Raw genomic sequence first — 55,106 nt, forward strand, 5'->3', positions numbered from 1 at the left:
AGGTTGGGTGATCACGGCTCCCTCCCCAGCAGACCGTTCACGATGGTGCGGATGTTGTGCTCCATCATGCCCACATAGGTGCCCTCGGGGGTGCCGGGGCTGCCGGCAGCGTCGGAAAAAAGCTCGCCTCCGATGGTTACACGCCAGCCTCGAGCCCGCACCGCTGCCACCACCGCATCAATGGCGCGCCGGGGCACGCTGGACTCCACGAAGATGGCGCGAATTTTACGCTCCACGATGAAGTCGGCCAGGGCCTGCACGTCGCGGGTGCCGGCCTCGGATACGGTGGAGATGCCCTGCAAGCCCCGCACCTCGAGGCCGTACCGCCTGCCCAGATAGTTAAAGGCGTCGTGGGCGGTAATCAACACCCGTTGCTGCGGTGGAACCTGGGCAATTTGCTGGCGGATGAAGGCATCCAGTTGCTCGAGGCGCTTGCGGTAGGCCTCGGCATTGGCCCGGTAGCGGCTGGCCCCAGCGGGGTCTACCTGGCTGAGCGCATCCCGCACCCGGCCGATGGTGAACTGCCAGAGGGTCACATCGAACCAGACGTGGGGGTCGTAGGTGAACTGCCCCTGGAAGCCACCAGCGGGCCGAATCAGGCGCTCGCGGGGGATGGCGTCGGTCACCGCGATGGCCTTGGGCAGGCGTTCCAGCAGCTCCACCATCTTGCCCTCGAGGTGCAGCCCGCCGTAGAAGACCAGGTCGGCCTGCTGGAGCCGGCGCACATCGCCCGCCGAGGCCTTGTAGAGGTGGGGGTCTACCCCGGCCCCCATCAGGCCCTCCACCCGGACGCGGTCGCCCCCCACCTGCTGTACCAGGTCGGTGATAAAGTTGACCGTGGTCACCACCCGCACCGGGGTTTGCCGCACCGGCTGAAGCCGGCTGATTTTGTCTGGCTGGGCGCTGACCTGGGTCGCAAGGCCCAGCACCAGCAGGGCCAGTAGTATAGAGGGTTTTAGGTGGTTACGGATTCGCATCCTGATCCTCCTCGATCTGTATCCACAGCACCTGGGCCAGGCTGGTGGGCAGCAAATAGCGCTGGCCTCCTACCTGTATGCGGCTGCCCTCGGCCCCCTGCTCGAGCAGCCGCAGCGAAGCGCCGGGCTTGAGACCCAGACGGGCCAGCAGGTTGAGCGCGTCCTGATCCTGGGTGGCTACCCGTGCCACCGTGCCGTACTGGCCGCTTTGCAAGGCTGCCAGGCGGCGGTTGGGGGTGGTGGGGGGTAGCTCGAGGGCCGCGCTGGGGATGAGATCGCCGTGGGGGTCGTGGGAAGGGTGGCCCAGCCACTCGGCGATGCGCTGTTCGAAGGCTTCCGAGATGTGGTGCTCGAGCTTTTCTGCCTCGGCGTGCACTTCCTCCCAGCCGTAGCCCAGCGCCTGGTGCAGATAGGCCTCAATCAGCCGGTGATGGCGGAGCACCTCGAGGGCCACCTTGTAGCCGGCCTCGGTGAGCCGCACGCCCCGGTAGGCCTCGTACTCCACCAAGCCCAGCTCGGCCAGCTTCTTGAGCATCCCGGTGACCGAGGCCGGCTTGACCTGCATCCGGTCGGCCAGCGATTGGGTGGATACCGGCAGGGTGTCCTCCAGCCGGCCCATGCCCTCCCCGCTGCCTAGCAGCAAGACCTGCTTTAGATAGTCTTCCTGGGCCTCGGAGAGGGGGGTGCGGTGGGTGGTTCTGTTCATAGTCTGAGATTTAGGCAAACCATGCCAAGTAGGCTTTTATTTTTAGGTAAAACTAAAAATCTGTCAAGCCTGCCCATCCTCACGGTTGCTCCAGAGCATCTGTGACAGACTGAAGCCGATGACCTACGAGGCCTTTGCCGAAACAGCCGAGCGCTTGTGGGACGAAATTCCAGCCGAGTATAAGCGAGGTCTGCACGGCCTTCACGTGCTGGAGCACCTCAAGCCCGACCCCGACGAGCCCGAGCTGCTGCGGCTCGGTGAGTACTACGACCCTGGCTATCCTTCGGTGCTGGGTGGGTTTGAAGGTATCGGGCGGCACATTGCCCTGTTTTACGGCTCTTTTGCGGCGCTGGCCGCCGAAGATCCCAGCTTCGACTGGGAGGGCGAGATCTGGGAAACCCTGCTGCACGAACTGCGCCACCACCTGGAGTCGCTGGCCTGGCGGGACGACCTGGTGCAGGAGGACATGGAGAACCTGCGGCGATACCGCGAAGGCCGGTAGCCTACAACAGCAAAAGCCCCCGTATGGGGGCGGCTGTTTTGATCGAGGAATTTATTGTGCTTCAGCTCGCAGAGCGAAGGGCTCTGGTTTTCATTCTGGACACGAGTGGACAGCAGCTTGTGGAACCATACCCCAGGACGAAAACCCAGCCGATGGTTGGTGAGGCTAGGCCAGCTCGAGGCTGCTCAGGTCGCCCAGCACCAGTTTGTGGGCTTTGGGCAGGCTTTGGCGCCTGGTTACTCTGGCTCCAACCCCCAGAATGCACTCATGGAGTCGCAGCGGCACATCCTCGACCACGGCGCTATCTTCCAGGATGGAATACTCCACCTCGGCCTGGCGCACCACAGCGTTGGGGCCTACCGAGGTAAAAGGGCCGATGTAAGCACCTTCGACAATGGCGTTCTGGGCGATGTGCACCGGGCCCAGAATGGTGCTGTTCTTGACCACCGCGCCCTTTTCGATGACCACCCGCCCGGTGACCTGGCTTTCGTGTACCTGCCCTTCGATGACCGGGGTGGGGCTTTTTTGCTCCACCAGCAAGAGCCGGTTGGCATCCAGCAGATCGGCGGGGCGTCCGGTGTCCTTCCACCAGCCGGCAATTTCCTGCCCCAGCACGGTATGGCCCCGATCCACCAGGGCCTGGATGGCGTCGGTAATCTCATACTCGCCCCGGGCGCTGGGTTTGAGGTTGGCGATGATGTCCATGATGACCGGGCCAAACACGTACACCCCGGCCACCGCCAGATCCGAAGGTGGGTTTTTGGGTTTCTCCAGCAGCTTGACGATGCGCCCTTCCTCCAGCACTGCCACCCCAAACTGCCGGGGGTCGGGTACGCGCACCAGGGCAATCACCGCGCTTATGCCGGGCTGGTAGGCTTCCACAAAGGACTTGACGCCTTTTTGAAAGAGGTTATCGCCCAGGTACAGCACAAAAGGGCTCTGCCCCAGCCAGTCTTTGGCCGTGCCAACCGCATGGGCGATGCCCAGGGCTTCTTCCTGCACAATGTAGGTGATCTGCACACCCGAACAATCTTTGAGGGCCAGCTTGATGTCTTCGATGGTGTCGGGGGAGACCACCACCCCTATCTCGGTAATGCCGGCCTCGAGCAGGTTGTCCACCGCGTAGCGAATGATGGGTTTGCCAGCCAGTCGGATGACCGGTTTAGGGCGCGTATGGGTGAGGGGACGAAGCCGGGTGCCCCGTCCAGCGGCAAGAATGAGTCCTTTCATGTCGCCTACCATCTTATCAGTAAGCCGGCTGGCTCAGTTTTTGTAATCGTTTACAGAAAACTAATCAATAAAAATAATACACCGTATTGACACGGGTTTTTGAAAGCCTTTATTATGAGTGAAAGTCTGTAAGCGATTACAAAAACAGATTATGAACCACCAACAGACCCCCACCATTCAAGATGTGGCCCGCCTGGCCGGGGTCTCTACCGGCACGGTCAGCCGGGTGCTGAACCAGCGGCCCGGGGTGCACCCCGAGACCAGGGCCCGGGTGCTCGAGGTGGTGGCGCGCTTGGGCTACGTGCCCATGCAGGCCGCCCGCGAACTGACCGGCAAGGGCGACACCGTGGGCATACTGCTGGCCCCGGGGGTGCGGCGCTACATCCCGTACTTTGTGCTGTTGTTCGAACACCTGTCCGAGGCGCTCTGGCAGGCTGGGCTGCGCCTGGAGGAGACCCCCATCGACCCCGCCGGCCTACCTCTTAAGCCGGCCAAGGGCTACATCCTGCTGGGGGCGCACGACCACGACCCCCGGCTCGAGGCCCTGGCCCAGGCCCGGACGCCCCACGTGCTGGTGGGGGTGTATCCGGGGGCTTTCTGGGTAGCGCCGGACGACGAGGGCGGGGCCTATGCGGCCACCCGGCACCTGCTCGAGCTCGGCCACCGCGAGATTGCCCACCTGACCGGTCAGCCCCAACACCAGGCCGGACGGGAGCGGTTGCGTGGGTATCGGCGGGCGCTCGAGGCCTACCAGGTACCCTACCGGCCCGAGCTGGTGCTGGACGGCGACTTTTCTACCCTTACCGCCTACCGGGTGGTGCGCAAGGCCTGGGAAGGGGGCCTGCGCTTCAGCGCCCTTTTCGCAGCTTCCGACGAGATGGCGGTGGGGGCTCTGGCGGCCTTGGAGGATGTGGGCCAGCGGGTGCCCCAGGACGTCTCGCTGGTGGGCTACGACGACCTGCCCGAGGTGGGCGAACAGCTCACCACCGTGCGGCAGGATATCGCGGAGATTGCCCGTACCACGGCCCGTCTACTCAAAGAGGCCCTGGCAGGGGCGGCCCCTCATGGAATACGGGTGCCGGTGCGCCTGGTGGTGCGCGGTACCACCTGCCTGAAGGAGGTGGAAGGATAAGCATATACCCCAACAAAAGCGGCTTAGGCTGGTCAATGGCGTCTTTTTTGTAGGAGGAACCCATGAAGAAAATACTGGCAACCCTGGCCCTGGCTGTGCTGGGCCTGGCCTCGGCGCAAACGGTGGTCAAGCTACAGGGCTTTGGCGGCAACGATACCGCCATCATCAGCAGTCTGGTGCGGGAGATTGTAAACCCAGCCCTGGAAAAAGAAGGCATCCGGGCCGAGTACCAGGGCATCGAGGGCGATTACCGCGCGGCTTTGCTCAACGCCCTCTCGGCGGGCACTGCTGCCGACCTCTTTTACGTGGATATCTTCTGGTCGGAGCCTCTGTTTGCTTCGGGCCGGGTGGAGCCCCTGAACAAATACTTCACCCCACAGGAGCTGGCTGTTTTCAACCGCAACCTGCTGAATGCCTTCACCCTGCGCGGCAACATCTACGGCCTGCCCAAGGACTTCAACACCCTGGCCGTGCAGTTTAACAAAGACCTCTTCGACGAGGCCAAGGTGCCCTACCCCAACCAGACCGACACCTGGGACACCTTCAAGGACAAACTCAAGCGGGTGCAGGCCGTTGTTAAGGATGTGGCCGGGCTTTGTGTGGTGGCCGACTACGCCCGATTCGGGGCTTTTGCCTATGCCACCGGCTGGCGGCCCTTCAACGCCCAGGGCCGTACCGTGCTGGACGCCAATTTCCGCCGGGCCTTCGAGTGGTACACCAGCCTGGTCAAGGACGGGGCCGGCAGGTACGCCCAGGATCTGGGCGAGGGTTGGACGGGCGGCTGTTTCGGAGCCGAGAAGGCCGCGGTGGCCATTGAGGGGGCCTGGATCGGTGGCTTCCTGCGCGACAAGGCCCCCAACATGCGCTATGGCACCACCCTGATTCCCCTCGACCCGGTCACCAAGCAGCGGGGCAACTTCATATTTACGGTCTCCTGGAGCATGAACGCTGCCTCCAAGAACAAGGAAGCAGCGGCCAAGGTGCTGCGGGTTCTCACCAGCCCCGAGGCCCAGAACTGGATCCTCTCCCGTGGTCTGGCCCTGCCCAGCCGCAGCGCGCTGGCCAACAGCCCCATCTTCCAGCGCCCCGGCAAGGAAAACGAGCTGAACCGGGTGGTCTTCCAGGGCTCGACCGGTGTGGGCGGGGCGGTGCTGCCCTTCAAGTTTGGTGCGCTGGACGGGGGTAACTGGATGCGCCCCATCAACGAGGCCCTGCAGGCGGTGATTACTGGCAAGAAGTCGGTGGATCAGGCCATTGCCGACGCCCAGGCCGAGCTGAACCGCATCGTTCGCTAAAGGTTGTGGGATTGTGGAGCAGGGCCCGGCCCTGCTCCAGCCCTTAGGGGGTGTGCATGCTTCGTTCGCGACGAACCGAAGCGCTGTATGCGCTGCTGTTTCTGGCCCCGTTTCTGATTCACCTGGGAATTTTCTTCGTCTTCGCCTTTGTCCGCACGGTGGGCTTTAGCTTTACCGACGCCACCCTGATTGGGCAGTCGAGCCGGTTTGTGGGCTTCGCGAATTTTGTAGAGCTCTTTCGCGAGCCGCGCTTTCTGGCCGCTTTTACCCACTCCATCAGCTTCATGCTGGTGGTCACCACCCTGCAAACCTTTCTGGCTTTGGTTCTGGCGGCGGTGCTTAACCAGCGGCTGCGCGGGATTACCTTTTTCCGCACGGTTTACTACATCCCCAGCGTGCTCTCCTCGGCTGCCGTAACGGTAATTGCCATCTGGTTTTTCCAGAAAACCGGTTTCCTGAACACCTTTATTGGGTACATTGGCTCGGTGGCCCCGGTGCTCCTGGTCTTTGGGGGCCTTTTTGTGCTGGCCCAGGCGGTGCAGGTGGGCTGGGAACGCTGGCGGGGGGTGCCGGTGCCCTGGCTCGACCCGGCCCTGGCCACCATCTCGCTGGTGGTGGCGCTGGCCCTCACCTGGGGGCTGGTGGGGCTGGGGGTGGTGCGGCCCCTCGAGGCCCGTCCCCCCGAGTTCACCTGGCTCACCAACCCCGACCGCTTTCTGGGGATTCCCATCCCGCTTTGGAGCATCGTTATCCTCAACACCTTCACCACCATTCCCACCCTGATGTTGATCTTCCTGGCAGGTTTGCAGGACATTCCCAAAAGCCTTTACGAGGCAGCCTCCATTGACGGGGCCTCGCCCGTGCAGCAGTTCTTTAGCGTGACCGTGCCCATGCTGCGCCCGGTGACTTTTTTGGTGATTACTTTGTCGCTCATTGGCACCTTGCAGATGTTCGACCAGGTGGCCCTGATGGGCGACGCGGCCCCGCTGGACTCGATTATCGTGCTGGCCTATTACGTCTACAACAACGTGTTTAGTGGGGAGGGCCAGGTGGGCCTGGCCTCGGCGGCGGCCCTGATTCTGGCCGGGCTGACCTTCGCCATTGTGCTCTTGCAACGGGCGCTGGGCATCTCGGAGAAGGCCCATTAGGGGGTGCGGGATGGCGACACAAGCGATCCGACCGGTGCGCAAACTGGACGAGCGCCACCTGGCCCGCCAGCGTTGGGCGCGGGCGGGCTGGGTGTATGGCACCATGCTGGCGCTGGCGGTTTTCTTCATTGGACCCTTTTACGTGGCGTTTCTAGGTAGCCTGAAGGACAACCCCCTCGAGTGGCCCTTCCGCTATAGCTTTGCCCAGACCCAGCCCAAGAACTGGGCGGCGGCCTGGCGGCTGGGGCAGTTGGGCGCGGGCAACCCCTGGACGGGAGGGTTTGCACCGGGCGCTGAGATTCCCTTCCAGATCAGCTATTTTGTGGAGGAGGGCCAGGAGCCCGAGCCCCCTACCGTCACGGTGCCCACCCGGCGGGCCGGGGCCGGCCTGGGGGCCATCTTCGACGAGGTGCAGGCGGCCCCGTACGCCCAGGTTTCCGAGGTACAGGAGGTGAGCCGCCGTCCGGCGGTGGTGGGCGGTCAGCCGGGTCAGGTTGTGACCTACGCCTTCACCATCCGCTATCCCAAGGGCGATGCCACGGCCAATCAACCGACCGTTCCCCGCCTGCCCCTGGATGTGGAGGCCCCCAGGGGCCAGCAGTACTACGCGGCCACCCTCGACCCCAACCGCCTCGAGCGCCGCGGACGGGTGGCGAGCTGGGATAGCGTGACCCCCGGCTTCTTTGGCTACGTTTTCCGCAACTATGTGCGGGTCTTCAACGAGGCCCGCGACCCCAACACCGGGGCCAGCTTCTTTTTGCGCTGGACGGCCAATACCTTTTTTGTGAGCCTGGTGGTGGTGCTCACCACCCTGCTCTTTGCCTCGCTGGGGGGTTATGCCCTGGCCCGCATGTACCTGCCGGGCAAAAACTACCTGTTCGCCTTCATCGTTTTTACCATGACCGTGCCCAGCCAGGCCACCTTCATCTCCAACTACCTGGTGCTGCGCGACCTGGGCCTGCTGGGGAGCCTGTGGGGCATGATTGTCTGGAGCGCGGTGGGGGCCGGGGCGGTGTTCATCATGAAGCAGTTCTTCGAGTCCATCCCCCGCGAGATCGAGGAGGCCGCCCTGATGGATGGCGCCACCCCCGTCACCACCTTTTTCCGCATCATCCTGCCCATGGCCGCGCCCGCGCTGGGGGCGCTGACCATCCTGACCTTCCAGGGCATGTGGAACGAGTTCTTCAAGGCGGCGGTGGTGCTCTCGGGCCAGCAGGCCAGCTACACCCTGCCCCTGGGCCTTTCCTTCTTCCGCAGCGCTTATGGGGTGGCGGGCGACTGGGGCCTGATGCTGGCCAGCGCCTTTCTTTCCATGATTCCCATTATCATCTTGTTCGTGGTCTTCCAGCGCTACTTCGTGGAAGGGGTTTCCACCAGCGCGCTCAAGGGATGAGGCCGATGCCTGTCGCTAGTTCACGCCCAGAATCGAAGGTGTGGAACTGTGCGTTCTAAATGAGGTTTATTAATGCTTCCGCTCAAAGAAGACGATACTTACGCAGTTTTATCAGACCAGGGCCTGGTAGAAGCAGGGGAGCAGGGCTTTTACCGGCACGATACCCGCTACCTCTCGAGCTACACCTGGGTGCTGCCGGGCTTTCGCCTGCTGCTCTCGCAAAGCCCCCGCCCCGACCGGTTGGTGCAGCACTGGAGCTGGATTAAGGGCCCCGACCAGGTGGTGGGGGTGCGGCGGGAACTCCAGATGGAGCGGGGTGGGTTCTGGGAGCGGTTGGAGTTCGAGAACACCTCGCTAGAGGCCCAGGCCGTGGAGATTACCTTGCGGGCCCAGGCCGACTTTGCCGACCTTTTCGAGGCCAAGGGCTGGCACAGGGTGGAGCGGCGGCTGGAGGGCCTCGAGTACACCGCCCCCGACGGCCTGCGGCTGGCCACCCGCCTCACCTGCGACCCCCCGCCCGTTCAAGAAACAGCGCTCGAGGGCGGCGCGCTGTACACCTGGCGCTTCGACCTGGCCCCCAAACAAAAAGCCCTTCTGCACCTGAAGGGCCGCTTCGAAAGCCCCTTCGAGCCCCACACCCCACCCCTGCCCAGCTATGAGGCGTGGCGGCAGCGCTTCCCCCTGCACCTGGAAAGCGGGCACAGCCAGCGGGTTTTGGAGCAGGCTATCGCCGATCTGCGGGCCTTGCTCTTCTCCCTACCCGAAGGGTTGTTTCCCGCGGCAGGGATTCCCTGGTATGTCTGCCCTTTTGGCCGCGACTCCCTGCTGACGGCCTACATGATGCAGCCCTGGGCCAGCGAGGTAACCCAGGGGGTGCTGACCTACCTCGCCAGGCACCAGGGCCGGGAGGTGAACCCGTTTCTGGACGAGACCCCTGGCAAAATCATCCACGAGGTGCGCTTAGGCGAGCTTTCGCGCACCGGCCAGGTGCCTTTTGCCCGCTACTACGGCACTGTGGACGCCACCCCGCTGTTTGTCATCCTGCTGCACCGCTACTGGAAAGACAGCGGCGATATGGCCTTTGTGCGCCGCTTACAGCCCCACTGGGAGGCGGCCCTGGCCTGGATGACCGACTACGCCGACCCCGACCAGGACGGCTTTCTGGAGTACGCCCCCAACACCCAGAAGGGCCACCTGGTGCAGTCCTGGAAAGACTCCTTCGACTCCCAGAGCCACCGCGACGGCTCGCTGGCCCAGGGGGCTATTGCGGTTTGCGAAGTACAGGGCTATGCCTATATGGCCTATCAGTCGGCGGCGGCGTTTTACCGGGCGCTGGGCCAGACCGGTCAGGCCGAAGCATGGGAGTCTCGAGCCCAGGCCCTCCGAGACCTTTTTCATCAGAAGTTCTGGCTGCCGGAATTAAAAACCTACGCGGCAGGCTTAGACGGCCAGAAAAAACCCATGGCCATCCTTACCTCCAACCCCGGCCACCTGCTGTGGAGCGGCATCGTGCCGGAGGAGGTGGCCCCCCAACTGGTCGAGACCCTCTTCTCCGAGGCGCTTTTTAGCGGCTGGGGGGTGCGCACGCTGGGCGCGGGGGAGGTGCGCTACAACCCGCTCTCGTACCACAACGGCTCGGTCTGGCCGCACGACAACGCGCTGTTGATTGGGGGGCTGGTGCGCTACGGCTTTTACGAAGAGGCCCTGCGGGCTATGGAGGCCCTCTTCCGCCTGGCCATGAGCCAGCCCGACGGGCGCCTGCCGGAGCTGGTAGGGGGCTACCCCAAGCACGAAGAGGAACCGCCGGTGCCCTACCCGGCTTCTTGCAGGCCCCAGGCCTGGGACGCGGCGGCGGTGGTGTATATGCTGCGCTTGATCCACGAAATAGATCAAAAGCGTGAAGTGAAGGGGCTCTTGGAGCTGCGCAAGGTCAAGGTGCAGTGAGAGCAGTGAAAACCGAGGGTGGGCAGTAAGAGCCTGCCTTTCTTCTTTTTGTTCATGGAGGGTAAACTTGGGAGCGATGCGTTTATTGGCTGTTTTTGCCCACCCCGACGACGAGTCGTTTTTCTGCGCCGGAACCTTAGCCAAGTATGCGGCTTTGGGGCACGAAGTGTACCTGATCTGCGCCACGCGCGGAGAGCAGGGCCGAATCCGCCATCCGGCCATTGACGCTTCACTGTATCCCAAGGGTGAGGCTTTGGGTAAGCTGCGTGAAAAGGAGCTCGAGGCCGCCTGCGCTGTGCTGGGTTTGCGCCCGCCCATCTTTCTGGGCTACCAGGACTCGGGGTATCCGCTCGAGGTCGCCCAGGCCAACCCCAGGGGCTTCATGCACCAGGATCTGCAGCAGATCGAGGATGTCCTGCTGGGGTACATGGCCCAGCTAAAGCCCCAGGTGGTCATTGGGTTCGACCCGCAGGGCTACTACGGCCATGCCGACCACATCCACCTTCACCGGGCCACCCTGGGGGCCTTCTGGCGGGCCGGCAATGTGATGCCCGAACCGCCCAAGCGCCTCTTTTTTCCGGTACGCACCAAAGAGCGGGTGGCCCAGACCAGGTTCGACCCCGAGCGCTATGGGGTTTCGCCCTGCTCGCTGGCGGTGCGGGTGGACGTGCGCCCCTTGGCTCCGACCATCCGGGCGGCGGTGCTGGCCCATGCTTCGCAGGCCGGGCCCGAGGAGAACTTTTCTCAGGTGCTGCTGGACTGGCCGGGCCTGCTGGAAGAAGAGACCTTCGTGCTGGGCGGGCTGCGGGGGTCTTTCCCGGCCATGCCGGTAGACGATCTGCTGGCGGAATGGTCTTAGCTGACCAGGACTACCGGCCCAACACCACCCCAACTTTGATCTTAGCAATTTCGATAAGCCGGCGAGGTGGATTCGTCCAAACCAACGCTCGCTAGGAATTTGGCGCTGCGAGTGCTAACCTCTAGACTTTGGTTGCCTGCCTGCCATGATGGACTACCGCCAAGTTCTGCAACAGCTTTCCTTCCTGCCCGATCTCTACCTGGTGGGCGGGGCGGTGCGCGACATTCTGCTAGGTGAGACGCCCGAAGACCTGGACTTTGCCACCTCCGCGCCCCCGGAGGTGGTGATGCGCCTGGCTAAAGCCCAGGGCCTGGAGGCTATTCCCACCGGCCTCGAGCACGGCACGGTTACCATCCTGATTGACCACCACCCCTACGAGGTCACCACTTTCCGCCGCGACGTGGAGACCTATGGACGCAAGGCCAGGGTGGCCTGGGGGCAAAGCATTGAGGAAGACCTAGCCCGGCGCGACTTCACCATCGGGGCCATCGCCATGGATGCCGCCGGGCGGGTGATCGACCCCTACGGTGGGCAGCAGGACCTCGAGGCCGGCGTCTTGCGGGCGGTGGGCGACCCGGCCCAGCGCTTCCGGGAAGACTACCTGCGGGTGATCCGGGCGGGCCGGTTTGCGGCGCGCTACGGCTTTGAGATTGAGCCAAGAACCCTGCAAGCCGCGCGGGCAGCAGCCCCGGAGGTGCTCTCGCACGTGGCCATCGAGCGGGTGACCGCGGAGTTCGACAAAGCCTTCCAGAACGGCACCCCCAGCCGTTTTCTGCGCTACCTCTACGACCTGGAAATCCTGCAACGCCTGATTCCCGAGTTCGAGGATACCCACCTGCTCTTGCAAAACCCCCGCTGGCACCCCGAGGGCGATGTGCTGACCCATGTGTTGCAGGTGGTGGATCGGGCGCCGCCGCCGTACCGCTGGCACGCCCTGCTGCACGACATCGGCAAAAAAGATACCGCGCGCTGGAGGCCCGAGGGCTGGTATAGCTTCTATGGGCACGAGCGGGTGGGCGCCGGGCTGATACCCCGCATCGCCCGCGACCTGCGCCTGCCCAATCATCTGCGGGACGAATTGGTGGTGACCACCGCTTTGCACATGGTGCCGGTCTTTACCAAGCCCACCCCTGCGGCCATCCGCAAGTTTCAGGCCCAGGCCGGCCCGCATCTGCCAGCCTTGAGAGCCCTGTATGAAGCCGATGGGGCCGGGCGCCGATCCAAAGAGTCCTGGAAGTTTTTTGAGCCCCAGCCGGTGCCGGTGCAGCCGGTTTTGCTGGGACGGCACCTAATTGAGCGGGGTCACAAGCCAGGGAAAGTTTTTAGCCGGATGCTCAAAGCCGCCTATGACTGGCAGCTCGATAGCGGCGAGACCGACATCGAGGCGCTTTACCGGGTGGCTCTGAGGGCTTTGGAGCGGGAAGCCTGACCCTATTTTTTTAGGCTATGCTGGGGGTATGTCGGTTCCTGTGGTCTTGCTACACGCCTTTCCCTACAGCCCGGCCATGTGGGCAGGGCAGCTCGAGGCCGTCAAAGGGCATCCGGTTCTGAGCCCCGACATCCTGGGGTTCGAGAGCCTGGAAAGCGCAGCTGCCCACGTGCTGGTCGAGATGGACAACCTGGGCTGGCAGAAAGCGGTGTTCGTGGGGCTTTCCATGGGCGGCTACGTGATCTTTAGGCTGTGGAACCTCGAGCCCGAGCGCTTCGCGGGGATGGTGCTGGCCGACACCCGCGCCACCCCGGACACCCCTGAGGCGGCCCGTTCGCGCCTGGAGCAGGCCGAGCGCATCCGCCTGGAAGGGATGCAGTTCTTCCCGGAGGCCACCCTCAAGGGGCATCTGGGGGTTACCACCCATGCCTGCCGCCCTGAGCTGGTGGCCCGGGTGCGGCAGGCCCAGCTCGAGGCCGATCCCAGCCGGGTGGCGAGGAGCCTCGAGGCCCTGGCAGCGCGCCCCGACTCGGTGCCGCTGCTCTCCAGCATCTCGGTTCCAGCCCTGGTGCTGGTGGGCGAGGAGGATACCCTCACCCCGCCCGCCGATGCCCGGCAGATGGCCGCCCAGATTCCCGATAGCCGGATGCTGATCCTGCCCGAGGCGGGGCACCTGAGCAACCTGGAGAACCCCAAGGCCTTCAACACCGCCCTGCGGGGCTTTTTGGCCGAGCTTTACTGAGCGGGGCTGGCCTGGCTCAGGTGCAGGGCCAGGCAGTCGTCCAGGGCCAGGGGTGACCGGGTTTTGAGCCGCGTGCGCAGGGCTTCGGCGGGCCAGATTTTGCCCAGCACCCGGCCCAGTTGGGCGCGGTAGGGGGCCGGGAGGCCCGCACAGGTCTGGAGCTTTTTCCAGGCAGCCTCTTCCTGCCCCAGCCCCAGCAGCGCCTGGGTCTCCAGGCCCAGCTTCCAGCTCTGCACCCCTGGGTCTTGCAGATCGCCAATCTGCACCACCTGGGCCAGCGCCTCGGCCCACTTTTCCTGCCTTGCTAGGGTTTCGGCGTAGCCCAGGCGGGCCTGGGCCTGGAAATAGGGGTCGCTTTGCTGCAAGCAGCCCTGCATCATGGCCTCGGCCTTGGGGGCCGGCATCAGCAGGGAGAGTTTCAGGGCCACATCGATGGACAAGGCAGTGTAGCGGTCGCCGGGGAGTTTTTTGCTGAGCAGCTCTTCGCGCAGTTGGCGCAGGATTTTCAGGCTTTCGGGGGCTTTTTGACCGCCCACATAAGGTGGTAGGTAAGGCAGTCCGCTGGCTCGCACCCAGTAGGCCACGGCAATGCGGTACAGGGTGCGGCGGTGGCGGTAGTGGGCTTCCTCGGGGCGCTCGCGCACCTCGCGCAGGTAGGCCTCGGCCTCGGCCAGGAGGGCCAGGGCTTCCAGGGGGCGGCCTCGAGCCAGCTCGAGCACGCTGGCCTCGCTCATGGCCCGGGCTCGGATGAACTCGTCGGAGGCCTCGCGGATGGACTGGTACAGGTAGCGCTCGGCTTCTTCGAAGTTGCCGATGCGACGCAGGGCTGTACCAAAGCGAGCCCGTACCCGGGCTATCTCCTCGGGGGGCGCCCCCGAGGCTTCCAGGGCTTGCAGACCCTGGCGCATCTGGGCCTCGGCCTCGTAGACCCGCCCGGTGCGCAGGAGCAGGTCGCCCGACTGATAGCGGGCCCGCCCGACTAAGAGGGGGTCGTGCGAGACCTGTCGCAGGGCTTCCAGGGCTTCCTCGAAACGGCCCGCGTCCTTGGCTACCAGGCCCTGCCACAGCCGCACCCGGTCGGCCAGAAAGGGCTGAATGGGCAGGGAGAGGGCCTGCTGGACGTAGGCTTCGGCCTGGGCGTAGTCGCCCTGCCAGCGTTCCACAGCGGCCCAGACCAGAAGCCCCTCGGCCCCAATCTCGCCCGAAAGGGTCTCGGGCGAGGGCAGCAGCTGTAGGGCGGCGGGAAAATCGCCGGCGTCTACCCGGGCTTCGGCGGCCTTGACCCGGGCCCAGGCCTGCACCGCGGGGTCGGTGGAGTGAAAGAGCAGCTCGAGGGCCTCCAGGGCCTCGGGGTGGGCGTACTGGCCCAGCACGGCCCGGTAGCGCACCACCGCCATGGCCAGCCTTTCCCGCTCGAGGGTGGGCCAGGACTGTGACTCAACCCAGAGGGTGGGCAGCAGCGCGAGCCGGCTGGGGTCTTGTGAGAGCAGCTCGAGCAGCTTATCCAGCCGCTGGGCGCCGCGCGCGTGGTGCAATTGACGGAACAGGTCACTCCTAAAAAAATCCAGGGCCAGGGTATGCAGCCGGCGGGCTTCTTTTTCTGGTACCTCGGGTAGCAGACTGCGCAGGGCCGGGCGTACCTTGCCCTCGCCCATGGGGGCCAGCAGTGCCCGCTCGGCCTGGGAGAGGTGCTCGAGGCCTTTACCGATGGCCTTTTCCAGCAGGGGAACCGGGATGCCAGGGTCGGCCTCGGGCGATAGAACGGCCAGTGCGTACAGGATGGGGCGCAGGGCGGTGTCCTGGGCCAGGTTGTAGGCGGAGGGGCTGTCCTGGGTCTGGGCGGCCTCCAGTAACACCAGCCGCGATAGCTCGGCAAAGTTGCGCCCGGCCTGGTTGACCAGGGCCTCTACGCGCTCGGGCGGTAGATCGGGCAGGCGGTCTTTCACGTAGCGGCGGGCCTCGGCCCGGCTGGGGGCCGAGAGCGGGTGCCAGGCCAGGTTGGGTGGGGGTTCGGAGAGCCCGGCCAGAAAAGGAATGGTGAGCCGGCGCAGCAGCGGCTCGATCCAGGCCGCCAGCCCCACCGGGTTGCCCTGGGTATCGCGCAGGCTCAGGCCGCCGATCTGCCCCTCTTTTTCGGCCCGCAAGAGCAGGGGTTTCCCGCAGGCGTTGAGGGCACCGGCCAGCTCGTTGCGAAGCTCATCCTGCAGGGCGGCCTGCAGGGCGTAGGGCTGGGTGGGGGAGAGCTGTGAGAGGATGCCCTCGAGCTCCAGCCCCAGTTTTTCGGCCAGGGGGTGGAGGTGCTGGGCCAGCTCACCCCCCAGGTTGACCATCAGGCAGCCCGGCACGGCCCGCTCCACTGCGGCCAGCAGCACGCCCTTGCCGGTGGCCGCGCCCCCCACCACCACCATCTGGGGTTTTTCGCCCTGCTCCAGGGCCCGCACAAAGCGGCGAAACAGCCGGCGCTTGTCGCGCCCCAAAGCCCGCCGGGCCGACTCGAGGGCCAGCTCCGAGGGCAGTGGAGGGGCCTCCAGCCCCGATTCGGTGTACAGATCGCAGATGACCTCGAATAGCCGCAGTTTTTCTTCGGGACTACCCAGATCTTTGTACAAAATGTTGCGTACCGTTCCAGCCCTTCCACCACGCTCGGCCACGGCGGCTTCCAGCCAGCGTAAACTGCCTTTTTTGCCGCGGTGGTCGCGCCCACTCAGATGAGGCCGAAGGGTCTCGAGGTGAACCTGCCAGAGTGTACTCACTTCACCCACAGTATCTACACCATACTGTGGTGTAGTGTAACGTGCAAGCAAATTACTGCGCCAGCTCTACTTCCAGGTTTTTGTTTCTGGGCACATTAATCAGCGTGCTCAAGGTGCGATAGCCGGGCGCTTCGACCTGCAGGGTGTAGTCGCCGGCCTCGAGCGAGAAGCTCGAGTACTCGAGCTTGCTGCTGGCAACCTCGGTGCCGTCCTGCAGAATGCGCACCGTGGGGTTGGGGGCTTTCACCCGCACGCTGAGGAGACAGGGGCAGGCCGGATCAACCTCGCGCACACTGCCTGAAGCAACCGGCGCGGTGGGGGCGGGCTCGGCAGGGGACGGCGAAGGCTCGGTTGCGGGCTGGGATGGATCGGTCTCGGGCGGGGTGGGGGTTGGTTCAGGGGTGGTCTCAGCCGGCGGCGTGGGGTTGGTTGTGGGGCCATCTGGCGCGCTGCCGGGGTCGGTTTGGAAGTTGTTGAGCGGGTTGGGAATGGTACCCGAGGTGAGCAGGTTGGGGCTGCTGCTGTTCAGCAGTACGATGCTGCCAAAGCCGGTAAGCACCAGCAGCACGGCCAGACCGGCGCTCCAACCTGCCAGGCGGCTCCGGAGGTTCAACAGGGCCCAGACCAGCAGCAGCACCCCCAGGATGCCCAGCCCCCAGAAGACGGTTGTGCCGTACTGCTGGTGCAGCCAGGCCCCGCCCAGCCCAGCCAGGCCCAGCACCAAACCAAAGCCCAGCCAGGCCAGCCCACCGCGCGGTAGGCGGGTGAGGCCCCAGAGCATAATAAGCACGCCCAGAATGCCCAGAATCCAGAGTAAGAGTGCGTTCATGCCAGCTCCTTTCGTAGATTGCTCGAGGTGGGGTTGGCACCGACGGCCACAAGATCACCTGTTTAGACTCTAACACCTGCGGCCAGGGCATGGTGTAATCCCGGTCGCGGGCCAGCAAGCCTCTTAGGGCAACGGTATACTTGAGCCACTATGAAGCTCGTACGGTTCGACGCAGGTCAATGGGGGGTACTGGAAGGCGAGACCATTCACGAAACCGACGGCCCGGCGGGCAACCCCACGGGCCGTCATTTTGACCTGGGGGGCGTGACCCTGCTGGCCCCGGCCACCCCCACCAAGATTGTCTGCGTGGGGCGCAATTACCTCGACCACATCCGCGAGATGGGCCACGACTTCGGGGGGGATCTGCCCAAGGAGCCGGGTCTGTTCCTGAAGGGCCCCAACACCCTGGCCCACCCGGCCAACCCGGCCCGTCCCGAGCGTTCGGGCGATGTGGTGCCCTACCCCAGCTTCACCAACCTGCTGCACTACGAAGGGGAGCTGGCGGTGGTGATTGAAAGCCGCATGAAAAACGTACCCGAGAGCGAGGCGCTCGAGCACGTGCTGGGCTACACCTGCGCCCTGGACGTCACCGCCCGCGACAAGCAAAAAACCGACCTGCAGTGGGTGCGGGCCAAGTCCGCCGACAAGTTCTGCCCCCTGGGGCCCTGGCTGGTGACCTCGCTCGATCCCCAGAACACCACCCTGCGCACCTACGTCAACGGCGAGCTGCGCCAGGAGGCCCACACCAGCCTGATGATCTTCTCGGTGGCTAAAATTCTCTCCTACATCAGCAGCTTCATGACCCTCGAGCCCGGCGATGTGGTGCTGACCGGCACCCCCGAGGGGGTGGGCGAGCTCAAGCCCGGCGACCACGTGGAGGTCGCCATCGAGGGCATCGGCGACCTGCACACCCGAATTGGGCACTGAGGCCCTGCGCTGGAGCCTTACCTGGCTGCATACTGAATCCAGGGTGCTTTGAGCACCGGAGCGTTGCTACTCCTGGCACCGCCGCTGGGAGCAGTGGAGGTGTACTTGCCCAAACCCGAGATACTTCTGCTAATCGTCGGCACTTTGCTGCTGCTTAGTGTGCTGGCTACCAAGCTGGGCGGGCGGCTGGGGATACCAGGGCTGCTCTTGTTTTTGCTGATCGGCATGCTGGCCGGGAGCGATGGGCCGGGGGGCATTTGGTTTGACAACTACTACATTGCCCAGCTAGTAGGTACGCTGGCCCTGATCTTCATCCTCTATTCGGGCGGCCTTTTCACCCGTTGGAACAGCGTGCGCCCCGTGCTAGGGGCTGGTCTGTCGCTGGCTACTTTGGGTGTGTTCTTCACCATGCTCCTAACGGGCGTGTTTGCCCACTGGGTGTTAGACCTGGGCTGGCTCGAGGCCTTCTTGCTGGGTGCCATAGTTTCCAGTACCGATGCCAGTGCGGTGTTTGGGGTACTGCGCGAGCGGGCGGTGCGCCTGCGCAAGCCTTTGCGGCCTTTGCTGGAGTTCGAATCCGGCACCAACGACCCCATGGCGGTTTTCCTGACGGTTGGCCTGACCGCGCTGATTACCCGCCCTGAGATGAGCGCCTGGCAGATTCTGCCGATGTTCGTCCAGCAGATGCTGTTGGGCCTGCTACTGGGTTATGGCCTGGGGTGGGCGGTGGCCTGGATTTTGCGAAACATCCGCCTGAGCTTCGATGGGCTGTATGCGGTTTTGTCGGTTACCCTGATGCTTTTGGTGTTTTCTCTTACCGCCGTGCTGGGTGGCAGCGGTTTTGTGGCTGTTTATGTGGCGGGGGTGGTGGTGGGCAACAGCGATTTTCCTCGTAAAACGGCCCTGCTGGCCTTTCATGAGGGCAACACCTGGCTCATGGAGATTGGAATGTTCCTCACCCTGGGGCTGCTGGTCTTCCCTTCGCAGCTTCCTGGGGTGGCTGTAGGAGCCATTCTGCTGGCGCTCTTTCTGATGCTGGTGGCCCGGCCCTTGGCAATTTTCCTGAGCCTGCCCCATCGTCGTTTTGCCCTCAACGAGAAAGCCTTTGTGGCCTGGGTGGGCTTGCGGGGGGCCATTCCTATTGTGCTGGCTACCTTTCCCTTGCTGGCCGGGGTCGAATCAGCGCAAAAGATCTTCAATGTGACCTTTTTCGTGGTGCTGTTTTCGGTGCTGGTACAGGGAACCACCCTACCCCTGGCCGCGCGTTGGTTGCGGGTGCGCGCCGAGGATGAAGTGGTGGCCTCACCGCTTTCTGAAGCAGCAGGCGGCCGCTAGCCTATAGGGGTGCTTCTTCAGCTCGTGGGCAGCCTGGCATCCACAAACAGGGTCTTAACCTGGGTATACAACACCTGGCCAGGGGCCGCTTTGCGGGGGCGCCAGACGTGTTTTTTGGCGGTATAGTCCACCGGGACGTTTTTTTCGCCCCTGGCTTTGGAGTGGTGGGCGGCGAGCTGTGCGGCGTAGAGCAGGTCGGGCAGGGGTGCGGGGCGGCCCTGGGTGCGCAGGATCACGTGCGAACCGGGGAGGCCCTGGGCGTGGAACCAGAGGTCTTCGGAGTGGGCCATGCGGGTCAGGAGGTCGTTTTCTTTGCTGTTGCGCCCCACCCAGACCTCAAAGCCGCTGGGGCTGGTGAGGCGCAGGCCTAGCTGGGGGCCTTTCTCGCGGGTTTTGCGCTTCAGGGCCTGCAACGCCTGACGGGAGAGATGCTCGAGCTGGGCGAGTTCCTGCTCGAGCCCGGCGATCTGGGCCTCCATGGCCGGTATCTGCTCCAGAGCCCGCTCGGCGTTGGCCTCGAGGCGCTTGGCCCGGGCATAGAAGCGGCTGGCGTTCTGAATGGGGGAGAGCCCGGCTTCTAAGGGAATTTCCACCATCTGGCCGGAAAAATCCTCCAGTTTGGCCGTGGGCCCCGGCGGAAGCTGGTGGCCGTAGGCCATCAGCAAGTCGCCCCAGTTCCGCAGGCGCTGGGCCTCTTCCAGGCGCTCCAGGGCGTTGTGGGCATCCCCCAGGCGGGCCTGCAAGGTTCGGAGCTGCCGCTGGAGGGCCTCGCGTAGGGGTTTGCGCAGAGCCTCGGCTTCTTCCTGCGCCCAGGCGGTCTGGAGATCGGGGGAGGCGGTTTGCAGGCTGGGCTGCTCGACCAGGCTGTGGATAACTTTGTGGATAAGTGGCAGGTGTGCGGGCTCGAGCGGGGTTTGCGGGCGTAGGTGTGCGCGCCGGCAGAGCTCGGCCCCCAGGGCTTTACCCACCCCGTCCAGGTTTTTGATGAGCTGCTCGAGGGGCTGGCCCACAAAGGGCTTCAGCCCGTCTTCCTGCAGGGTGCGGGGGTCGAGCTTCTGGTAGGGCGGGGGTGGGGTGTAGAAAAGCCCGCTCCGCAGTTCGCGGTAGCGGTTGATGGCGGGCGTAACCGGGCGATCTATGCCGATAATCCGGCCCTCGAGGTCCAAAACCATCAGGTTGGCGTTGCGGCCCGTGAGCTCAAAGACCAGCCGGGTGGGGGCGGTATCCACAAAGCCCTTTTCCCCTTCAAACTCCAAAAAAACCACCCGGTCGAGCTTGAGCTGTTCAATTTTTAGCAAGCGCCCCTTGCAGCGGGCCTCGAGGAGGCGCTGAAAAGGGGTTTTGGCCTCGCCCGCCACACGATCCGCCTCCAGTGCCAGGAGGGGATGGGGTGGGCGGTAGCGCAACAGTAGATTGCCCAGCCCTTCCAGGAGCAGGGCGGCGGTGCCCTCGTCGGGGAACGCCCAGCCCAGGCTGCGCCGGGGTAGCTGGGGGGCCAGGGTGCGCAGTGCTGCGTGTATCTGCAAACCTTCCATCCAACCTCTTGGCCAAGTATAGGCCTTTGGTGAAGCCTCGAGCGGCCCGGTAATTCAGGGAACACCAGGTTGCGGCCTTTTTGATGCTCTATGGGAAGGCTTTGCTCGAAGACCAGACCACCCCTTGGGAGCCAACGGTACCCATCAACTCGTACCAACCAGGCTTGAGTCCAGGGGGTACTGGAAAACTGCTCGGAAGCGCCCGAAACTTGTTTCCATCGAAATAGGCCACCACCCGAACCTGAGACTGCTCACTGGCAGCCCGAAGCGCCAGGAAAGGGTCGTTGCGGCTATTGGTAAGCCATGCGCTCACAAACTGGTACTGGCTGGCCCCTATCAGGCTGCCTGGCCCCTGGTAAAAAGCCCAGGGTACGGGGCTATGCAGCTTGACATCGGTAGCCACAAACACATCGTCTTCCCAGACGCCGGTGGCCTCGAGCCACATACCCGGCACTGCCAGGCTTAACCAGGGCGAATTGCTTTGGATGCGCACGCTCCCTGAAATAACCAGGCCGCCAGCACTGACCGTTACCTGGCCCATGTAGCTGCGGGGTTGGCGGGTGCTCGAGGGGTTGGAGCTGGGGTTCGGGTTGTTCCCAGCCGCGTTGCTGTTGCCGTTTCCGGCAGCGTTGCTGCCCCCGGTGTTGTTATTCCCGCCGCTATTGCTGTTGTTTCCACCACTGTTGCCGTTGTTGCCACCGCTATTGCCATTACCGCTGTTGCCGTTGCCATTGTTTCCAGCGCCATTCCCGTTGCCGCCGCCACGCTGAACAATAACTTGAGTATCGGGCACAAGGTCGGGCTGACTGCTGGCTTTGACCTGGGCAGCCAAGCCGGAGGGCATGGCCAAGGCAAGGGCAATCCATAGTAAGAGCGCGCTGCGGATACTAAGCATGGCTCACCTCGAGGCTGGGCAGGCTCAAGATAGCCTCGAGGCCACCCCCAGGGCGGTTGCTAAACTCGAGCTCCCCTCCCATCACAGAGGCGATGTGCCGAACCAGAGCCAGTCCCAGCCCCATCCCATCTACTTTGGGCTGTACACGTAGGAAAGGGGTGCCCAGGCGGGGTATGTCTTTTTCGGGCACCCCCGGCCCCCGGTCGCGAATGTGGATTTGGATCACCGCCCCCTGCCTCACCTCGACCTCCACCTGCCCCTGGCTGAACTTGAGGGCATTGTTTACCAGGTTGCTCAAAGCTTGCTGCAGCAATTCTTCATAACCCAGCACCTGAGCTCCCAAGTTACCCTTTAAGGTAATACGTTGCTGCTCTTTTAAAAGTAGATTTTGCACCACCGCGTGTAGCACAGCCCCTACTTCAACCGGCTCGGGATTTTTGTGAGGGATGCGGGTTAAGGCCAGCAGGGCCGCCAGCAGATGCTCCAGGCGCTCGAGGCTTCTTTTGATGGCTGGTAAGGATTCCTGGGGGGTGAGCAGTCCTTGCTCCAGGGCCTCAATTTGTGCCCGCAAGGTTGCTAAAGGGGTGCGCAACTCGTGTGAGGCGTAGCGTGAAAAATTGCGCTCCCGTTCTAAAAACCCTTCCACCGCCTGGGTCATTCGATTGAAACTCTCGGCCAGATCAGAAAGCTCATCTTGGCCGGGTGGCACGGGAATTGGTTTGGGGAAGCGTTGCTGGGCGATGGCATGGGTGGCTTCGGTTAGATGTCGCACCGGGTGCATCAGGTAGCCAAAAAGCAGGTAGGCCACGACCAGCGCTAGCAGCAGCGAGATGGGCAGTGCCAGCAGTTCGGTTTGCCAGAAAGTCCGCAGGGCTTCGCTTTGGCTGTGTGTCTCGAGCGCGGCTTGCAGGACAAACCCATATTCCAGCGGCCGCTCAGTTTTGATCCAGCCAGTGCTTTGGGTTGGGTAGCGCCCGCCGATTTCTAAAAACACCTGCTCTGTTCTTATCACCCGGAAGCGGCTGTTGCCCAGCTCGGCCAGCCGGGGAAGGCGATCCGGGTTGAGCAAAACCTGTTCGGGTGTAATTAGTAAAGCCTGCTCTACAATATTGGTTGCAGAAATGAGATCTTGCCAGGCTTCCTGGCTTAAGGTGCTTTGAAACTGCAGAAAACCCAGTACCCCCACCAGCAAGGCTGTCAGCACCACCACAGACGACAGACCCAACAGCAAGCGACTGCGAAACCCACCCAACAGCCGTCCTTTGGGCCTGGACAGTAAAATGTGCAGAGCTTGTACGGCTTTGCTTGGCGGCACTTGCTTAGACCCCCAATGTATATCCCCCTGGCTGGGTGGCGATTACGCTATCCCCTAGCTTTTCCCTCAGGCGATGCACATAGACCCGCAGGATGCGGTGGCCCGACTTGGTGTTAGGGAATACCTTGCTGATCAACTCGTCCACTCCAAAAACCCTCTCGGGGTGCAGGGCTAGGCGCTCGAGCAATACAAATTCTTTGTCTGAAAGTGAGACGGGTTGTTGGTTCCAGCACACCTTACGGCTGGCAAACTCTATGCGTAGGGGGCCCCGCTCGAGGACATTTTGGCGCAAGGTGCTGCCTCTTCGCAGCAACGCTCGGATGCGTGCCAAAAGCTCTTCTAGGGAGAAAGGCTTTACCAGGTAGTCGTCTCCACCCAAATCCAGTCCTAGCACCCGATCCTCCACGGTATCGCGTGCGGTTAGAAACAGGATAGCCCCTCCAAACCCATCTCTGCGAAGTTGCCGGGCTAAACGAAAGCCCGTATCTTCTCCTTCCGGCAGCATCACATCCAGGGCTATTAGATCGGGCTCGAGCTTGTCCACCAACGCCTGGGCCTGGGACAGGTTGTCGGCCCATTCCACCTCGTATCGTTCCCGCTGTAGCAAGGCTAGCAGCGGCCCTGCTAGATCAGCATTGTCTTCAACCAATAAAATTCGCATAGCTGATTCACATAGATTCTATCGCGGGTGGGGGGTGGGATATTTGTTTTTGCCCAGACTTGGTTGGTTACCTGACCTCGAGCAACGTGTTTTGCTGGGTGTGCTCGATCCGCCTGAGCTGCACCAAAAACGCCGTATGCCCCACCTGCTGAAACTTGGGATGGGCGATGGGGGGGCGAATGTCCCACTCCCGGTGCTGCACCTCCAGGGTGCGCTCGTGTAAAAACGGCAGTTGCAGGGTTTTGATCTGCTCGAGCAGCGTAACTACCTGGGTCAGGTTGGGCAGATAGCAGACCAGGAAGCGGTCTATTTTGAGCGCGGGTACAATGCTATGCAGCACTGACCAGGGTTCCATCAAATCCAGGGCAACGCCGTCAAAGGAGCTGGGTGGTAACTCGGCCTGGGCCAAGTCGCCCTGCACAAAGGTAACGTTGCCCCAATCCTCATATTCGCCCAGGTTGCGTCTGGCCCGCTCGAGGTGCCGGAGGCGGGATTCGTAGCTCCAGACCTGGCCGGTGGGCCCCACCGCTCGCGCCAGGTACAGGGTCAGGCCGCCCGAGCCCGCGCCTGCCTCCAGCACCCGCATGCCAGGGGCCAGGTCGAGCAGAAAGCAGATGGTGGCGGCGTCTTTGGGGTAAGTGGGGGTGGCCTCGCGGGGCATCTGGAGCACGTAGTCTTCCAGGGTGGGGCGGTGGATGCTGAAGCGTTCACCCTGGGGGGTGGCGATAAACCGACCGGCCCCGGCCTGGATGATGGCCTCATGGCGGATGGAGCCCCGATGGTAGTTGAATATACCCCCCGGTTGCAATCGAAACAAATAGACACGGCCCCGTCGATCCTGTAGCAAGGCCCAGTCGCCGTAGGTCATGGGGTTTAGCGTAGCGGGTTTGTGGGTTATTTTGTCAAACGCCCTGCAGTGCCTAAGGCCCTGAATAGACACCCCCCAAATGGGGGGGTGGTTGTTAATTTCCTGGGGGTCAATTGGCTGTAAAGGTTCGATGTTTTGGCCTTGTTTGATGTTAATGCACGCGTTACTTTTGCCGTTGTAGACGGATTTTTTTTGGGTTATGTATCACTTCTGCAAAACCGCCGGAGCAGTAAGTTGTGCACAGGCGATTAGCGGGGCCTTGATGAGCAAGGAATCTACTGTGACTCAAAAAAGGGGACTTCGTGAAAAAGGCGACCGGGCTGAGCGTAATTGAGTTGATATTAGTTGTCTCGATTCTGGGCATCCTGATGGTGCTTGGAGGAGGATGGTTTAGCTCGGACAGGATCCGGGTCAATCAGGCTGCCCAGATTTTAAGCGCCGACGTAACCCGTGCCCGCCTCGAGGCCCTTCGGCGAAACGTCCCGGTGGGAATTCGCTTCGATTTTAGCTCTGGGGCCAACTTCTATCAAATAATGGCCGATGTCGACCAAAATGGCTTGGATAGCAGCGACCCCGTGATCAACCGTATCCAGTTTGGAGCTGGCGAGTACGCCCGAATTGTAGGCAGGCTGCGTCAGTGCACGGTTGCCGATGCGGCAGCGGCGGCCAGTGCCGAGATCGTTTTCGATGCCCGTGGGGTGTACCAACTCGCTACCAGCCGAACCGTAGAGTTATCCATCGGCTCCTATAGCCGCTTTGTCAACATCAATCAACAGGGCCGTGCCCAGATTCGGACGGCCTGTCCATAGGAGCAGCCATGCAAAACAGAGGAATCACCTTGGTAGAACTCCTGATAGCCCTGGCCGTGCTGGGTGTGGCCTTTGGGGTGTTGGTGTTCTCGCAGGTTACCAACTACCGCGCTACCGCCAGGGCAGGGGTGGTGAGCCAGGTCAAAGATACTGCCACGCAAATTCTGGAAAACCAGGTAGGGGTAGTGTTGGCCAACTTCACCCGTTACTACAACGGCTGCCCCACCGGTAGTGAAACCGGCTGCTATGGCTCCGGCTTCCTCATCAACAGCGGAATTGATGAAGGTCTGGATGGTGAAGGACAAATCCTAATCCAATCGTCAGCGACCAGCCAGGGCATCACCATCAACCTGGCGACAAAAGTTTCGTGCTACGACGGCTTTGCTTCCCGTACGGCTGCTATCGGGGTGGGTAGCCTCGAGCCCTGTCCCAGGCCCAACTAGGAGTTGGCTATGCGTATCCATGGTTTTACAATCCTCGAGCTGCTGGTGGTTCTGGCTATTTTCACCGGGGTTTTGACCATCGCTACGCGCTTCCTGGTCAGCCAGTCGCAGGATACCCGCATCATTCAGGAGCGCGACGAAGTGCAAGACCGGGCCCGTCTGGTGTTACAGATGGTGAGCCAGGACTTGATTCTGGCGGGCTCGAGCCGTTACGTTCGCAACAACGAGGTGCGCTTCGATGAAGCCAACTGGGTCTCCTGTGCGCCCGGAACCCCCTGTCTTTCCGGCACCGACCACAGCGAGCGCGATACCTTCGTTACCCGCTACCACACCAGCCTTTACCCCAGTGGCCAGGAGCGCCGCTCGGTGGGTTATACCTTCGATGGAACCACGCTTCTGCGGGCCGATGTGCCTTGCAGCCAGGCCCCTACCGGTTTGATAGCTGCCAGTAGTTACCGCGAACTTGCTCCTAACATTACCCAGCTCAACATTCGCTATGTTTGCGGCGACTCCGCAGCTACCGAGGTGGGCCTGCCCAGCGGATGCACGGTGGTGACCAATCCCACCGAACGGTTTGTGCGGGCTGCGCTGGTCACCGTTACGGCTACTTCGCCCCAGGGAACCTATGCCTACACCATCGCCCAGCGGGTGCCGATTCGCAACCTGAAAACCGACGAGGTGCTGTGATGAGACAACCTCGAGGAATTGCCCTAGTCGTCACGTTGGCTATCCTGGTAGCAGTTGCCTTGCTGGCTTTTGCTACCTCGATTACCACCATGATCAGCCAGTGGAGCGCCCGCAACGATCGCGGGGCAACCGAAGCCTATTACGTGGCCGAGACCGGTCTGCAGCAATGGAAGACCCTTCTTTTCCAGGCCTACCGCTGGCAGCTCTACCAGACGATCGATCGCGCGGCAGGAAGCCGCACCCCCACCCGCAGCGAGTGCGGCAATGTGCTGGCGGGCGGGGTGGACTGGAACCGTAACGGAACCATCGAAAGCAACGAAACCCTGCCTGCTACCCGCACCGGAACTGTTCCGATGGGTGCTGGTGTCGGCACCTACACCATTACGATCGCGCAAGACCCCACCCGCCCACGCTTCATGCTGGTGCGTTCGGTGGGTCGCTATGGCGGCTCCCAGGCCATCGCCCAGGCCACCTTCGACCTTTCCAACACCGGCCCCTGGAACTATGCCATCTTTAGCGGACGTGGGGCTTCCAATAAGCACCTTAATGGGGGCGCCATCGTTAGGGGCGGGTTGTATGTGCAGGGCGACCCTGGAAATCCCGACAAAGAGGTAATTGGCTCTACCGGCAATTTTGCAATGCTCAACGAGTACAACTATAGCTCCGATGCGGTTTTGAGCAACCGTCTTAACAGCGATATGCGCAGCCTCTCTAACCTGTGTGCGACGTTACGGGTGCAGTATGGTCGGGTAGAGGTCAGCGGAAGCTCGAGCTATGGAACACCAAACAATAAGCTTCTAGGTGCCTATGTAGGGGATTCAGTAAACGACATTTACGGCAATACCTCTGATGTATGTGCTAATAACCGAGGTATCTGCACCGATGATCGTGGGGCCTTTGATCTTCCTCCGCCCCTGGCCCCTCGCTTCCCCGAGTTTAACACCACCCCCTGTACCAGCGATCCCAGCCGAACCTGGGCGGCCTGTGTGCGGGACGAGGCAGCTACCGGCGGCCTTCGCATCACCAGCAGTGCGGTTCTTTTCCCTGTAGGTGCTATTCCAACCAGCCCACTATCATGCCTGCTGGGCAATCTCCTGAATGGAGGCGAGCTACGTTTTGGCGGTAGCAGTGTGGACTGCCGTTATACCCTAAATGGCAAGACAGGTGGTTTCCGCTACGTAAGCGGTAATCCGGGTATGCTGGAGATTTATGGAACTTTGCATACCAGTGGCATCGACGTGAGGTTCAGTAATGCGATTAACTACCGCGCTTTTAACTTTGCCGACCCTACCGAGCGCAACGCCTCAATATTTGTGGAAGGGGGCAGCATCTACATCCAGGGTGACTTGCTGCCCGATGCCAGCTCGGCCACCTTTCCCGATCAGGTACTGGGGTTGCTGGCTCAGAACAACATCGAGCAGCTTACCAATAACGCCATGGGGATCTTTTATGCTGGTAATCGCTTCCGTACCCAGCAAGGCCAGCGCACACTGGGTACCGTGGTATCCAACGAGTTTTGCACTACCAGTGCAGGTGGCAATCAGTGTAACGCGGGTCAACAAGCTGAAGTGACGTATATTCCTACCATGGGCAACATCCCGGTGGCAGCCCGAATCCCTGAGGACACCGTTATTGCCTCCTTTAAGGTGATGTCCTACGAACGGCGCTAATAGTAGAAACCACCTACCACATAAATGGGCCAGTAGACTGGAATTATGCCGCTCAAGCGCCAACTGGCCTGGGTGATCGGACTACTGGCCTTTATTCCCAACCTGGTTATAGTTCTGACTTTCTGGGCTTCTTTTCAGGGAAGATCGCTGGAAACTTCGTTGTTTTTGCTGGTTTGGCTGTCGGTGTTGGCTCTGACTGCAGCCGGGGTGGGTTATTTCTTGGCTAACACCCTTATGCACCCAATCGACGAGCTGACCCGTAGCCTCCACTACCTGCGGGGAACTGGCCGCACCCTGGCCGAGCTTTCGCTGCCCTCGCCCAAGCAGCCACCCCCTGCCGAAATTGCCCAGTTGCGCGAAGGCTTTGAAGAGGTACTCGATCATCTGCGTGAGCTGTTGGAGGCGCGTGAAGCTACCTACGCGGCCCTGACCCACGATCTCAAGACCCCTTTGTTGGCTAGCCTGCGGGCGCTGGAGTATCTAGAAGAAGCCGACAAAATTGGGCCGGAAAAGCGAAAAGAGCTGCTGCGTAACTTGCGAGAGGAATTGAGCCGAAGCTACCTGCTGGTAGAAAACCTGCTCACGGCCAGCCGCCTCGAGGCCCGGCGCATCCAGCCGGAAAACCTCAACCTGCGCTCCGTGCTGGAGGACTTCCGCCTGCGCTATGCCCAGCAGGCTCAAAAACGCGGTCTGCGCCTGGAGATAGAGGGGGCTGGGCAGGCCAGGGCCGAGCGACTCTTGCTCGAACGGGCGCTGGCTAATCTGGTCGAAAACGCGTTGCGTCACGCCCAAAGCCGGGTGGTGCTGCGGGCGGGGGATGGCTGGCTCGAGGTCGAGGACGACGGGCCGGGGCTGCCTGACAATCTGGAAAACCTTACCCAGCCTTTTCGCAGCCAGCGCCTGCGCGGGGTGCGGGCGGGCAGTGCAGGGCTGGGGCTATACGTGGCCCGACGGGTGGCCGAGGTGCACGGCGGGCGGCTGGAAAACCTGGCCCTGCCGGGACAGGGAACCCGGTTGCGCATCCGGTTGGCCTAAAAGGCTCCTTGCAGCCAGCATGTGATATTTGACCATGGGCGGCGGGTACCTTGGAAAGAAGCGGGCAACCCTATCCAGAGCGAATAAAGGCTCGTTTAAGGCTGTTTTGCGCGGTGCATTAACAACTTATTAACGTAACGCACCAACCCCCATCTGGGGGTACTTGAATTCAAACGGCCCGTCCAAACTCGAGGCGGTATGGCGAGGTGTTCGCAGGCTAGCAAGCAGATCAGAACGCCGGGGGGCTTTACCCTGCTGGAGCTCATCGTGGTGATGGCCATCCTGGGGGTAGCAGCCGGCCTTGGCATCGCCCAGATACGCAACATTGGGCAGCGACAACAGGCTTTGGCAACGGTGGATCAAATCCGTCAGCTTTTCTGGCAGGGCGCGACTGCGGCAGCCAGCCGGGGCGGCACCAACTTCTTGTTGGTGCGCAGCGGCAACACCCTGCAGGTGCAGTCCCAGGTGGATGGAAGCGTGCTGCGCAGCGTGACCCTGCCGAATGGGGTGAGTTGTAGCCTAAGCAACGGCACACTGGCTACCTTTACTTCCCCTGGAAAAGTAATTTTTTCTAGCAGCTTTCCGGCCAACCGCCAGTTCACCATATCCGCTGCCGGGCAGACCTTTACCCTGACGGCCACCCTGATCGGGGAGGTGCGACGCCAATGAGAAGCCGAGGACTGACCCTTATTGAGGTGGTGGTGGCGGCGGGCGCGCTGGCGATTGTACTGGGAATCTTTACCACCTTGCTGGTGGGTAACATGCGGCAGACCAGCATTGTAGGGGGGCGGGCCCAGGCCAATCAGCTAGGGCTTTTTTTGGGTCGGCAGATCCTCGAGGCCGACGAACGGGCTGTTCCAGACGAGGGTGAAAGCCTCACCTGGGGCTATGGTCAGCTCACCAACGCCACCAGTGGCTTTCCCAGCCTTACCAGCGAGCAGCAGTTCGCCAACCTGGCCCTGTACCGCGCCAGTGTCACCAACCAGGGAGCCCCTTCCTGGGCCAGCAGCAACTGGCAGATTAGCCAGTACCGCATCGAGATCTGCTGGCGTAGTCCGGAGGGGGAGCAGTGCGTCAACCAGAGCATCGTTGGCCCTTCGCCGGCCCAGGTGGGAACCGAGATTAACAGCGGTATCAACTAAAGGAGGTTACTTTGCGTCCTCGAGGTTTCACAGTCCTGGAATTGCTGCTGGCCCTGCTGGTGCTGGTGATCGTGATGACGCTGGCTTTCAACACCAGCATCCAGGGGTTGCAGCTTAACCAGTCCAACGAGGCGGTGAGCTCGGCCCAGAACAAAGCCCGACGGGTGCTGGAGGTGCTGAGCCAGGATTTGCGCACGGCGGCCTTCGCTATCGTGACCCACACCCCCTTCAACAGCAATGCCACCAGCATCTCTTTTGCCCAGGTGGCGGGGGGGGCTGGTTACGCGGTGAGCGCTGTGGCTGGCAACAGCCTGGCGATTGTGAGCAACTCCCCCACCATCGCCACCGAAATTCCGGTGGGCAGCCGGCTGGTTGTGATCGACGGCAACGGCAACGCAGTGCTCACCCGTACCACCGGACTGCCCACGCTGAGCGGTATCAATACCTACACCATCCCCACCACCTGCAGCAACCTGCCGGTTACCGCCACCTCCCAGACCCTGGCCTCGGTGGTTAGCTTGCTGGGCTATAGCTACGATGCAACCAACCGCAAGCTGGTCTACCAGGCCCTGGGCGATGCGACAACGACCGATGTGGCCTACGATGTGAGCAATTTCCGCATCGATTACGTCTACCAGCGGCGCAATGGTTCTTCGGTTAGCGAAGAGCGCAACCCCAGCGGCTACCTGGTGAGCGGCCGGGCGCAGCCCTACTTCACCAGCAGCGGATCGGAATATACGTTGCGTCGGTTGCAGTTCACCCTGGGGGTTCAGCTACCCTTGCGCGGGCGCAACGTGGAGCGAACCTACACCGGGCAGGTGGATATGATCAACAACCTCTACTATCAGGCCAAGGTGGTGAGCATATGCAACCCATGAGAGATCGCCAGGGCATCGCGATTGTGGTAGCCCTGACCATTATTCTGCTGTTGAGCGTGGTAAGCACCTTAATGTTCACACGTTCCATCAACGACTTGCGTACCAGCCGGGATAACACGGCCATGGCGCAGGCCATCAACCTGGCCCGGGGCGGGGCGGTGGCGGCCACGGCCCTGCTGTCCAACGAGGTGCGGGCCAGCCTCGAGAGCATCGTGCAATCGGCAGACCCCAGCATCGGCGGCATCAGCACCAGCGACATCTGGTACTACGGCGGCAACGCCACCCAGCCCATCGCCTCCACGGTGGCGGCCCGCCTGGCTGTGCTGGCCAACACCCTCCAGACCAGTCTTAATGCGGCCATCTGCAACCAGAACTTTGCACCGGATGGTTCGGGCGCCACGGTGCGGGTGCGCGTGCACTTTACCACCGCCCCGGCCTGCGGCCAGCCCTTTCCTGCTTCGGCCCAGCTACCATCCGGGTATGTGGTAGACGACGACAACAACCCAGCCACGCCCTTAACCCGCCAGGTGCAGGGGTACGCCCTGCCCTACGTGATGGTGGTCACGGCCTCTCCCGGCACCCCCTACCAGCGCAACGTGATGGTGCAGGGTGAGTACCGCTTCTTGCTAAAAAACGGCAGCTTTGCTCGCTACGCGCTGTTTACCAACCGACACCGTACCCGCTCCAATAGCTCGGTCTGGTTTACCAGCAACACCCTGTTCGATGGGCCGGTGCACACCAACGAGCGCTTTAACTTCTCCTTCAATCCCTGGTTTGGCGGTTATGTGACCAGCGCGGGCTGCACCAATGCCGGGGCCAGCAGTTGTGCTGGCTCTATCAGCCCTGGTGCGTTTTTTGGTGCGGGCAACAACACCACCTTTTTATCCCCCAGTCAGATGACCAACCCCAACGCCCCCTCCTGGACCAGCGGTGGCATTACCCACGCCCCGGTGTTTGAGGGCAACCCCCGGGTGAACTGGCAGGAGCCGTTTATCCCCATGCCGGATAACAACCAGAACCAGCGCAGCGCGGCGCAGACGGGGGGTCTATACTTTAACTCCGACATTGCCCGGCTCACCCTGTACGCAGGGGATGACACTGGAACGCCGCCCACCTGCAACGCTTCGGGGGTTTGTACGCCGGCCACCTCGCCCTACCAGTACATCGAGGTCTGCCTGACAACAGCCTGCACAGGGAACAACCGGCTGCTATACCGCTACGATGCCAGCGGGGCGCTCTACCGCTACAACGGAAGCTGGCCCGGCGTGCTGGTGCGGGCGGGCTTCAACGGCATGATCTTTGCCGATGGAAGCATCAACAACCTCACCGGCCCAGCCCGTTCCGATGCCAGCAACCCCAACACCGCCCCCCCAGCGCTGGCTAGTTTTGCGCAGATTACCGTAGCCAACGCTGGTAGCGGTGAGAATATCCGAATCCAGGGTGACCTTAAGTACCAGAGCCCGGCCTGCAGCGGTACGCCAACCCGGAGCGGCAACACCGTGACGCGGGCCACCTGCAATAACCTCTCCGCCGACAATATCCTGGGGGTGTATAGCCAGGACGGGGATATTCTGCTGGGCAACGGCACCAACAGCTCCTTGCAGGATCTGACCATTCACGGGGTGCTGATGACATCGAGGGGCGAGGTGGCGGTGCAGAACTACAACAGCATCTCTCCGCGTGGTTCCATCCGCTTGCAGGGGGGGATTATCCAGTACACCTACGGGGCCTTCGGGCAGTTCAACAGCTCCACAGGCCAGATGATTCAGGGCTATGCTCGCCAGTTCACCTACGACCCCCGGATGCAAGACCGGGCCCCGCCCTTCTTCCCGACCACCGGGGTGGTGCAGGTGAGCGTAGCCACCCCCCTTAGCTTTGGCCAGCGCGAGCAGGTGTACTAGCCGGGCTTTCACGCTTCCACAGCTCCCCGAAAAGCAAAGGGGGCTGTGGAAGATTTTTTCTCGAGCCGTAACTTGCTAATCTGGAAGCTGGATGCGCCTTTTGATTGCCGATGACCACCCTTTGTTTCGCATGGGCCTGCGTGCGGCCCTCGAGCGTGAGGGTTTTGCGGTGGTGGCCGAGGCGGGCGACGGCCAAGAAGCAGTTAAGCTGGGCCTGGAGCTATTGCCCGATGGGGTGCTGCTGGATGTGCGCATGCCCCAGATGGACGGCATTACGGCTACCCGGATGCTACGGGAGCAGCGCTACAACGGACTCATTGCCCTGCTAACCACCTTCAACGAACCCGTGCTGGTTCAGCAAGCCGCCTACGCCGGTGCCGATGCCTATTGGTCGAAAGAGCTGCCCCCGGAGGCTTTGGCTGAGCGTCTGCGCAGGCTGGGCCTGGGGCTGGAGCCCCGCCTGCGGGCCCCCGAGCTGCCCAGGTTGACCGCCCGCGAGCAAGAAGTGTTGCAGTGGATGGCGCAGGGGCTATCCACCAAAGAAATTGCCCGCCAGATGCATATTTCGCCAGAAACCGTCAAAGATCATTTATTGAGGCTGTACGAAAAGCTCGAGGCCCGCAACCGTGTGGAGGCGCTCGAGCGGGCCCGCAGCCTGGGGCTGTTGAGCGTATAGAGCCGCGCCCATGTGCAGGGGTTGGGCGCTTGCCTCAGGTAGGGCTTATAATCTGAAGCAATTTTCGAACTTGCGGAATTTTTGGTGCTGCAATTGGGGGAGAGGTTTATGTCAGATACAAGGGGCCTTGCATTGGTTTCGACGCTGGTGTTTATGTTCATTGTTATTGTGCTGGTTAGCATTGCTATGCTATCCTCCCTCAACAACCGTCGCAATGCCCAGGATGCCCTGCGCACCTCCCAGGCCCAGTTTGCTGCCGAGGCAGGGCTCGAGCGGGCCGTGGCCCGGCTGTGGCACCAGGTGCTGGCCAGTGCGACCTCCCGTAGCGTAACGGCTTATGGCGTCGAGTTAGACCGGATGGGCCTGACCAACGGCACCACCATACCCAGCTTGTTCGGTGCTCCACAAAGCCTGGGGGACGGCTCGAGCTTTGTGGTGCAGGTCTCGCGCCAGGATGATACCCGTCCCGATCCCGACGCCATCGTACTGACCGTGACCTCCACCGGTACCCTGGCCGACGGCACCACCCGGCGCCTGCGGCAGGTCTTCCGGGTAGATCGGGCCTACTTTCCATTCGACTACGCCCTTTTGACCAACAACGCCGAGTGCATTTTTTGCCACCTGGAGGTAAAAAGCCTGGATGCGCTGCGGGGCAACCCCAACCCCAACGACCCCAGCACCTGGTGGCGGCGGGCCAAGGTGGGGGTGCTGGAAAGCCTGATTATGCGCGACGATGAAGAAGCGGGGGTGGTGCACGGCCCGCTGGTGGCTCGAGGCACTATCAGCCGGCAGTACAGCGGTGCTATCGGCCCTTCCAGCCGCTACTACACCACCATGCGCCCCGGTGATACCCGCATTCGCTCCGCCACTCCCATCACAACCACCCCGGCCGACTGCTCGACCCCCAGCAACTGCACCACCCCGCAAAACTTCTACTACAACTACCCCGATAGCAGCAGTCTGGCAGCGTTTGGCAACCGCTTCCCCGATGGTGAGCTGCCCGATCGTTTTCCCCTGCCCATCCCAGATGCCAACCACAACCGGCTCATCGACGACGCTGAGTGGAACGCCGAGGTGGGCTCGAGCCTGGCCGGAACCAACGAGAGCTACAGCGCCGGCACCATCACGGCCGCCATGATCCTCAACCCCGCTGGTCGCGTCGCCTGGCCGGGCGGGAGCGCGGTGCAGACCCGAACCTCGGCCGATCTGGGCCAGAACCCCACGAATGTGCTGCTGGATGGTTCTGTCATCCCGATTGAGCTGAGCGGTACGGTGTTCATCAATGGAGACGTGGTGCTGAGGGGATTTGTTCGTGGCAACGGCACCCTTCTGGCCCGCGGCAACCTCTACGTGATGGGCGATCTGACCTACGATTGCGGTACTGGGAGTGGCCTGGTTCCCTGCGATTACAGCAACCCCAGCCGCCTACCCCAGCTCAACCTAATAGCGGGCGGCAATTTGCTGGTAGGCGACTTTATGACCGTTCAAAGCGACATAGAAAGCCTGAGCGAAGAGCAGATGCTCAGCACCCGCTCCAACCAACCCACCATCAGCTTCTGCAGAGAAAACCCTACCGACGCTGCCTGCTACCCGGAAGAGCGCCCGCGGCCCAACCTGGCCCTGACCGAGATAGCCAACTTCAACCGGCGGGAGTTGCAACGCTACCTGCGCGACAATAGCTACCGGCCGCGTTTTTACACATTTGGCGAGGATCGCATCTACTTCGCCACTGGTTGCAGCCATCAACCACAAAGATATGGAGAATACAGCACCATTGCAGCGGGGGCTCGAGTCTCCTTCTGCCGTGGCGACACGATACTGAGCAGCAGCACCCTCACAGCCGAACAAGCCAGCCGCATCCTGGCCGGTGCAGTCCGCTACGAAGTGACCTCGAGCTCCTTCAACAACGCCATTCTCAAGAATCTCTGGGCCAACTCTATGAACGCCCGGGGTACCGGCCCACTCCGCACCGATGGGCTGCTTTATTCAGCCAATGCTATTTTTGGCCTTGCTCAACGCAAATATACCAAGCTGGGTGGGCGTTGGGACTTGCGGGGGGCCCTGGTGGCCGCCGATACCGGCATCTTGGTGCCCGGCCCCGGGGATGGCTCTTCGGGCCTAACCATCTACCACGACAGCCGCCTGCGCCCTCGAGTACCGGGGGGTCAGCAGGCCCAGCTTAGAAGGGGCGTGTGGGAGGTGGTTGGGCAGTGAACGCGCCTTCACAAAAGGGCATCAGCCTGCTGGAGCTTTTGATCGCGCTGGCCGTGCTGGGCATCCTGCTGGGGGTGGGTTTGGTCTCACTGAGCGCTTACCGACAAAGCCTGGTTATCCGCGAGGCGGCCACCCAGGTCGCGACCGAGCTCCAGAGCATCCGTCAACAAGCCCGCCGGCAATCGCTTAACTTTTCCTTTCAAGCGGTGGAGGGTGGCAACACCTACAAAGCAGGCCGTACCGCTGAACTGGCCTCCCTGCCCAGCAGATCGCTGCCCCCAGGGGTGGTTTTCCAGCGCGTCCCTGCTGGTGGGGGTGGCGTTACCTTCCTGGCCCCGTACGGCGTGGTTGACGCGGCCAACCGCACTTTTACCCTCCGGGGGCCGGGCAACCGGGTGCTGAATGTGCACGTGGTGGGCAGTACCGGCAAGGTGGTGGTGCGTGCGCCGTAAGGCTTTTTCCCTGGTAGAAGTGATGGTGGCCCTGGCCATCCTCTCCATCACCATTTTGATTTTGAGTTACTTTGGCTCGAGCTTCACCCTGACCCGCAACGCCCAGATAGACACCCAGGCCCAGGCCTTTGCCCGCAGCTACTTCGATACCCTGCGGGCCCGCTGGTCAACAAGAGCTGCTTTTGCTGCGGGGACACCGCCTTCTGTGGCCCTTCCCAGCGGCTTTAGCAACCTTACCATCGCCACCGAGGATGTTCAAACCATCGGAACCCAGGTGGTGTTGCGCCGGGTTACCCTCCAATTCACCGGCCCGCAAAACCGGCCGTACCGCTTCACCACCGAGGTGGTACACCCCCCCCAGTAGAGGCCTTATGCGCAAGACAGGCTTTACCCTCATAGAAATGCTGATTGCGGCCGCCATTGGGGTGGTCATTCTGACTTTAATTGCCGCGGGATTGCGCAGCAGCGGTGATAGCCTGCGCTTCATACAAAACAACCAACTCCTTACCGAAGACCTGCGCAACGCTGGCAACCTGATAAGCGACTATCTGTCTGTGGCGGCTTTTGTGTACCCTCCCGGCGTGACCCTTAGCATAGGCAGCGCGGGTGGCTATAGCGTGCGCAATCCGCGCACCGGCGACAACACCTGGCAGACGGGTCTGGATCCGGTGATAGCCCTGCTCCAGCCCCCGCGAGTAGAGAATGGGGTGGAGGTGGTGAAATTCGTGATGATCTACCCGCTCAACCGGGGCTGGGTGGTCGCGCGGGCCACCGGGGCCGAGAACCCCGGCTCAGACCCTGCCAACAACGACAAGTGGTTGCTGTACATCTACGAACGCAACCTGACGGTGGGTGGCAACCGCCTGCCCAATGGGCTACCGGCCACCATGCCCACCACCATACCGGGCAGCAGCGGCAACCTGCTGGCCGACTATGTGCAGCCGGGCGGTTTTATGGTGAGCTTTGCCGACTGCCTGAGCTTCGACGAGGAGGGTCTGGCCATCCCGGTGCCCTGCCCTTCCACCGCACCTGCACCGCTTCGGGCCGAGCACAGTGCGGCGCGGGTGCGTTTTTCGCTGCAGGGCGAGATAAGGCAGGGGGGGCGCGACGCCCGCGTGCCGGCCAGCCCCTGCGTTTCGAAGCGGCTCCCCGCAACCTGCCCCAGCGGCTTAGCGAGATTAGCCTGAACTAGTCGCGCCCGGCCGACAACACCGCCAGGAAAGCCTCCTGCGGCACATCCACCTTGCCGATGGCCTTCATGCGCTTTTTGCCTTCCTTTTGCTTTTCCAATAGCTTTTTCTTGCGGGTGACATCGCCGCCGTAGCACTTGGCCAGCACGTCTTTGCGCAGGGCCTTGACGGTGGCGCGGGCGATGATTTTGCCCCCGATGGCTGCCTGGATGGGCACCGCGAACTGCTGGCGGGGGATGACCTCGGCCAGCTTGTCCACAATCTCACGCCCGATGCCATAGGCCTTGTCTTTGTGGGCAATAAAGGCCAGGGCGTCCACCGGCTCCTCGTTGACCAGGATGCTCACCTTGACCAGATCGCCTTCCTGGTAGCCGGCCTGTTCGTAGTCCATGGAGGCGTAGCCCCGGCTGATGGACTTCAGGCGGTCGTGGAAGTCGTAGAGGATCTCGCCGAAGGGCACCTCGTACACCAGCTCCACCCGCTTGCCGACGTAGTGCATGTTGCTCATCTTGCCGCGCTTTTCCTGCAAAAGCTGCATGATGGAGCCCACGTATTCCTCGGGGGTGTAGACCGTGAGCTTGACGTAGGGCTCGTAGATGGCCTCGATTTTGTCGGGGTTGGGCAGCTCGGAGGGGTTGTGAATCTCGATCTCCTCGCCGTTGGTGAGCTTGACCCGGTAAATCACGCTGGGGGCGGTGGAGATGAGGTCGAGGTCGAACTCGCGCTCGAGCCGCTCCTGCACAATTTCGGCGTGCAGCAGCCCCAGAAAGCCGCAGCGAAAACCAAAGCCCAGCGCCTCGGAGGTCTCGGGCTCAAACGAAAGCGCCGCATCGTTGAGCTTGAGCTTCTCCAGGGCCTCGCGCAGCCGGTTGTACTCCTGGGTGTCGGTGGGGTAGAGGCCGGCGAACACCACCGGTTTGGCCGGCTGGAAGCCCGGATAGGGGGCTTCGCAGGGGTTCTGGGCCGAGGTGATGGTGTCACCCACCTGGGCATCGCCAATCTCGCGGATGGCGGCGGTAACCCAGCCCACCTCGCCGGGGCCCAGCCGGGCGACGGGCTCCAAGGCCCCAGGCCGGAAGACCCCCACCTTGTCCACCTCAAACACCTTGCCGGTAGACCAGATGCGGATGGTGTCGCCGGGCTGGATGCTACCGTCCATCACCCGCACGTAGGGGATCACCCCCTGGTAGGCGTCGAAGATGGAGTCGAAGATCAGGGCCTGCAAGGGGTGCTCCGGGCGGCCCTTGGGGGCCGGGATGCGGGCCACGATGGCCTCGAGGATATCATCCACTCCCTGGCCGGTTTTGCCCGAAGCAAAAATGCAGTCGTCGGCGGGGATCCCCAGCACCTCTTCCACCTCCAGCGCCACCTCCAGGGGCTGGGCGCCGGGCAGGTCAATTTTGTTGATCACCGGGATGATGGTGTGTTCATGCTCCATGGCCAGGTAGAAGTTGGCGATGGTTTGGGCCTCCACCCCCTGCGAGGCATCCACCACCAGCAAAACCCCCTCCACCGCGGCCAAAGCCCGGCTCACCTCGTAGCCGAAGTCCACATGGCCGGGGGTGTCAATCAGGTTGAAGATGTAGGTCTCCCCGGCTTTGCTCTGGTAAAACAGCCGCACCGCGCTGGCCTTGATGGTGATACCACGCTCGCGCTCGAGTTCCAACGAGTCCAGAAACTGCTCGCGCATCTCTCGATCCGAGACGGCTTTGGTCATCTGAAGAATGCGGTCGGCCAGCGTAGACTTGCCGTGGTCTACGTGCGCGATGATGGAAAAATTGCGAATCCGTTCCTGCACAGCCTATCCATTGTAGCCGATGCTGCAGGAAAGTCTGTAGTTGCGGCGGGCGCTTGGCGGAATGGGCAAGAAAAAGGCGGCAGGTTGATGGTCTTGGTGAACCTGCTCGCCCTGCATTGACGCCCTCATTGGGGTTCTGTAAAGTTGAGCAGAACATATAGACCGGGTAGCTAAGGAGGTTTCCATGAAAAGAATCGGGATTCTAGGACTGGCGGTTCTGGCCTCGCTGGGGATGGCCCAGACCAAAATTGGTAACTGCGAGGTCACCGGTCCCAAAGGCCAGTTCCCCATCCGCCCGGCGGTGGCCGGCCAGCTTACGGTGCAGACCAACCTGCCGGGGCCGGGCTTCTGGAATGGCGACAGCCCCGCCACCATCAAGGACGGCTTCGAGTACTGCCTGGCCGCCAACATCGCCCACCGCGCAGGGCTGGATAAAGTGGTGGTGCAGAACGTGGCCTGGGATGCCCTGATTGCCGGCCAGACCCGCAACTTCGACTTTGCTCTCTCACAGATCACCATCACCGAGGCCCGCAAGCGGGTGGTGGACTTCTCGAGGCCCTACTTCTCCTCGGATATCGGCGTGCTGGTGCGGGCGGCTGATAAGGCCAAATTTAACTCCCCGGCCAGCCTCAAGACCGCCCGCCTGGGTGTGCAGCAGGCCACCACGGCGGCCAAGTTCCTGAGCGAGACCCTCAAGCACCCCCAGAACCTGACCCGGGTCTTTCCGGATGTGGCAGCGGGCTTCACGGCCTTGCGGGCCGGTCAGATCGATGCCTTCATCATCGACACCTCTATTGTGCTCTCGGAGGCGGCCAAGTCGGGTGGGGCCCTGGTGGTGGTGGGTCAGTTTAGCACCGGCGAAAATTACGGTGCACTCTTTACCAAAGGGAACCCCAACCGAGCCCAGATTGACAAGATTTTGGAGGCCCTGGAGAAAGACGGCACGCTCAAGAAACTATCCCAGACCTACCTGGCTAAGGAATGGGGGATTGACCCCACCACGGTGCCGCTCTGGCGGCCCTAGCAGCCGACAAACGCCCGCCGGCAACGGCGGGCGTTGTGCGAGTAGACATAGCTCGCTGAGTAGTGCTATCTTGAGGCGTCTGGGAGTTTTCTGAGGTGGCCCATGTTGTTTTGTCCACGGCCTGGCGATGGGGGGATTTTCTGTGGCCAGCGGTGGTCGAATGATGTTTGGGTAGTTCAGCGCCTTGGTCCCGGGCCGGGTTACTGTCCAGTTGCCCGTGGTAAGGAGCAGTATGCAAAAAGGTAAGGTCAAGTGGTTCAATGCAGAAAAGGGCTATGGCTTTATCCAGCGCGAAGAGGGGGAACCGGACGTATTTGTGCACTACAGCGCTATTCAGTCTCGTGGTTTTCGCACCCTGAACGAAGGCGACGTGGTAACCTTCGAGATTGAGCCCGGAAAAAACGGTAAAGGGCCTCAGGCCGCCAACGTGAGCGTGGTTGAACCGGCCAAGCGTTTTTAAGAGCAACCACCACGAAGGGAGGGGTGTCGACCCCTCCCTCGTTTGTTGCAAGCCCGGCTCCTAAACCACCCTGCTTTGCGCAAAGCCAGGCCAAACCATGCTGCGCAGCCGTCGTATGTGGCTGTTCTAAGCTTGCTTGCTTTGGATGAAATCGATGGCGTCCTGTACGGTGCGGATTTTTTCTGCGTCTTCGTCGGAGATCTCCAGGCCGAACTTGTCCTCCAGGCCCATGATCAGCTCTACGGTATCGAGGCTGTCAGCGCCCAGATCTTCGATAAAGCGGGCCTCGGGCACTACTTTTTCGGCATCCACGCCGAGTTTTTCCACGATCACTTCTCTTACATCGTCTAGGATTGCCATGTTTTAACCTCCATAAGATTAGGGTTTATTCTACCGTGCGGGATTCTACCACATCAAAACCGGGCAGGGTTTTAGTGTGGGGTCATGCCGCCATCCACACACAGGGTTTGACCGGTGATATAGGCCGCATCGTCCGAGGCCAAAAAGGCCACGGCCTTGGCCACCTCCTCGGGCTTACCGAGGCGCCCGGCGGGGATTTGCTTGAGGTACTCGGCCACAACCTGCTCGGGCAGTTTGGCGGTCATGTCCGACTCGATAAACCCCGGCGCCACGGCATTGACGGTGATGCCGCGGGTGGCGTACTCCTTGGCCACTGACTTGGTGAAGCCAATCAGGCCCGCCTTGGCCGCCACGTAGTTGGCCTGGCCGGGGTTGCCCAGGATGCCCACCACGCTGCTGATATTGATGACCCGGCCCCATCTGGCCCGCATCATCAGCTTGATGGCCTCGCGGGTGGTGTGGAAGATGGCGCTCAGGTTGGTGGCGATCACCGTGTCCCAGTCCTCGTCCTTCATGCGGATCAGAAGGGTGTCGCGGGTGATGCCGGCGTTGTTGACCAGCACCTCCAATCCACCCAGGGCGGCGTTGGCATCGGCTACGAGTTTTTGCGCCGCTTGCGCACTGCTCAGGTCGGCCCCCAGCACCACCACCTGGCTGGCCCCCAGGGCCTGGGCCTCGGCGGCGGTGGCCTCGGCGGCGGCCTGGTTGCCGGCATAGTGCACGGCCAGGGCATAGCCCCGCCGGGCCAGCTCCAGTGCGATGGCTTTTCCGATTCCACGTGACGAACCTGTTACCAGGGCTTTTCGCATACTTCCTCCAGGGCTAGCCTTGCTTCAGCACGGCCAGGTACTCGGCAATTTCCTGTGGGCGGGTTAACGAGCGGGCCTCCACCCCGTCCAGGGTGCGCCCCACCAGGCCGGTCAGAACCTTGCCAGAGCCGAACTCGAGATACACCTTCACCCCTTGCGCCTTCAGGTGCTGCAGAATCTCCACCCAGCGCACCGCATGGGTGATCTGCTCCAGCAGCAGCTCCCGAATGACCGAGGGGCGGGTCTCGGGCTGGGCCCGCACGTTGGAGTACACCGGGAAACGGGGGGTGGAGAGCTCCACCTGGGCTAGGTCGGCGGCCAGACGTTCCCGAGCAGGCCGCATCAGCGAGGAGTGAAACGGAGCCGAGACCGGCAGCGGGATCACCCGCGCTTTGTGGCCCTTGAGCACCTCGGTGGCCTTCGCCACCCCCTCGGCCGTGCCGGAGATGACGGTCTGCTCGGGTGAGTTGTAGTTGGCGACCTCCACCCCGGCAAGGCCGGCGGTGAGCTCTTGGATGGTCTGGGCCGGAACCTTCAAAACGGCGGCCATGGCACCCGCCCCCACCGGCACAGCTTCCTGCATGTACTCGCCGCGTTTGCGCACCAGGCGCAGGCCATCCTCCAGGCTGAGGGTGCCAGCGGCCACGTGGGCCGTCCATTCGCCCAGGCTGTGCCCTGCCGCAAAGCTGGGCAGTGCACCGCCCATTTCCAAATAGGCCTGGAAGGCTGCATAGCCCACCGCCAGAAGGGCCGGCTGCTGGTTGGCGGTTAGTTTGAGTTCCTCCTCCGGGCCTTCCCACATCAGCTTGAGCAGACCGGGCAAAGCGGCCTCGGCCCGATCCAGGGCCTCGCGGGCCGCCCTCGAGCCCTCATAAAGCGCCTTGCCCATGCCAATTTCCTGCGACCCCTGTCCGGGGAACAAAGCTGCAATCATGTCTCACCTCATCAAGGCCATGGCCTTAGTCCGGCTGCCACCAGGTCATCACGCTGGCGGCCCAGGTGAGGCCAGCGCCAAAGGTCACGAACAGGATATGGTCACCGTTGTGGATCTTGCCTGCGTCCAGAGCCTCCTGCAAGGCGATGGGCATGGAGGCCGTGGAGGTGTTGCCGTAACGGTCTACGTTGACCCAGACCTGCTCGGGGGGCAACCCCAGGCGCTCGCGGGCTGCCTCGATGATGCGGGCATTGGCCTGGTGGGGGATCAGGTACTTGATGTCTTCGGGCTTGAGGCCGGCTTTTTCGATGGCCTCGAGCGTGGCGGTGTTCATTACCCGCACCGCAAACTTGAAAACCTCCCGCCCATTCATGTAGGCGTACTGGCGCATGGGGCTGCCGTCGGGTAGTTTGTCGGCGATGCAGCGCAGCATCAGCTCCTTGCCCCCTGAACCGTCGGCCCCCAGGACAAAAGACTTGAAACCATACCCTTCCGGCACCGGGCCAATGACCGCGGCCCCGGCCCCATCGCCAAACAGCACCGCCGTGGAGCGGTCGGTGTAGTCGAGGATTTTGGAAAGGGTCTCGGAGCCGATGGCGAGCACCTTGCGGGCCAGACCGCTTTTTACCATGGCATGGGCCTGGGCAATGGCATAACCCCAGCCTGGGCAGCCCGCCAGCAGGTCGTAGGCGCCGGCATTCAAACCAAAACGATCCTGCACCAAAGCAGCCGTGGCCGGGAACAGGGCATCGGGGGTGTTGGTGGCCACAATCACCAGATCCACCCCCTCCAGCGCGCCGCGCCCATGACGGCGGATGAGGTCTTCGACGGCCCGGAAAGCCAGGTGCGAGGTGAACTCCCCCTCGGCGGCCAGCCGCCGCTCTCGAATCCCCGTGCGGCTGACAATCCACTCGTCGGATGTATCTAGGATCTTCTCAAAATCGTGATTGGTCATCACCCGCTCGGGGGCGTAGGTGCCAAGGGCAAGGATACCAATGTTCAACGTTGCCTCCTAAAGCTACCCCAAAAGCATAGGGCACTTCAACAAAGATAACACCCCCAACCCCCCCTTGTGCTGGAACGCGGCTTGAACCAAGTCTAGACGGCAGATCCAGCGGATGGGGGCAAAAGAACAACCCCAGCCGACGGGTTGCGCCGCCCTGGGGCTGTTGAAGCAGGAATTTTAAGCTTTGACTTCCAGTATCTTTTTGCCGGCGTAGTAGCCGCAGCTATCGCAGACGGTGTGGGGCGGGATCAAAACCCCGCAGTTGGCGCACTTGATGAGGGTGGGAGCCGTGAGGGTGGAGACCGCAGCCCGGCGGATGTCCCGGCGGGACTTGGAGACTTTTTTCTTGGGTACTGGGTGCTTGGCCATCTTGGGTCACTTCCTTTGGGAATACCAACCCCTGGGTGGGGTTGCGCTCGGCAAACCGTTCTCCAATCTACAGGCTGAAGCCCAAAAGGTCAACCTAGCTCCACCCGATCCCCCTGCTTTAGGCCGAGCTGCTCCTGGGCATTGCCCAGATGGATGGCAACCTCTAAAAGCCCGGCGCTGCCCACATAGGCCAGGGCGCTTCCTACCGGAACCTCGGCGTAATGGGAGGCTACCGGAATGTGGTGGTAGCGAATGCGCACCTTTTTGCCGCGGACCTGGGCGGGGGTGGCCAGCAGGGTGGTGATGGCATTGCCGAAGCGGTCAAATGTGAGTACCTCGCCGTGGTTGCCAAAGTTCAGGTGGATGGGCAGGCGCACCAGCTCGGCAACCGGCACCTCCGGGCCGAAGCGGGCCGGCTCAACTCCCGAGGCCAGGTGGGCCGCGACTGGCCCAAATACGTCACGCCCGTGAAAGGTGGCCGATTTGCGGGGCAGGTGGTAGGCGGGGTTCTCGAGCAGGTAGGCTTTGCGCGGGGGGTCTTGCAGGTAGGCCAGGGTGAGCAGGCCGTTGTCCGGGGCCACGTAGCAAAGACGCTCGCCAATCACCAGGACGGCCCGGCGGGAGGAGCCCACCCCCGGATCAACCACCGCCAGCACCACCGACTGCCGGGGTAGATAGGGCACCGACTCATACAGGATGTAGCTGGCCCGGCGGAGGTCGCCAGGGGGCAGGTTGTGGGCCAGGTCGTGAATAACCGCCCCCGGCGCTGTTTGCCGCATGACCGCCTTGACCACCGCGGCGTAGGGGTCGGCCAGACCGAAATCGGAGAGAAAGAAAATTTCCCGCATCTCCAGGAAGTCTATACAAAAAAAGCCCCCTGCACAGCCACCCTCCCAAACCTAGAGCCGGCTGCCGCAAAGGGGTTAGTTAATCAGCAGTGTGCGCACCCAGGGCAGGTTGGCGATCAGGGTCAGAATTAATCCAGCCATAACCCAGGCCGTAGCCCCAGCCAGCGCCCCTTTGGTGCGCAGGTAAAGCCAGCCCAAAAAGAGGCTGGTCATCAGGAAGAAAATTGTAGGCCCAGGAATTGCCAGGGCATACAGCACCGGGATCATCAAGCCGCTTAGCTCTTTGTAGCGCTCTTTAAAAATCGGATACCCTACCCCGCGCACCACCACTTCCAGAAAAGCCAGACCGAAGAAAATGGGATACATGGTGCCGAGCCCGCTCAGGCCCAGGGGCTTGGCGATATAGGCGTACAGGCCCAACAGGGCCAGCAAGACCAGCCCTGCCCAGGTGCCTTCTATCCAGCTCGAGCGCGGCCCAAGAGCCTGAACCAGGCCCGGTTGCCCCACCATTCGGTAGGCGATGAGCAGCGCGAAAGCACCCATTAAGAAATAAAACACCGGGCGTACAACCTGGCCCTGGAAAGGGGTAAACAGGGCCAGTAGGTTCTGATAGAGCACCTGTCCGATACCTATACTGGCCAGCCCGGCTAAAACAATGGCCAGCAGCAGCCACAGGTGAAGCGAGCCGGGCCCAAAGCGCCGCTCGTTGCCCATCTCCACGGTGCGCATTGGTTCAATGCGGCTTTCGCCATAGAGCACCAGTGCCAGGTAGACTAAAAATACGGCCAGCCACGGCCAGACCTTGCCGAGCAGGCTGCTGGGCAGGCTGACCCTCGAGGACAGCTGCCGTAAAACCAGGGCACCTTTCTCAAACTCCCCCAGGCCGTAGTAAACCATCGCCAGTAAACCCAAGGTTTGGATGTAGTCCTTTTCCAGGGGGCCCAGGCGGGGTAAGACCTCTTCAAGAGCTTCCGCTGCTGCGCGGGAATTGCCCGAAAGCCACATCAGGCGGGCTTGCACTAGCTGCTCCTTCGGACTGCTGCCCAGCAAGCCCAGGGCTTCTTGGGGCCGGCCCAGGCGCTCTGCCAGGCGGGCAGCTCCCAGACGGGCCTCTTCCGAGGCCGTTATCCGAAGGTAAGTGGCGTAGGCTTCCTCGTAGCGGCCCAGGGCCTCGAGCACCTGCGCCCTTAGCAGCACTGCTTCGGTGCTGAGTCCCCTGGGCAGGCGCGCCAGCGCCTCGGATGGCCGCCCCTCCAGCAGCAAAAAGCGCGCCTCCAGCAGGGCCACCTCGGGGTCTTGGGGGCCCAGTTGCTTCATTTGTTGAAGGAAGGGCTGGGCCGCAGCCAGGTTGTTTTCCTCGAGGTAGATGCGTCCCAGCAGTTTGATGCTGGGCAGGTGATTGGGGTTGTCCACCAGCGCGAGCTGACAGGTCGCTTTGGCGCTGTCCCGCACCCCCTGGTCGTATAGGGCCTTGCACTGGGTGTAGTAGCCCTCAGCGCCAAGCTGGGCCAGGGCCGTGAACGCAAATAGGGCGATTCCAACGGCAAAAGGAACCGCTCGTAACGCTATCATGGGGGTAGTGTAACATGCGCACCCAGGGTTGCCGCCCACAGATGCACATCCGGTACAATCCGTGCGACTTTGTGGTAGGTTGTGTGCCGTTATACAGGGAGGAAACTGTGAGGAGTCTGGTGCTGGTTTTGATGGTGCTTTGGTCGCTGGCTTTGGCCCAGAACGTCGCAGCGGTTGAGAAACTGGTAGACGACGGCAAGTTTCAGGAAGCATACGAGGCCGGTTTACGTCTGGGCAGCGCGGAGGGTTTTGTGTTGGCGGCTAGGGCGGCCAGCTATTTTGCGGGCTACCTGGCCAAGGACAACGAGAAAGCCGACTGGTTTGGCCGGGCCGAAGCCGCCGCCCGCCGGGCCATCCAGGCCGATGCCGATAACGCCGAGGCCTATTTTGAGCTGGCTCGAGCCCAGGGCCGCCTTTCACAGTACCGGGGCATTCTGGAAAGCCTGGGCCTGGCTAGCAGCATCAAGGAGAACCTGGACAAGGCCCTGCGCCTGAACCCCCGCCATGCCGGGGCCAGGGTTGCGCTGGCCCTGTGGCACCATTCGCTCATCTCCAAGAACGTGGGCTGGCTGTACGGGGCCAACGGCAACCAGATTATGCCCCTCTTCAACGAGGCCATCCAGCTCGAGCCCCAGACCATCATCCACAAGGTGGAGCTGGCCGGGGTGCTGGCGGCCCAGGGTAAGAAAGAAGAGGCCCGCAAGCAGTACGAGGCCGCTTTGGCGATTGCCCCCAAAACCGCTGCTGATCGCTTCGACCTCGAGCGGGCCCGGCGCGAGCTGGCAGCCTTGCGTTGAGCCCGACCCTTCAAGGAAGGGCGCATACGCTTATACCAACCGGCCTGCCACGGGGGCGGTTTTGATACAATTTCGTATTGAGTCAGGATGAGTGGCCTTCATCGCAGGGGCCATTCATCCTGATCGAAGGAAGCGTGCCGGTTTGCTTTGGAGCAGGTACGAAGACAACCTTTATGTAGCCGGTATTATAGATATCGATTTTCAAAAGGAGCTTTGATGAACGACCCTTTTAGCCGTATCCCCGGTTGGAGCCCCCAGCAGCGTGTGGGCCTGTTCGTTGATACCCAAAACCTCTACCACTCGGCCCGCGACTACTACGGGCAGAACGTCAACTTCGAAAGCCTGATGCGCTATGCGGTGGCCAACCGCCAACTGGTGCGGGCCACCGCCTACGTGGTCGAGCGCGAACACGACACCTCGGCCTGGCCCTTCATCTACAAGCTCTCCACCATTGGCTTCCGGGTGCGCCGCATGAATCTGACCCTCAAGGAGACCACCGACGAGGGCAAGCCCATCTACGAAGGCAACTGGGATATGGGTATCGCCGCCGATATGGTGCGGCTGATGCACACCCTGGACGTGGTGGTGCTGGGCAGCGGCGACGGCGACTTTGTGGACATCGTGGAGGTGCTGATGGAACGCGGCATCCGGGTCGAGGTGATCGCCTTCAAGGAAACCACCTCGCAAAAACTGATTGATGCCGTAGACCGCTTCATCCACCTGCCCGAGATCGAGAATGCTTTCGTGCCCAGCAAGGAGCGGGAGCGCACCCTGATACCGCGCAGCGAGCCCTGATTCTGAAATGAACCTCGAGGACTTCGACTACCACCTACCCCCCGAACTCATCGCCCAGAGCGGGGCCGAGCCCCGCGACGCCTCGCGGCTGATGGTGATTGACCGCCAGACCGGCCAGATTACCCACCGCATCTTCCGCGACCTGCCCCAGTACCTTCGGGCAGGGGATGTGCTGGTGCTCAACCAGAGCAAGGTGATTCCGGCCCGCACCTTTGCCACCAACCCACACGGAACGGGGCTCGAGGTGCTGCTGGTACGAGAAATTCCCTCTGGCGAGGGGCTCTGGGAGGCCCTGCTCAAGCCGGCCAGGCGGGCTAAGGTGGGCTCGAGGCTGACCTTTCCCGATGGGCTCTTCGCCACCGTGGAGGCCATCGAAGCAGACGGAACCCGGTTGCTCAGGTTTTCCGGTAATGTCTGGGAACACCTGGAAAACATCGGAAAGATGCCGCTGCCGCCCTACATTCAGGCCTCGGTAGATCCGGCCCGCTACCAGACCGTGTACGCCAAAACCCCCGGCTCGGTGGCCGCGCCCACGGCGGGGCTGCACTTCACCCCCGAACTGCTGGACAGGGTGCGGGGGCTGGGGGTGGATATTCAATACGTCACCCTGCACGTGGGCCCCGGCACCTTCAAGCCCGTCCACGACGACCCCGACCGGCACGTGATGCATTTGGAGCCCTATGAAGTTTCGCCCCAGACCGCCGAGGCGGTCAACCGTGCCAGGGCCGAGGGGCGGCGGGTGATTGCGGTGGGCACCACGGTGGTGCGCACGCTCGAGACCGCCTATAGCGCCGAGCTGGGGGGTGTCCAGGCGGGGGCCGGCGAGACCCAACTGTTCATCCGCCCGGGGTTCAAGTACAACGTGATAGACACGCTGATTACCAACTTTCACCTACCCAAATCCACCCTGCTGATGCTGGTATCGGCCTTTATGGGGCACGGGTTGATGAAACAGGCCTACCAGACCGCGGTAGCCGAACGCTACCGGTTTTATAGCCTGGGCGACGCCATGCTGATTCTTTAGTGTAAAGGGCCAAAGGGTAAAGCTTCCCGTGGGGTACTTAAGCTGGGGCGGCCTCGAGCGCCTCTTCCCGAACGATAATCTGCGCCGGGTTCCCGATGGCGGTTGCGCCGGGGGGCACGGGCTTGGTGACCACCGCCCCGGCCCCTATCTTGGCCCCATCGCCCACCACAATAGGCCCCAGCACCACCGCATGAGCCCCTAGCAGCACCCCCTTGCCAATGGTGGGGTGGCGCTTCTCACGGGTGAAGCCGGTGCCGCCCAGGGTCACCCCGTGGTACATCAGCACATCGTCGCCCACCTCGGCGGTCTCGCCAATTACAATGCCCATGCCGTGGTCAATCACCACCCGGCGGCCAATGCGGGCCCCGGGGTGAATCTCGACCCCCGTGAACATACGGGTAAAGTGGGCCAGAATGCGGGCCAGTAGCTTGAAGTTGGCCCGCCAGAGCCAGTGGTTGAGCCGGTGCATCCACAAGGCGTGCATCCCTGGGCTAAACAAAAAAGCCTCGAGAGGCCCTCGAGCCGCCGGATCTCGTTCGAGCACAGCCTGTATATCTTCTCTAAAACGTTCGATGACTCGCAGCATGGCCTGAACCCACAGCCGACACTATGCACTAAAGAGGTCAGCTTCTAAGTACCCAAGATTAATTCACCTGGAGCAGGACGGCTGTGAGCCGATAGCCTATTGCTTTAGCTAAGCTCCAATCGAGACGTTATCCAGGTTGAGGTTGGTGTACACGTTCTGCACATCGTCGAGCTCTTCCAGCGCCTCTACCATGCGCAGCACCTTCTCGGCCTCTTCCTGGCTCAGGCTCATGGTGTTTTGCGGCACCATGGTGATCTCGGTGTCCTCGGGCTTGAAGCCTTTGGCCTTGAGGGCGTTGGCCACGGCATAGACTTCCTGGGGGTCGGTGTAGATTTCCAGGCCTTCCTCGCTCTCCTGAAGATCAATCGCCCCGGCCTCGATGGCGGCTTCCTGGGCGGCCTCGCTGTTGGGCTCAACCCAGATATAGCCCCGCCGCTCAAACTGCCACGAGACCGATCCGGTAGCCCCCAGGCTGCCCCCGTGTTTGTTGAAGATATGGCGCACCTCCGAGGCCGTGCGGTTGCGGTTGTCGGAGAGGGCCTGCACGATGATGGCCACCCCACCCGGTGCGTAACCCTCGTACACGATCTCTTCGTAGTTGCTCCCCTCGTCGTCGCCGCCGGCCAGGCGCTTCAAAAGGCGCTCGATGTTGTCGTTGGGAACGTCGGCGTCCCGGGCGGCTTCGATCAGGTTGCGCAGGTTGACATTGGCTGCTGGGTCGGTACTGCCCCCGGCCCTGGCCGCGGCTGCAATCAGGCGCAGGTATTTGCTGACGATTTTACCCTTTTTGAGGTCGTTGGCGGCTTTTTTGCGCTTAATTTGTGCCCATTTGCTATGACCAGCCATACATCACCGTTCCTTAGTATACGTCAGCCCCCACCGGGGGAAGCAGTCAGCCCTCGAGGGGCTTTTGCTTGCAACAGGCCTTTAGAGCTTGGACTTAGAACAATTGCGGCGGTGTTCTATAATGGCCTTTATGCGTCGCGTCGTCGTTACCGGAATTGGCCCGGTGGCCCCCAATGGCATCGGAGCCGAAGCCTTTCACAAAGCCCAGCTCGAGGGCCGGTCGGGCATCCGCCGCATCACCCAGTTTGACGCCTCGAGCTACCCCGTGCAGATTGCCGGCGAAGTGGATATTAACCCCGAGGCATACATAGACAAGCGCGAACTGCGCCGCCTGGATCGCTTCACCCAACTGGCCCTGATTGCTGGGCATCTGGCCTTGCAGGATTCAGGGCTGGAGCTTGAGAAAGAAGACCCCACCCGCATCGGTACCCTGATCGGAACCGGCATCGGGGGCATGATCACCTGGCAGGAGCAGAGCAAGGTGCTCTTCGAAAAGGGCGGCACCCGCCTATCACCCTTTTTCATTCCCATGATGATCGCCAACATGGCCTCGGGCCAACTGGCCATGAAGTACGGCTTCATGGGGCCATCCTCCACTGTGGTGACAGCCTGCGCCACCGGCTCAGATGCCATTGGCAACGCCTTCCGGGTCATTCAATTGGGCGAGGCCGATGTGATGCTCACCGGTGGCACCGAGGCGGTGGTTACCGAGATGGCGATTGGCAGCTTTGGGGTGATGCGGGCCCTCTCGACCCGCAACCACGAGCCCGAAAAAGCCAGCCGTCCCTTTAGCAAAAGCCGCGACGGCTTTGTGCTCTCGGAAGGGGCCGCGGTGCTGGTGCTGGAAGAGTACGAGCGGGCCAAAGCCCGCGGTGCGAAAATCTACGCCGAGCTGGTGGGCTTTGGGCGCAGTGCCGATGCCCACCACATCACCGAGCCCCACCCCGAGGGCGCGGGCGCGGCCCTGGCCATGCAGGCGGCCCTCAGGGATGCCAGAATCGGCCCTGAGCAGGTCGGCTACATCAACGCCCACGGCACCTCCACGCCGGTTGGGGACAGGGCCGAGACGCTGGCTATTAAAAAGGTCTTCGGTGAGCACGCCTACAGGCTTTCGGTCTCGTCCACCAAAAGCATGATTGGTCACCTGCTGGGCGCGGCGGGGGCCATTGAGGCTGTGGCTACCGTACAGGCCCTGGCCAGCGGAATTCTGCCGCCCACCATTAACCTCGAGGATCCCGATCCCGAACTCGACCTCGACTACGTGCCCAACACCCCTCGAGCCAAACAGGTGGACTACGCCCTCTCCAACTCGTTCGCTTTTGGGGGCATGAACGCCACCCTGCTCTTTAAGCGGGTCTAGCTGGAACGGGTTCGACCGGGAGACTTCCTACAGGCGCTTCGGCGGATTGCCGAAGCCAGGGGCCGGCTTTTACAACCCCAGGCCCAGCTACCATTCGCTTAACATTTTTTTGCGTATCATTGAGGGAATATGGCCCTACGACATGCGCTATTAAGCGGTATGGCAGCCTTCGCGCTGGTCGGTTCAGCGGTGGCTTCGCCCGCCCAGGATCTTTTCGACCAGGCCACTTTCCTGATCGGCTTTTACTACAACGGCCCGGCCAAGGTTCCCCCCTTCAGGGAACTGCGGCGGCAGTACCAGCCGGAACTCGACCGGCTCTGCGCTTCCGAAGGCAACCGCTGCGGCTTTGATAAAGCAAAACAGGTTATCGAGCGCATTGTGCGGGATATTGCCGATCCGTTTACGGTCTTGGTCACTCGAGACCAGCTCATTGATGACGAGCGCTATGGGGCTGGCCTGGGGCCTGCGGCCCCCAGGATAGGGGTCTGGGTACGCGAGACCCCCAGGGGGCTGGTGGTGAGCGAGGCCTTCCCCGGTGAGCCGGCCTATGAGGCGGGGCTGCGCCGGGGCGACCTGATTACCCAGGTGGCAGACCAGCCTGCAACCCTGGCCCGGCTGAGTGCGGCTGAAGCAGCCCGCAACCCCTTTAGCCTGCGTTATAGCCGGCAGGGTGCGGCCCGCAGCCTGACCCTGACCCCACGGGTGGCCGGGGCCACCATGCAACCCAGGCTGGAGATCAACAACAACATTGCCTATCTACGCGTCTATCACCTGTATAGCTCGGACAGCTACTCCACCGCCCAGCGCATCCACGAGGCCGCGCGCCGGGCCGAGCAGGCCGGGGCCCGTGGGATGGTGATCGATCTGCGCGATGCCCTGACCGGTTACGACTCGGAAGCCCTGCTGGCGGCGGCGGCCTTTACCGGTACAGGGGGCTTTATCTACGACCGCCGCTTCCAGGGGCTGGACGAGACCCACACCGTGGAAAACGGCAAGCTATACGTGCAACCCGAGGGAGCCGAAAAGGAGGAGCAAAGTGCCCTCGAGCGGCCTTACCTGGCCCGCATCCCGGTGGTGGTGCTGGTTAACCGCCATACCTATAACTCCGCCGAAATGCTGGCCTACTTCCTGCAGGCCGCGGGTCGGGCCAAGGTGGTGGGAGAGCCCACCGCCGGTGCCCTGGGGATGTCGGGCAGCGCCGAGGGCCCCCTTATCAACGGCGATTTTATTGCGGTTTCTTCGCTTAGAATGCGCAACCTGGATGGCTCGCCCTTCCCCCTCAAAGTCAGTCCCGATGTGGTGGTGGAGGACGACCTCGAGGCCCTTGTTGCCGGACGCGATCCGGTGCTGGAGCGCGCCCTGGAAATGCTGCGATAGGTGAATGCTATGCGCCAACTGTTTGCCACCCTGGCCCTGCTGCTGGGCTCGTTTTCGCTGGCCTCGCCGGCCCAAGACCTCTTCGACCAGGCCAGCTTCTATCTGGAGTTTTATTACAACGGCCCGGCCACGCTCAACCTCAAAGAGCTGACGGCCCGCTACCAGAGCGCACTCGATCGCGCCTGTGCTCCCCAGAAAGATACCTGCCCCTACGAGCAAGCCGTGCCCATCATCGAGCAGATGCTGGGGGAACTCAACGACAACCACACCTATTATCTGAGCCCCGAGGAATTGCGGGGCTCCCGTGAAAGCCGTCAGGGCAACGCCCCTTCCCGCACGCTGCGCATTGGTGTCAGCCACCTGCCCGTACCTGGTTCCCGCGATCGCCTCATTGTGGATGTGGTGGAAGGGGGGCCAGCCGACGAGGCCGGACTGGCCTATGGCGACCGCATCATCGCCATTAACGGTCGGCTTCTGAGCGAGTTCCCCGACGATAACCAGGTCGTTCAGTTCCTGACGCAGTCGGTGCAGTCGGGGCGCCCGGTGGTCTTAACCATTCTGCGCGGCCCTGAGCGCCAGCGCCTCGAGATCACCCTAACCGGACGCGAGATTAATCTGGCCCGCTTCCCCTCCCTCAAAATTAGGCCCGATGGTGTAGGGGTGCTCAAAATTCCCAACTTCGATGCGCAGGGCCAGGTGGGCCGTCGGGTGCATGAGCTGGTGCGCGAGGCCCAGCAGAAAAATGTGCGGGCCTTGGTGCTGGAGTTGCGTGGAAACAGCGGTGGCCTGCTCAACGAGATGATACTGGCGGCAGCCGCTTTCCTGGACGATGCTTATGTGGCCCTGGTAGACCGCTACCAGACCGAGCGCGCTGAGTTTCGCATCCGCGATGGGCGGCTCACCATTATCCGCAACGGCCAGACCGAGAGCGCCAACCTCCCCTTCCTGGCCCGCTGGCGCGGCCCGCTGGTGGTGCTGGTTGATGGAAACACCGCTTCAGGGGGGGAGTACCTGGCCTCGGCCATCCAGCGAGCCAAGGTGGGGCCGCTGGTTGGGGTGGCCACCCTGGGCATCGGCAATACCACCACCCGGCCCTTCAATCTGATCAACGGGGGGGCTTTGAGCATCTCCTACAACCGGGCCTTTTTCGCCGATGGCACACCCTACCCACCCCGGGCCATCCCAGACTTTGTGGTGGAGAGCTCCCTTGAGCAGCTAGCCAACACTGGGCGCGACCTGCCGTTCGAAAAAGCCCTGGAGGCGCTGGGCATAAAGTCGGCTGGCCGCTAAAGCGATACGCTGATGGGCCGATCACACAGGGGGTGATGCGGGGTGTGGGTTGAAAATTACAACACAACCCGCTTGAGCTGCTTACAATCTGGGTAAATCGTATGAAAGTTTCTACGCGTCTCGTCTTCCTACCCGTGACCACCGATTCGGCTGTAATTGTGCACAACCTGTACTTAAACTGCCCCACCTACATTGCCCTGATTGGGGGGGATATGCCCACCCTCAACGATATTCAACGTGAGCTCGAGACCCTGCGCCACGACACCAGGCGCCAGGCTG

Annotated in this window: 55 protein-coding genes (2 of these 55 running past the window's edge); 34 read left to right on the plus strand and 21 right to left on the minus strand. The window is 62.3% G+C overall.

What is annotated here, in order from left to right; translation table 11 throughout:
• The 3 genes in view from MRUB_RS03165 to mntR are tightly spaced (each overlapping or abutting the next) and all read right to left on the minus strand, a layout consistent with a single transcriptional unit that may run on beyond the window.
• Positions 1–15: the 5' portion of a metal ABC transporter ATP-binding protein gene (locus MRUB_RS03165; RefSeq protein ID WP_013012910.1), read on the minus strand. Its footprint begins 765 nt before the window's first position; 15 of the gene's 780 nt are visible here — the first part of the coding sequence; it begins with the start codon at positions 13–15; the stop codon falls past the left edge of the window.
• Positions 12–977, minus strand: a complete 966-nt coding sequence (locus MRUB_RS03170) for a metal ABC transporter solute-binding protein, Zn/Mn family (protein ID WP_013012911.1) — start codon at positions 975–977, stop codon at positions 12–14. The genes MRUB_RS03165 and MRUB_RS03170 overlap by 4 nt, the downstream gene beginning before the upstream one ends.
• Positions 964–1,683 (minus strand): manganese-dependent transcriptional regulator MntR, encoded by a 720-nt coding sequence (mntR, locus tag MRUB_RS03175; RefSeq protein WP_013012912.1) that lies wholly within the window; start codon positions 1,681–1,683, stop codon positions 964–966. The genes MRUB_RS03170 and mntR overlap by 14 nt, the downstream gene beginning before the upstream one ends.
• A 118-nt stretch (positions 1,684–1,801) precedes the next feature.
• Between mntR and MRUB_RS03180 the strand changes: the two genes are divergently transcribed.
• Complete coding sequence (locus MRUB_RS03180; RefSeq protein WP_013012913.1) at positions 1,802–2,185, plus strand: metallopeptidase family protein; 384 nt, start codon at positions 1,802–1,804, stop codon at positions 2,183–2,185.
• A gap of 165 nt (positions 2,186–2,350) precedes the next feature.
• Here the strand turns inward: MRUB_RS03180 and MRUB_RS03185 are convergent, their stop codons facing one another.
• Positions 2,351–3,415: a glucose-1-phosphate thymidylyltransferase gene (locus MRUB_RS03185; protein ID WP_015586395.1), complete on the minus strand. Its 1,065-nt coding sequence runs from the start codon at positions 3,413–3,415 to the stop codon at positions 2,351–2,353.
• A gap of 151 nt (positions 3,416–3,566) precedes the next feature.
• Between MRUB_RS03185 and MRUB_RS03190 the strand changes: the two genes are divergently transcribed.
• From MRUB_RS03190 to MRUB_RS03225, 8 genes are all read left to right on the plus strand, one after another.
• Positions 3,567–4,547 carry a LacI family DNA-binding transcriptional regulator gene (locus MRUB_RS03190; protein WP_013012915.1) on the plus strand — a complete coding sequence of 327 codons (981 nt, stop codon included), beginning with the start codon at positions 3,567–3,569 and terminating at the stop codon, positions 4,545–4,547.
• A 62-nt stretch (positions 4,548–4,609) separates the two neighbouring features.
• Positions 4,610–5,842 carry an extracellular solute-binding protein gene (locus MRUB_RS03195; protein ID WP_013012916.1) on the plus strand — a complete coding sequence of 411 codons (1,233 nt, stop codon included), beginning with the start codon at positions 4,610–4,612 and terminating at the stop codon, positions 5,840–5,842.
• 56 nt (positions 5,843–5,898) lie between these two features.
• Positions 5,899–6,990 (plus strand): carbohydrate ABC transporter permease, encoded by a 1,092-nt coding sequence (locus MRUB_RS03200; RefSeq protein WP_013012917.1) that lies wholly within the window; start codon positions 5,899–5,901, stop codon positions 6,988–6,990.
• Positions 6,991–7,000: 10 nt separating this feature from the next.
• The gene (locus MRUB_RS03205) at positions 7,001–8,383 is read left to right on the plus strand and encodes a carbohydrate ABC transporter permease (RefSeq protein WP_013012918.1); all 1,383 of its coding nucleotides are present in this window, start codon (positions 7,001–7,003) and stop codon (positions 8,381–8,383) included.
• A 72-nt stretch (positions 8,384–8,455) separates the two neighbouring features.
• Complete coding sequence (locus MRUB_RS03210) at positions 8,456–10,327, plus strand: amylo-alpha-1,6-glucosidase (RefSeq protein ID WP_013012919.1); 1,872 nt, start codon at positions 8,456–8,458, stop codon at positions 10,325–10,327.
• 76 nt (positions 10,328–10,403) lie between these two features.
• Positions 10,404–11,186, plus strand: coding sequence for a PIG-L deacetylase family protein (locus MRUB_RS03215; RefSeq protein ID WP_013012920.1), 783 nt, complete (start codon positions 10,404–10,406; stop codon positions 11,184–11,186).
• A 145-nt stretch (positions 11,187–11,331) separates the two neighbouring features.
• Entirely contained in the window at positions 11,332–12,615 is a 1,284-nt protein-coding gene (locus tag MRUB_RS03220; RefSeq protein WP_013012921.1) for a CCA tRNA nucleotidyltransferase, read from the plus strand.
• Between the two features lie 28 nt (positions 12,616–12,643).
• Complete coding sequence (locus MRUB_RS03225; RefSeq protein ID WP_013012922.1) at positions 12,644–13,357, plus strand: alpha/beta fold hydrolase; 714 nt, start codon at positions 12,644–12,646, stop codon at positions 13,355–13,357.
• Here the strand turns inward: MRUB_RS03225 and MRUB_RS03230 are convergent.
• Together MRUB_RS03230 and MRUB_RS03235 are read right to left on the minus strand one after the other, a co-directional pair.
• Entirely contained in the window at positions 13,351–16,119 is a 2,769-nt protein-coding gene (locus MRUB_RS03230; protein ID WP_013012923.1) for a tetratricopeptide repeat protein, read from the minus strand. The genes MRUB_RS03225 and MRUB_RS03230 overlap by 7 nt on opposite strands.
• A gap of 43 nt (positions 16,120–16,162) precedes the next feature.
• Positions 16,163–16,939, minus strand: coding sequence for a PEGA domain-containing protein (locus tag MRUB_RS03235; RefSeq protein WP_013012924.1), 777 nt, complete (start codon positions 16,937–16,939; stop codon positions 16,163–16,165).
• A 150-nt stretch (positions 16,940–17,089) separates the two neighbouring features.
• Here MRUB_RS03235 and MRUB_RS03240 point away from each other — a divergent pair, with 150 nt between their 5' ends.
• Together MRUB_RS03240 and MRUB_RS03245 are read left to right on the plus strand one after the other, a co-directional pair.
• Positions 17,090–17,866 (plus strand): fumarylacetoacetate hydrolase family protein, encoded by a 777-nt coding sequence (locus MRUB_RS03240; RefSeq protein ID WP_013012925.1) that lies wholly within the window; start codon positions 17,090–17,092, stop codon positions 17,864–17,866.
• Between the two features lie 99 nt (positions 17,867–17,965).
• Complete coding sequence (locus tag MRUB_RS03245; RefSeq protein ID WP_013012926.1) at positions 17,966–19,201, plus strand: potassium/proton antiporter; 1,236 nt, start codon at positions 17,966–17,968, stop codon at positions 19,199–19,201.
• A gap of 17 nt (positions 19,202–19,218) precedes the next feature.
• On the opposite strand, the gene MRUB_RS03250 is transcribed toward MRUB_RS03245, so the two are convergent.
• The 5 genes from MRUB_RS03250 to MRUB_RS03270 form a co-directional block, all read right to left on the minus strand.
• Positions 19,219–20,736 (minus strand): Rqc2 family fibronectin-binding protein, encoded by a 1,518-nt coding sequence (locus MRUB_RS03250; protein ID WP_013012927.1) that lies wholly within the window; start codon positions 20,734–20,736, stop codon positions 19,219–19,221.
• Between the two features lie 88 nt (positions 20,737–20,824).
• On the minus strand, positions 20,825–21,631 hold the full coding sequence (locus tag MRUB_RS03255; RefSeq protein ID WP_013012928.1) for a hypothetical protein: 807 nt from the start codon (positions 21,629–21,631) through the stop codon (positions 20,825–20,827).
• Positions 21,624–22,841: a sensor histidine kinase gene (locus MRUB_RS03260; protein ID WP_015586399.1), complete on the minus strand. Its 1,218-nt coding sequence runs from the start codon at positions 22,839–22,841 to the stop codon at positions 21,624–21,626. The genes MRUB_RS03255 and MRUB_RS03260 overlap by 8 nt, the downstream gene beginning before the upstream one ends.
• A gap of 109 nt (positions 22,842–22,950) precedes the next feature.
• Positions 22,951–23,607 carry a response regulator transcription factor gene (locus tag MRUB_RS03265; protein WP_013012930.1) on the minus strand — a complete coding sequence of 219 codons (657 nt, stop codon included), beginning with the start codon at positions 23,605–23,607 and terminating at the stop codon, positions 22,951–22,953.
• Between the two features lie 67 nt (positions 23,608–23,674).
• Positions 23,675–24,475 carry a tRNA (adenine-N1)-methyltransferase gene (locus MRUB_RS03270; RefSeq protein ID WP_013012931.1) on the minus strand — a complete coding sequence of 267 codons (801 nt, stop codon included), beginning with the start codon at positions 24,473–24,475 and terminating at the stop codon, positions 23,675–23,677.
• A gap of 302 nt (positions 24,476–24,777) precedes the next feature.
• On the opposite strand from MRUB_RS03270, the gene MRUB_RS03275 reads away from it, so the two are divergent.
• The 14 genes from MRUB_RS03275 to MRUB_RS03340 all read left to right on the plus strand — a co-directional run bounded on the left by MRUB_RS03275 (position 24,778) and on the right by MRUB_RS03340 (position 37,569).
• Entirely contained in the window at positions 24,778–25,284 is a 507-nt protein-coding gene (locus MRUB_RS03275; protein WP_013012932.1) for a GspH/FimT family pseudopilin, read from the plus strand.
• 8 nt (positions 25,285–25,292) lie between these two features.
• Positions 25,293–25,727 (plus strand): type II secretion system protein, encoded by a 435-nt coding sequence (locus MRUB_RS03280; RefSeq protein WP_013012933.1) that lies wholly within the window; start codon positions 25,293–25,295, stop codon positions 25,725–25,727.
• 9 nt (positions 25,728–25,736) lie between these two features.
• Positions 25,737–26,414 (plus strand): prepilin-type N-terminal cleavage/methylation domain-containing protein, encoded by a 678-nt coding sequence (locus MRUB_RS03285; protein WP_013012934.1) that lies wholly within the window; start codon positions 25,737–25,739, stop codon positions 26,412–26,414.
• Positions 26,414–28,084: a pilus assembly PilX family protein gene (locus MRUB_RS03290; protein ID WP_013012935.1), complete on the plus strand. Its 1,671-nt coding sequence runs from the start codon at positions 26,414–26,416 to the stop codon at positions 28,082–28,084. The genes MRUB_RS03285 and MRUB_RS03290 overlap by 1 nt, the downstream gene beginning before the upstream one ends.
• A 45-nt stretch (positions 28,085–28,129) precedes the next feature.
• Complete coding sequence (locus tag MRUB_RS03295) at positions 28,130–29,119, plus strand: sensor histidine kinase (RefSeq protein ID WP_013012936.1); 990 nt, start codon at positions 28,130–28,132, stop codon at positions 29,117–29,119.
• A 198-nt stretch (positions 29,120–29,317) separates the two neighbouring features.
• On the plus strand, positions 29,318–29,788 hold the full coding sequence (locus tag MRUB_RS03300; protein WP_013012937.1) for a type II secretion system protein: 471 nt from the start codon (positions 29,318–29,320) through the stop codon (positions 29,786–29,788).
• On the plus strand, positions 29,785–30,261 hold the full coding sequence (locus MRUB_RS03305) for a type IV pilus modification PilV family protein (protein ID WP_013012938.1): 477 nt from the start codon (positions 29,785–29,787) through the stop codon (positions 30,259–30,261). The genes MRUB_RS03300 and MRUB_RS03305 overlap by 4 nt, the downstream gene beginning before the upstream one ends.
• An 11-nt stretch (positions 30,262–30,272) precedes the next feature.
• Positions 30,273–31,139 (plus strand): prepilin-type N-terminal cleavage/methylation domain-containing protein, encoded by an 867-nt coding sequence (locus MRUB_RS03310; RefSeq protein WP_013012939.1) that lies wholly within the window; start codon positions 30,273–30,275, stop codon positions 31,137–31,139.
• Positions 31,127–33,040: a DUF4900 domain-containing protein gene (locus MRUB_RS03315; protein WP_013012940.1), complete on the plus strand. Its 1,914-nt coding sequence runs from the start codon at positions 31,127–31,129 to the stop codon at positions 33,038–33,040. Before MRUB_RS03310 ends, MRUB_RS03315 begins: the two co-directional genes overlap by 13 nt.
• A gap of 91 nt (positions 33,041–33,131) precedes the next feature.
• Positions 33,132–33,716 carry a response regulator transcription factor gene (locus MRUB_RS03320; RefSeq protein ID WP_013012941.1) on the plus strand — a complete coding sequence of 195 codons (585 nt, stop codon included), beginning with the start codon at positions 33,132–33,134 and terminating at the stop codon, positions 33,714–33,716.
• Between the two features lie 153 nt (positions 33,717–33,869).
• Positions 33,870–35,930 (plus strand): pilus assembly PilX N-terminal domain-containing protein, encoded by a 2,061-nt coding sequence (locus MRUB_RS03325; RefSeq protein ID WP_024049892.1) that lies wholly within the window; start codon positions 33,870–33,872, stop codon positions 35,928–35,930.
• The gene (locus tag MRUB_RS03330; RefSeq protein WP_013012943.1) at positions 35,927–36,382 is read left to right on the plus strand and encodes a type II secretion system protein; all 456 of its coding nucleotides are present in this window, start codon (positions 35,927–35,929) and stop codon (positions 36,380–36,382) included. Before MRUB_RS03325 ends, MRUB_RS03330 begins: the two co-directional genes overlap by 4 nt.
• Positions 36,372–36,746 (plus strand): type IV pilus modification PilV family protein, encoded by a 375-nt coding sequence (locus tag MRUB_RS03335; protein ID WP_013012944.1) that lies wholly within the window; start codon positions 36,372–36,374, stop codon positions 36,744–36,746. Before MRUB_RS03330 ends, MRUB_RS03335 begins: the two co-directional genes overlap by 11 nt.
• A gap of 7 nt (positions 36,747–36,753) precedes the next feature.
• On the plus strand, positions 36,754–37,569 hold the full coding sequence (locus MRUB_RS03340; protein WP_013012945.1) for a PilW family protein: 816 nt from the start codon (positions 36,754–36,756) through the stop codon (positions 37,567–37,569).
• A 1-nt stretch (position 37,570) separates the two neighbouring features.
• Here MRUB_RS03340 and lepA read toward each other — a convergent pair whose 3' ends face one another.
• Complete coding sequence (gene lepA / locus MRUB_RS03345; protein ID WP_013012946.1) at positions 37,571–39,370, minus strand: translation elongation factor 4; 1,800 nt, start codon at positions 39,368–39,370, stop codon at positions 37,571–37,573.
• 184 nt (positions 39,371–39,554) lie between these two features.
• Here lepA and MRUB_RS03350 point away from each other — a divergent pair, with 184 nt between their 5' ends.
• Both MRUB_RS03350 and MRUB_RS03355 read left to right on the plus strand, forming a co-directional pair.
• Entirely contained in the window at positions 39,555–40,394 is an 840-nt protein-coding gene (locus MRUB_RS03350; protein ID WP_013012947.1) for an ABC transporter substrate-binding protein, read from the plus strand.
• Positions 40,395–40,626: 232 nt separating this feature from the next.
• Positions 40,627–40,854, plus strand: coding sequence for a cold-shock protein (locus MRUB_RS03355; protein ID WP_013012948.1), 228 nt, complete (start codon positions 40,627–40,629; stop codon positions 40,852–40,854).
• A 126-nt stretch (positions 40,855–40,980) separates the two neighbouring features.
• On the opposite strand, the gene acpP is transcribed toward MRUB_RS03355, so the two are convergent.
• The 7 genes from acpP to MRUB_RS03390 all read right to left on the minus strand — a co-directional run bounded on the left by acpP (position 40,981) and on the right by MRUB_RS03390 (position 46,752).
• Positions 40,981–41,214, minus strand: coding sequence for an acyl carrier protein (gene acpP / locus MRUB_RS03360; protein WP_013012949.1), 234 nt, complete (start codon positions 41,212–41,214; stop codon positions 40,981–40,983).
• Between the two features lie 71 nt (positions 41,215–41,285).
• Complete coding sequence (gene fabG / locus MRUB_RS03365; RefSeq protein WP_013012950.1) at positions 41,286–42,023, minus strand: 3-oxoacyl-[acyl-carrier-protein] reductase; 738 nt, start codon at positions 42,021–42,023, stop codon at positions 41,286–41,288.
• Between the two features lie 13 nt (positions 42,024–42,036).
• Positions 42,037–42,957, minus strand: coding sequence for an ACP S-malonyltransferase (gene fabD / locus MRUB_RS03370; protein ID WP_013012951.1), 921 nt, complete (start codon positions 42,955–42,957; stop codon positions 42,037–42,039).
• 25 nt (positions 42,958–42,982) lie between these two features.
• Complete coding sequence (locus MRUB_RS03375) at positions 42,983–43,960, minus strand: beta-ketoacyl-ACP synthase III (RefSeq protein WP_013012952.1); 978 nt, start codon at positions 43,958–43,960, stop codon at positions 42,983–42,985.
• Between the two features lie 180 nt (positions 43,961–44,140).
• Complete coding sequence (rpmF, locus tag MRUB_RS03380; protein WP_013012953.1) at positions 44,141–44,332, minus strand: 50S ribosomal protein L32; 192 nt, start codon at positions 44,330–44,332, stop codon at positions 44,141–44,143.
• A gap of 89 nt (positions 44,333–44,421) precedes the next feature.
• The gene (locus tag MRUB_RS03385; protein ID WP_013012954.1) at positions 44,422–45,180 is read right to left on the minus strand and encodes an SAM hydrolase/SAM-dependent halogenase family protein; all 759 of its coding nucleotides are present in this window, start codon (positions 45,178–45,180) and stop codon (positions 44,422–44,424) included.
• Between the two features lie 75 nt (positions 45,181–45,255).
• Positions 45,256–46,752 (minus strand): tetratricopeptide repeat protein, encoded by a 1,497-nt coding sequence (locus MRUB_RS03390; RefSeq protein WP_013012955.1) that lies wholly within the window; start codon positions 46,750–46,752, stop codon positions 45,256–45,258.
• 131 nt (positions 46,753–46,883) lie between these two features.
• Between MRUB_RS03390 and MRUB_RS03395 the strand changes: the two genes are divergently transcribed.
• The 3 genes from MRUB_RS03395 to queA all read left to right on the plus strand — a co-directional run bounded on the left by MRUB_RS03395 (position 46,884) and on the right by queA (position 49,368).
• Positions 46,884–47,549, plus strand: coding sequence for a hypothetical protein (locus MRUB_RS03395; RefSeq protein ID WP_036199916.1), 666 nt, complete (start codon positions 46,884–46,886; stop codon positions 47,547–47,549).
• Between the two features lie 216 nt (positions 47,550–47,765).
• Entirely contained in the window at positions 47,766–48,344 is a 579-nt protein-coding gene (locus MRUB_RS03400; protein WP_013012957.1) for a LabA-like NYN domain-containing protein, read from the plus strand.
• Between the two features lie 7 nt (positions 48,345–48,351).
• The gene (gene queA / locus MRUB_RS03405) at positions 48,352–49,368 is read left to right on the plus strand and encodes a tRNA preQ1(34) S-adenosylmethionine ribosyltransferase-isomerase QueA (protein WP_013012958.1); all 1,017 of its coding nucleotides are present in this window, start codon (positions 48,352–48,354) and stop codon (positions 49,366–49,368) included.
• A 37-nt stretch (positions 49,369–49,405) separates the two neighbouring features.
• Here queA and cysE read toward each other — a convergent pair whose 3' ends face one another.
• Both cysE and MRUB_RS03415 read right to left on the minus strand, forming a co-directional pair.
• Positions 49,406–49,954, minus strand: a complete 549-nt coding sequence (gene cysE, locus MRUB_RS03410; RefSeq protein WP_013012959.1) for a serine O-acetyltransferase — start codon at positions 49,952–49,954, stop codon at positions 49,406–49,408.
• Positions 49,955–50,062: 108 nt separating this feature from the next.
• A complete protein-coding gene (locus tag MRUB_RS03415) occupies positions 50,063–50,800 on the minus strand; it encodes a YebC/PmpR family DNA-binding transcriptional regulator (RefSeq protein WP_013012960.1) in 738 nt (245 codons plus the stop codon).
• Positions 50,801–50,930: 130 nt separating this feature from the next.
• Between MRUB_RS03415 and fabF the strand changes: the two genes are divergently transcribed.
• The 4 genes from fabF to MRUB_RS03435 form a co-directional block, all read left to right on the plus strand.
• Entirely contained in the window at positions 50,931–52,160 is a 1,230-nt protein-coding gene (gene fabF, locus MRUB_RS03420) for a beta-ketoacyl-ACP synthase II (RefSeq protein ID WP_015586407.1), read from the plus strand.
• 129 nt (positions 52,161–52,289) lie between these two features.
• The gene (locus tag MRUB_RS03425; RefSeq protein ID WP_235438149.1) at positions 52,290–53,537 is read left to right on the plus strand and encodes a S41 family peptidase; all 1,248 of its coding nucleotides are present in this window, start codon (positions 52,290–52,292) and stop codon (positions 53,535–53,537) included.
• A 9-nt stretch (positions 53,538–53,546) separates the two neighbouring features.
• On the plus strand, positions 53,547–54,827 hold the full coding sequence (locus MRUB_RS03430; protein ID WP_013012963.1) for a S41 family peptidase: 1,281 nt from the start codon (positions 53,547–53,549) through the stop codon (positions 54,825–54,827).
• A gap of 101 nt (positions 54,828–54,928) precedes the next feature.
• Positions 54,929–55,106: the 5' portion of a GNAT family N-acetyltransferase gene (locus tag MRUB_RS03435; RefSeq protein ID WP_013012964.1), read on the plus strand. Its footprint extends 296 nt past the window's final position; only the first 178 of its 474 coding nucleotides appear in the window; it begins with the start codon at positions 54,929–54,931; the stop codon falls past the right edge of the window.

This window comes from Meiothermus ruber DSM 1279 (assembly GCF_000024425.1).
In the GTDB taxonomy this organism is placed as follows: Bacteria; Deinococcota; Deinococci; order Deinococcales; family Thermaceae; genus Meiothermus; species Meiothermus ruber.

Bases quoted from the DNA above. Each gene is read 5' to 3' on its own strand.
- MRUB_RS03170 (WP_013012911.1), bottom strand. From the start codon at position 977: ATGCGAATCCGTAACCACCTAAAACCCTCTATACTACTGGCCCTGCTG.
- mntR (WP_013012912.1), bottom strand. From the start codon at position 1,683: ATGAACAGAACCACCCACCGCACCCCCCTCTCCGAGGCCCAGGAAGAC.
- MRUB_RS03180 (WP_013012913.1), top strand. From the start codon at position 1,802: ATGACCTACGAGGCCTTTGCCGAAACAGCCGAGCGCTTGTGGGACGAA.
- MRUB_RS03185 (WP_015586395.1), bottom strand. From the start codon at position 3,415: ATGAAAGGACTCATTCTTGCCGCTGGACGGGGCACCCGGCTTCGTCCC.
- MRUB_RS03190 (WP_013012915.1), top strand. From the start codon at position 3,567: ATGAACCACCAACAGACCCCCACCATTCAAGATGTGGCCCGCCTGGCC.
- MRUB_RS03195 (WP_013012916.1), top strand. From the start codon at position 4,610: ATGAAGAAAATACTGGCAACCCTGGCCCTGGCTGTGCTGGGCCTGGCC.
- MRUB_RS03200 (WP_013012917.1), top strand. From the start codon at position 5,899: ATGCTTCGTTCGCGACGAACCGAAGCGCTGTATGCGCTGCTGTTTCTG.
- MRUB_RS03205 (WP_013012918.1), top strand. From the start codon at position 7,001: ATGGCGACACAAGCGATCCGACCGGTGCGCAAACTGGACGAGCGCCAC.
- MRUB_RS03210 (WP_013012919.1), top strand. From the start codon at position 8,456: ATGCTTCCGCTCAAAGAAGACGATACTTACGCAGTTTTATCAGACCAG.
- MRUB_RS03215 (WP_013012920.1), top strand. From the start codon at position 10,404: ATGCGTTTATTGGCTGTTTTTGCCCACCCCGACGACGAGTCGTTTTTC.
- MRUB_RS03220 (WP_013012921.1), top strand. From the start codon at position 11,332: ATGATGGACTACCGCCAAGTTCTGCAACAGCTTTCCTTCCTGCCCGAT.
- MRUB_RS03225 (WP_013012922.1), top strand. From the start codon at position 12,644: ATGTCGGTTCCTGTGGTCTTGCTACACGCCTTTCCCTACAGCCCGGCC.
- MRUB_RS03235 (WP_013012924.1), bottom strand. From the start codon at position 16,939: ATGAACGCACTCTTACTCTGGATTCTGGGCATTCTGGGCGTGCTTATT.
- MRUB_RS03240 (WP_013012925.1), top strand. From the start codon at position 17,090: ATGAAGCTCGTACGGTTCGACGCAGGTCAATGGGGGGTACTGGAAGGC.
- MRUB_RS03250 (WP_013012927.1), bottom strand. From the start codon at position 20,736: ATGGAAGGTTTGCAGATACACGCAGCACTGCGCACCCTGGCCCCCCAG.
- MRUB_RS03255 (WP_013012928.1), bottom strand. From the start codon at position 21,631: ATGCTTAGTATCCGCAGCGCGCTCTTACTATGGATTGCCCTTGCCTTG.
- MRUB_RS03265 (WP_013012930.1), bottom strand. From the start codon at position 23,607: ATGCGAATTTTATTGGTTGAAGACAATGCTGATCTAGCAGGGCCGCTG.
- MRUB_RS03270 (WP_013012931.1), bottom strand. From the start codon at position 24,475: ATGACCTACGGCGACTGGGCCTTGCTACAGGATCGACGGGGCCGTGTC.
- MRUB_RS03280 (WP_013012933.1), top strand. From the start codon at position 25,293: ATGCAAAACAGAGGAATCACCTTGGTAGAACTCCTGATAGCCCTGGCC.
- MRUB_RS03285 (WP_013012934.1), top strand. From the start codon at position 25,737: ATGCGTATCCATGGTTTTACAATCCTCGAGCTGCTGGTGGTTCTGGCT.
- MRUB_RS03290 (WP_013012935.1), top strand. From the start codon at position 26,414: ATGAGACAACCTCGAGGAATTGCCCTAGTCGTCACGTTGGCTATCCTG.
- MRUB_RS03295 (WP_013012936.1), top strand. From the start codon at position 28,130: ATGCCGCTCAAGCGCCAACTGGCCTGGGTGATCGGACTACTGGCCTTT.
- MRUB_RS03300 (WP_013012937.1), top strand. From the start codon at position 29,318: ATGGCGAGGTGTTCGCAGGCTAGCAAGCAGATCAGAACGCCGGGGGGC.
- MRUB_RS03305 (WP_013012938.1), top strand. From the start codon at position 29,785: ATGAGAAGCCGAGGACTGACCCTTATTGAGGTGGTGGTGGCGGCGGGC.
- MRUB_RS03315 (WP_013012940.1), top strand. From the start codon at position 31,127: ATGCAACCCATGAGAGATCGCCAGGGCATCGCGATTGTGGTAGCCCTG.
- MRUB_RS03320 (WP_013012941.1), top strand. From the start codon at position 33,132: ATGCGCCTTTTGATTGCCGATGACCACCCTTTGTTTCGCATGGGCCTG.
- MRUB_RS03325 (WP_024049892.1), top strand. From the start codon at position 33,870: ATGTTCATTGTTATTGTGCTGGTTAGCATTGCTATGCTATCCTCCCTC.
- MRUB_RS03340 (WP_013012945.1), top strand. From the start codon at position 36,754: ATGCGCAAGACAGGCTTTACCCTCATAGAAATGCTGATTGCGGCCGCC.
- MRUB_RS03350 (WP_013012947.1), top strand. From the start codon at position 39,555: ATGAAAAGAATCGGGATTCTAGGACTGGCGGTTCTGGCCTCGCTGGGG.
- MRUB_RS03355 (WP_013012948.1), top strand. From the start codon at position 40,627: ATGCAAAAAGGTAAGGTCAAGTGGTTCAATGCAGAAAAGGGCTATGGC.
- acpP (WP_013012949.1), bottom strand. From the start codon at position 41,214: ATGGCAATCCTAGACGATGTAAGAGAAGTGATCGTGGAAAAACTCGGC.
- fabG (WP_013012950.1), bottom strand. From the start codon at position 42,023: ATGCGAAAAGCCCTGGTAACAGGTTCGTCACGTGGAATCGGAAAAGCC.
- fabD (WP_013012951.1), bottom strand. From the start codon at position 42,957: ATGATTGCAGCTTTGTTCCCCGGACAGGGGTCGCAGGAAATTGGCATG.
- rpmF (WP_013012953.1), bottom strand. From the start codon at position 44,332: ATGGCCAAGCACCCAGTACCCAAGAAAAAAGTCTCCAAGTCCCGCCGG.
- MRUB_RS03385 (WP_013012954.1), bottom strand. From the start codon at position 45,180: ATGCGGGAAATTTTCTTTCTCTCCGATTTCGGTCTGGCCGACCCCTAC.
- MRUB_RS03390 (WP_013012955.1), bottom strand. From the start codon at position 46,752: ATGATAGCGTTACGAGCGGTTCCTTTTGCCGTTGGAATCGCCCTATTT.
- MRUB_RS03395 (WP_036199916.1), top strand. From the start codon at position 46,884: ATGGTGCTTTGGTCGCTGGCTTTGGCCCAGAACGTCGCAGCGGTTGAG.
- MRUB_RS03400 (WP_013012957.1), top strand. From the start codon at position 47,766: ATGAACGACCCTTTTAGCCGTATCCCCGGTTGGAGCCCCCAGCAGCGT.
- queA (WP_013012958.1), top strand. From the start codon at position 48,352: ATGAACCTCGAGGACTTCGACTACCACCTACCCCCCGAACTCATCGCC.
- cysE (WP_013012959.1), bottom strand. From the start codon at position 49,954: ATGCTGCGAGTCATCGAACGTTTTAGAGAAGATATACAGGCTGTGCTC.
- MRUB_RS03415 (WP_013012960.1), bottom strand. From the start codon at position 50,800: ATGGCTGGTCATAGCAAATGGGCACAAATTAAGCGCAAAAAAGCCGCC.
- fabF (WP_015586407.1), top strand. From the start codon at position 50,931: ATGCGTCGCGTCGTCGTTACCGGAATTGGCCCGGTGGCCCCCAATGGC.
- MRUB_RS03425 (WP_235438149.1), top strand. From the start codon at position 52,290: ATGGCCCTACGACATGCGCTATTAAGCGGTATGGCAGCCTTCGCGCTG.
- MRUB_RS03430 (WP_013012963.1), top strand. From the start codon at position 53,547: ATGCGCCAACTGTTTGCCACCCTGGCCCTGCTGCTGGGCTCGTTTTCG.